This window comes from Microbacterium meiriae (assembly GCF_040685015.1).
In the GTDB taxonomy this organism is placed as follows: domain Bacteria; phylum Actinomycetota; class Actinomycetes; order Actinomycetales; family Microbacteriaceae; genus Microbacterium; species Microbacterium meiriae.
This window is the reverse complement of sequence record NZ_JBFBHD010000002.1, coordinates 1,529,069-1,586,618: the sequence shown is the minus strand read 5'-3', so window position 1 is coordinate 1,586,618 and position 57,550 is coordinate 1,529,069. Positions and strand designations below refer to the sequence as shown.

50 protein-coding genes and 1 tRNA gene (2 of these 51 cut by a window edge) are annotated in these 57,550 nt (G+C 70.2%); 38 read left to right on the top strand and 13 right to left on the bottom strand.

The features are described from left to right. Both AB0N68_RS16070 and AB0N68_RS16065 read right to left on the bottom strand, forming a co-directional pair. On the bottom strand, positions 1-1,126 hold the 5' portion of the coding sequence (locus AB0N68_RS16070) for an ABC transporter substrate-binding protein (protein ID WP_187663323.1). Its footprint begins 14 nt before the window's first position; 1,126 of the gene's 1,140 nt are visible here — the first part of the coding sequence; the start codon lies at positions 1,124-1,126; its stop codon lies off the left edge, out of view. Positions 1,127-1,261: 135 nt separating this feature from the next. Further along, positions 1,262-1,777, bottom strand: coding sequence for a GNAT family N-acetyltransferase (locus AB0N68_RS16065; RefSeq protein WP_187663324.1), 516 nt, complete (start codon positions 1,775-1,777; stop codon positions 1,262-1,264). Positions 1,778-1,884: 107 nt separating this feature from the next. Here AB0N68_RS16065 and AB0N68_RS16060 point away from each other — a divergent pair, with 107 nt between their 5' ends. Then, entirely contained in the window at positions 1,885-2,658 is a 774-nt protein-coding gene (locus AB0N68_RS16060) for a sulfite exporter TauE/SafE family protein (RefSeq protein WP_187664096.1), read from the top strand. A 100-nt stretch (positions 2,659-2,758) separates the two neighbouring features. Here AB0N68_RS16060 and aspS read toward each other — a convergent pair whose 3' ends face one another. Then, positions 2,759-4,537, bottom strand: a complete 1,779-nt coding sequence (aspS, locus tag AB0N68_RS16055) for an aspartate--tRNA ligase (RefSeq protein WP_268777237.1) — start codon at positions 4,535-4,537, stop codon at positions 2,759-2,761. 131 nt (positions 4,538-4,668) lie between these two features. On the opposite strand from aspS, the gene AB0N68_RS16050 reads away from it, so the two are divergent. Then, positions 4,669-5,058, top strand: coding sequence for a DUF5684 domain-containing protein (locus AB0N68_RS16050; RefSeq protein ID WP_187663326.1), 390 nt, complete (start codon positions 4,669-4,671; stop codon positions 5,056-5,058). Position 5,059: 1 nt separating this feature from the next. Further along, positions 5,060-5,701 (top strand): histidine phosphatase family protein, encoded by a 642-nt coding sequence (locus AB0N68_RS16045; RefSeq protein ID WP_259952947.1) that lies wholly within the window; start codon positions 5,060-5,062, stop codon positions 5,699-5,701. Between the two features lie 67 nt (positions 5,702-5,768). Here the strand turns inward: AB0N68_RS16045 and AB0N68_RS16040 are convergent, their stop codons facing one another. Continuing rightward, the gene (locus tag AB0N68_RS16040; RefSeq protein WP_280567161.1) at positions 5,769-6,662 is read right to left on the bottom strand and encodes an NAD(P)/FAD-dependent oxidoreductase; all 894 of its coding nucleotides are present in this window, start codon (positions 6,660-6,662) and stop codon (positions 5,769-5,771) included. Between the two features lie 55 nt (positions 6,663-6,717). On the opposite strand from AB0N68_RS16040, the gene AB0N68_RS16035 reads away from it, so the two are divergent. From AB0N68_RS16035 to ccsB, 5 genes are read left to right on the top strand one after another with little or no spacing between them, the layout of a single operon-like run. After that, positions 6,718-7,122 carry a MerR family transcriptional regulator gene (locus tag AB0N68_RS16035; RefSeq protein ID WP_280567159.1) on the top strand — a complete coding sequence of 135 codons (405 nt, stop codon included), beginning with the start codon at positions 6,718-6,720 and terminating at the stop codon, positions 7,120-7,122. Between the two features lie 55 nt (positions 7,123-7,177). After that, complete coding sequence (locus tag AB0N68_RS16030) at positions 7,178-7,828, top strand: TlpA family protein disulfide reductase (RefSeq protein ID WP_396654797.1); 651 nt, start codon at positions 7,178-7,180, stop codon at positions 7,826-7,828. Between the two features lie 16 nt (positions 7,829-7,844). Continuing rightward, positions 7,845-8,612, top strand: coding sequence for a cytochrome c biogenesis CcdA family protein (locus AB0N68_RS16025; RefSeq protein ID WP_280567156.1), 768 nt, complete (start codon positions 7,845-7,847; stop codon positions 8,610-8,612). Positions 8,613-8,628: 16 nt separating this feature from the next. Next, on the top strand, positions 8,629-10,410 hold the full coding sequence (resB, locus tag AB0N68_RS16020; protein WP_187663332.1) for a cytochrome c biogenesis protein ResB: 1,782 nt from the start codon (positions 8,629-8,631) through the stop codon (positions 10,408-10,410). Positions 10,411-10,419: 9 nt separating this feature from the next. Then, on the top strand, positions 10,420-11,400 hold the full coding sequence (ccsB, locus tag AB0N68_RS16015; protein ID WP_187663333.1) for a c-type cytochrome biogenesis protein CcsB: 981 nt from the start codon (positions 10,420-10,422) through the stop codon (positions 11,398-11,400). A 106-nt stretch (positions 11,401-11,506) separates the two neighbouring features. Here the strand turns inward: ccsB and AB0N68_RS16010 are convergent, their stop codons facing one another. The 3 genes from AB0N68_RS16010 to AB0N68_RS16000 all read right to left on the bottom strand — a co-directional run bounded on the left by AB0N68_RS16010 (position 11,507) and on the right by AB0N68_RS16000 (position 16,970). Next, positions 11,507-12,097, bottom strand: coding sequence for a 2'-5' RNA ligase family protein (locus AB0N68_RS16010; protein WP_292797778.1), 591 nt, complete (start codon positions 12,095-12,097; stop codon positions 11,507-11,509). A gap of 125 nt (positions 12,098-12,222) precedes the next feature. Then, a complete protein-coding gene (locus tag AB0N68_RS16005) occupies positions 12,223-14,190 on the bottom strand; it encodes a YhgE/Pip family protein (protein WP_280567150.1) in 1,968 nt (655 codons plus the stop codon). After that, a complete protein-coding gene (locus AB0N68_RS16000) occupies positions 14,187-16,970 on the bottom strand; it encodes an MMPL family transporter (protein WP_292797781.1) in 2,784 nt (927 codons plus the stop codon). The genes AB0N68_RS16005 and AB0N68_RS16000 overlap by 4 nt, the downstream gene beginning before the upstream one ends. Positions 16,971-17,099: 129 nt before the next feature. Here AB0N68_RS16000 and AB0N68_RS15995 point away from each other — a divergent pair, with 129 nt between their 5' ends. Beyond that, on the top strand, positions 17,100-17,726 hold the full coding sequence (locus AB0N68_RS15995; RefSeq protein ID WP_259952956.1) for a TetR/AcrR family transcriptional regulator: 627 nt from the start codon (positions 17,100-17,102) through the stop codon (positions 17,724-17,726). On the opposite strand, the gene AB0N68_RS15990 is transcribed toward AB0N68_RS15995, so the two are convergent. Beyond that, the gene (locus tag AB0N68_RS15990) at positions 17,723-18,709 is read right to left on the bottom strand and encodes an o-succinylbenzoate synthase (protein ID WP_280567146.1); all 987 of its coding nucleotides are present in this window, start codon (positions 18,707-18,709) and stop codon (positions 17,723-17,725) included. The two genes, AB0N68_RS15995 and AB0N68_RS15990, sit on opposite strands and share 4 nt — an antisense overlap. A gap of 274 nt (positions 18,710-18,983) precedes the next feature. Between AB0N68_RS15990 and AB0N68_RS15985 the strand changes: the two genes are divergently transcribed. From AB0N68_RS15985 to AB0N68_RS15930, 12 genes are all read left to right on the top strand, one after another. Beyond that, positions 18,984-20,222: a Fic family protein gene (locus AB0N68_RS15985; protein ID WP_280567145.1), complete on the top strand. Its 1,239-nt coding sequence runs from the start codon at positions 18,984-18,986 to the stop codon at positions 20,220-20,222. Positions 20,223-20,361: 139 nt separating this feature from the next. Then, complete coding sequence (locus tag AB0N68_RS15980; RefSeq protein ID WP_187663339.1) at positions 20,362-20,694, top strand: PadR family transcriptional regulator; 333 nt, start codon at positions 20,362-20,364, stop codon at positions 20,692-20,694. 1 nt (position 20,695) lies between these two features. Continuing rightward, positions 20,696-21,655, top strand: a complete 960-nt coding sequence (locus AB0N68_RS15975) for a permease prefix domain 1-containing protein (protein WP_280567144.1) — start codon at positions 20,696-20,698, stop codon at positions 21,653-21,655. A gap of 5 nt (positions 21,656-21,660) precedes the next feature. Continuing rightward, on the top strand, positions 21,661-22,581 hold the full coding sequence (locus AB0N68_RS15970) for a 1,4-dihydroxy-2-naphthoyl-CoA synthase (RefSeq protein ID WP_280567142.1): 921 nt from the start codon (positions 21,661-21,663) through the stop codon (positions 22,579-22,581). A 25-nt stretch (positions 22,582-22,606) separates the two neighbouring features. Further along, entirely contained in the window at positions 22,607-23,758 is a 1,152-nt protein-coding gene (locus tag AB0N68_RS15965; protein WP_280571567.1) for an AMP-binding protein, read from the top strand. 105 nt (positions 23,759-23,863) lie between these two features. Then, complete coding sequence (locus AB0N68_RS15960; protein WP_280571569.1) at positions 23,864-24,655, top strand: class I SAM-dependent methyltransferase; 792 nt, start codon at positions 23,864-23,866, stop codon at positions 24,653-24,655. A 54-nt stretch (positions 24,656-24,709) separates the two neighbouring features. After that, positions 24,710-25,891 (top strand): sensor histidine kinase, encoded by a 1,182-nt coding sequence (locus AB0N68_RS15955; RefSeq protein ID WP_280568438.1) that lies wholly within the window; start codon positions 24,710-24,712, stop codon positions 25,889-25,891. After that, complete coding sequence (locus AB0N68_RS15950; RefSeq protein ID WP_280568436.1) at positions 25,888-26,523, top strand: response regulator; 636 nt, start codon at positions 25,888-25,890, stop codon at positions 26,521-26,523. Before AB0N68_RS15955 ends, AB0N68_RS15950 begins: the two co-directional genes overlap by 4 nt. A 167-nt stretch (positions 26,524-26,690) precedes the next feature. Further along, positions 26,691-27,452, top strand: coding sequence for an ABC transporter ATP-binding protein (locus tag AB0N68_RS15945; protein ID WP_136051761.1), 762 nt, complete (start codon positions 26,691-26,693; stop codon positions 27,450-27,452). Further along, positions 27,449-28,909, top strand: coding sequence for an ABC transporter permease (locus AB0N68_RS15940; RefSeq protein ID WP_259952970.1), 1,461 nt, complete (start codon positions 27,449-27,451; stop codon positions 28,907-28,909). Before AB0N68_RS15945 ends, AB0N68_RS15940 begins: the two co-directional genes overlap by 4 nt. A gap of 18 nt (positions 28,910-28,927) precedes the next feature. Beyond that, a complete protein-coding gene (locus AB0N68_RS15935; protein ID WP_259952971.1) occupies positions 28,928-29,590 on the top strand; it encodes a 2-phosphosulfolactate phosphatase in 663 nt (220 codons plus the stop codon). 26 nt (positions 29,591-29,616) lie between these two features. Beyond that, the gene (locus AB0N68_RS15930) at positions 29,617-30,132 is read left to right on the top strand and encodes a DUF3054 domain-containing protein (protein ID WP_311198659.1); all 516 of its coding nucleotides are present in this window, start codon (positions 29,617-29,619) and stop codon (positions 30,130-30,132) included. 31 nt (positions 30,133-30,163) lie between these two features. On the opposite strand, the gene AB0N68_RS15925 is transcribed toward AB0N68_RS15930, so the two are convergent. From AB0N68_RS15925 to AB0N68_RS15910, 4 genes are all read right to left on the bottom strand, one after another. Next, the gene (locus AB0N68_RS15925; protein WP_187663348.1) at positions 30,164-30,652 is read right to left on the bottom strand and encodes a SprT-like domain-containing protein; all 489 of its coding nucleotides are present in this window, start codon (positions 30,650-30,652) and stop codon (positions 30,164-30,166) included. A 44-nt stretch (positions 30,653-30,696) separates the two neighbouring features. Beyond that, positions 30,697-31,224, bottom strand: a complete 528-nt coding sequence (locus AB0N68_RS15920; protein ID WP_187663349.1) for a hypothetical protein — start codon at positions 31,222-31,224, stop codon at positions 30,697-30,699. A gap of 81 nt (positions 31,225-31,305) precedes the next feature. Continuing rightward, complete coding sequence (locus tag AB0N68_RS15915; protein WP_280568424.1) at positions 31,306-32,166, bottom strand: spermidine synthase; 861 nt, start codon at positions 32,164-32,166, stop codon at positions 31,306-31,308. A 31-nt stretch (positions 32,167-32,197) separates the two neighbouring features. Further along, positions 32,198-33,463, bottom strand: a complete 1,266-nt coding sequence (locus tag AB0N68_RS15910) for an LCP family protein (protein ID WP_187663351.1) — start codon at positions 33,461-33,463, stop codon at positions 32,198-32,200. 147 nt (positions 33,464-33,610) lie between these two features. Between AB0N68_RS15910 and AB0N68_RS15905 the strand changes: the two genes are divergently transcribed. Genes AB0N68_RS15905 through AB0N68_RS15885 form a run of 5 tightly spaced genes read left to right on the top strand, consistent with a single transcriptional unit; the run spans position 33,611 to position 39,115 of the window. After that, the gene (locus AB0N68_RS15905) at positions 33,611-34,900 is read left to right on the top strand and encodes a sugar ABC transporter substrate-binding protein (RefSeq protein ID WP_280568421.1); all 1,290 of its coding nucleotides are present in this window, start codon (positions 33,611-33,613) and stop codon (positions 34,898-34,900) included. 15 nt (positions 34,901-34,915) lie between these two features. Continuing rightward, a complete protein-coding gene (locus AB0N68_RS15900; protein ID WP_187663353.1) occupies positions 34,916-35,890 on the top strand; it encodes a carbohydrate ABC transporter permease in 975 nt (324 codons plus the stop codon). Further along, positions 35,887-36,720, top strand: a complete 834-nt coding sequence (locus AB0N68_RS15895; protein ID WP_187663354.1) for a carbohydrate ABC transporter permease — start codon at positions 35,887-35,889, stop codon at positions 36,718-36,720. Before AB0N68_RS15900 ends, AB0N68_RS15895 begins: the two co-directional genes overlap by 4 nt. Next, the gene (locus AB0N68_RS15890; RefSeq protein ID WP_259952979.1) at positions 36,717-38,225 is read left to right on the top strand and encodes a glycoside hydrolase family 3 protein; all 1,509 of its coding nucleotides are present in this window, start codon (positions 36,717-36,719) and stop codon (positions 38,223-38,225) included. Before AB0N68_RS15895 ends, AB0N68_RS15890 begins: the two co-directional genes overlap by 4 nt. 14 nt (positions 38,226-38,239) lie before the next feature. Next, the gene (locus AB0N68_RS15885) at positions 38,240-39,115 is read left to right on the top strand and encodes a MurR/RpiR family transcriptional regulator (RefSeq protein WP_259952981.1); all 876 of its coding nucleotides are present in this window, start codon (positions 38,240-38,242) and stop codon (positions 39,113-39,115) included. Positions 39,116-39,125: 10 nt separating this feature from the next. On the opposite strand, the gene AB0N68_RS15880 is transcribed toward AB0N68_RS15885, so the two are convergent. Continuing rightward, on the bottom strand, positions 39,126-40,046 hold the full coding sequence (locus AB0N68_RS15880; RefSeq protein ID WP_280568411.1) for a sugar kinase: 921 nt from the start codon (positions 40,044-40,046) through the stop codon (positions 39,126-39,128). Between the two features lie 167 nt (positions 40,047-40,213). Here AB0N68_RS15880 and AB0N68_RS15875 point away from each other — a divergent pair, with 167 nt between their 5' ends. The 12 genes from AB0N68_RS15875 to AB0N68_RS15820 all read left to right on the top strand — a co-directional run. Further along, positions 40,214-41,887 carry an ABC transporter substrate-binding protein gene (locus tag AB0N68_RS15875; protein WP_187663358.1) on the top strand — a complete coding sequence of 558 codons (1,674 nt, stop codon included), beginning with the start codon at positions 40,214-40,216 and terminating at the stop codon, positions 41,885-41,887. A gap of 83 nt (positions 41,888-41,970) precedes the next feature. After that, positions 41,971-42,975, top strand: coding sequence for an ABC transporter permease (locus AB0N68_RS15870; RefSeq protein ID WP_060922593.1), 1,005 nt, complete (start codon positions 41,971-41,973; stop codon positions 42,973-42,975). A 34-nt stretch (positions 42,976-43,009) separates the two neighbouring features. Beyond that, entirely contained in the window at positions 43,010-43,975 is a 966-nt protein-coding gene (locus AB0N68_RS15865) for an ABC transporter permease (protein WP_071327550.1), read from the top strand. Further along, positions 43,972-45,765, top strand: coding sequence for an ABC transporter ATP-binding protein (locus tag AB0N68_RS15860; protein WP_280568401.1), 1,794 nt, complete (start codon positions 43,972-43,974; stop codon positions 45,763-45,765). The genes AB0N68_RS15865 and AB0N68_RS15860 overlap by 4 nt, the downstream gene beginning before the upstream one ends. A gap of 276 nt (positions 45,766-46,041) precedes the next feature. Further along, complete coding sequence (rpoB, locus tag AB0N68_RS15855) at positions 46,042-49,545, top strand: DNA-directed RNA polymerase subunit beta (RefSeq protein ID WP_280568398.1); 3,504 nt, start codon at positions 46,042-46,044, stop codon at positions 49,543-49,545. Positions 49,546-49,653: 108 nt separating this feature from the next. Continuing rightward, complete coding sequence (rpoC, locus tag AB0N68_RS15850) at positions 49,654-53,529, top strand: DNA-directed RNA polymerase subunit beta' (protein WP_187663361.1); 3,876 nt, start codon at positions 49,654-49,656, stop codon at positions 53,527-53,529. A 204-nt stretch (positions 53,530-53,733) separates the two neighbouring features. Beyond that, a complete protein-coding gene (locus AB0N68_RS15845) occupies positions 53,734-54,663 on the top strand; it encodes a PfkB family carbohydrate kinase (protein ID WP_292797803.1) in 930 nt (309 codons plus the stop codon). 86 nt (positions 54,664-54,749) lie between these two features. Further along, a tRNA-Tyr gene (locus AB0N68_RS15840) sits at positions 54,750-54,834 on the top strand. Between the two features lie 72 nt (positions 54,835-54,906). Further along, positions 54,907-55,398: an FBP domain-containing protein gene (locus tag AB0N68_RS15835; RefSeq protein ID WP_060922589.1), complete on the top strand. Its 492-nt coding sequence runs from the start codon at positions 54,907-54,909 to the stop codon at positions 55,396-55,398. A gap of 45 nt (positions 55,399-55,443) precedes the next feature. Next, positions 55,444-56,244, top strand: coding sequence for an enoyl-CoA hydratase/isomerase family protein (locus AB0N68_RS15830; protein ID WP_268777229.1), 801 nt, complete (start codon positions 55,444-55,446; stop codon positions 56,242-56,244). 116 nt (positions 56,245-56,360) lie between these two features. Further along, complete coding sequence (locus AB0N68_RS15825) at positions 56,361-57,401, top strand: hypothetical protein (protein ID WP_313366415.1); 1,041 nt, start codon at positions 56,361-56,363, stop codon at positions 57,399-57,401. Beyond that, a protein-coding gene (locus AB0N68_RS15820; RefSeq protein WP_280570053.1) for an inositol monophosphatase family protein crosses the window boundary here: on the top strand, positions 57,401-57,550 show its beginning. 645 nt of this gene lie beyond the right edge of the window; 150 of the gene's 795 nt are visible here — the first part of the coding sequence; the start codon lies at positions 57,401-57,403; its stop codon lies off the right edge, out of view. The genes AB0N68_RS15825 and AB0N68_RS15820 overlap by 1 nt, the downstream gene beginning before the upstream one ends.

Here is a 57,550-nt window from a genome sequence, read left to right as displayed (position 1 = left end):
CTGCCCACTTCTCGCCGAGCAGCGTGCCGGCGTTCTCGGACTGCTCCTCGGTGGGCACGACGGTCTCCTCCGGAGCCTCCGGGAGAGCCGCCGCGAGCTTCTCGTCGATCGTGCCCGCTTCGGTCATCGCCTCCATGCGCACCGGACGGGCCCCGCCCTTCAGCCACAGGTTCTGCACCTCGTCGCTGTAGAGGAACTCCTGCCACAGACGCGCGGCCGCCGGGTTCGGCGCGTCGACGTTGATGGCCTGGTTGTAGTAGCCCGCGTAGCCGGTGCCGTCGAAGACCTCGACCTTCCAATTCGGGTTGTCGGCCGTGTGCGCGGCGTTCAGGTAGTCCCAGTCGAAGACGACCGGGGTCTCGCCGCTGGCGACGGTCGCGGTCGTGACGTCGACCTTGAGCAGGTTCCCGGCCTTCTGCAGGTCGGCGAAGAAGTCGATGCCCGGCTGGAAGTCGTCGAGCGTGCCGTCCGACTGCACCGTCGCCAGGCCCACGGCGGCGAAGGCGGCGCCGGCCTGCGTCGGGTCGCCGTTGATGGCCACGGCACCCTTGTAGTCGGCGGAGAGCAGGTCGGACAGCTCGGCCGGCGCCTCGAACTTCGAGGAGTCGTAGCCGATCGACATGTACCCGCCGTAGTCGCCGACGAAGAGGCCGGTGGGCTCCTTCAGCTCGTCGGGGATGTCGTCCCAGGTCTGGACCTTGTAAGGAGCGAAGGCGTCGGTGTTCTGCAGAGCGACGGTGAGGCCGAGGTCGAAGACGTCGGGGGCGGTGTCGAGGCCCTTGTTCGTCTCGGCGGCCTGGATCTCCTCGGCGCTGGAGACGTCGGGCGACGCCTCGTTGATGGTGATCTCGGGGTACTTCTCGGCGAAGAGGTCGAGGATCTCGCCGTAGTTCGCCCAGTCGCGCGGGAGGGCGATGACGTTGAGCTGACCCTCCTCCTTCGCGGCGGCCTCGAGGTCGGCGAACGAGCCGAAGTCCTCGACCGACGTCGCGCTCGCCGCGTCCACGGCGTCGTCGCCGGCGGCCGGGGCGTCGGTCGCCGAGGCGCAGGAGGTCAGTGCGATGACGGCCGTAGTGGCCAGGGCGATGCCGGCGCCGATGCGTGCGCGGCGGATGGAGCGTGCCATGAGTGTCCTCTCGGTGTCCGGCGCTGCAGGCCGGTGTCGGGTTGCGAGAGGACACTATGAGTCCGAGGTAGCCGCGGGGAGCGGCGCGGGTGAACGGTCGGTGTCGGGCGGGTGGCGCAGGAATGCGCCTGGGGATCAGTCGTGCCGGACCGTGTACTTGAAGCCGCGGTGCGAGCCCACGTAGCCGAGGCGCTCGTAGAACCGGTGTGCGTCGGTGCGGGCGGCGTCAGAGGTGAGCTGCACCATGGCCGCGCCGAGGGCGGGCGCCGCGGCATCGCCGACCCACCGCATGACCGCGGAGCCGATGCCGGACGAGCGGAGGTCGCTGCGCACCCGGACCGCCTCGACGAGCAGCCGCCGGGCGCCGCGGCGTGCCATGCCCGGGATCGACGTGAGCTGGAGGGTGCCGACCACCGCGCCGTCGAGCTCGACCACGAGGAGGTCGTTGGAGGGATCGGCCAGGATCTCGCGGAGGCCGCGCTCGTACGCCGGGCGGTCCTCGTCGGAGGCCACGTCGCCGCGGGCGGCGCTGATCGGGTCGTCGGCGAGCAGCGCGATGACGGCGTCGGCGTCGGCCTCGCTCGCTCTCCGGAGCACGGCGTCCCCGCTCCTCGACGCGAACGGGTGCGGCAGCGGGAGAGCGGGAAGCATGACCCCAGTCTGCCAGCGGCGCGGATGCGTGACGGTGCCCGCGGGTCTGGAATCATGGCGGGGTGGATATCGGCAGCCTCCTCGGACTCGAGCAGCTCACCTGGGGGATGCTGATCCTCATCATCGTGGCGGCGTTCAGTGCCGGGTGGATCGACGCGGTCGTCGGCGGCGGAGGACTGCTGCAGCTTCCGGCACTGCTCCTCATCCCCGGCATCGCCCCCGTCCAGGCGCTCGCGACGAACAAGCTCGCCTCCGTGTTCGGGACCGCGACCAGCAGCATCACCTACTACCGCCGTGCCAAGCCCGACCTCCGCACGGCCCTGCCGATGGCGGTGATCGCGTTGATCGGCTCGTTCGGCGGCGCGGCGGTCGCGACGGTGCTGCCCCCGGCCGCCTTCAAGCCCATCATCGTGATCGCGCTGCTGGCGGTCGCCCTGTTCACGGCGCTCCGTCCCCAGCTCGGGGCGGCGACGCAGCTGCGCTTCCACGGGCACAAGCACCACATCATGGCCGGGCTGGCCGGGCTCGGCATCGGGTTCTACGACGGGATGATCGGTCCGGGGACGGGCACCTTCCTCGTGATCACCCTCGTCGCGCTGCTGGGGTACGACTTCCTGCAGGCGAGCGCGAAGGCCAAGATCGTGAATCTCGCGACGAACGCGGGGGCGCTGCTCCTCTTCATCCCGCACGGCTCGGTGCTGTGGCTGCTCGGGGGCATCCTCGCGGTCGCGAACGTCGCCGGCAGCTACCTGGGCTCGCGGATGGCCATCTCCCGCGGCACGACCTTCATCCGTGTGGTGTTCCTCGTCGTCGTGGTGGCTCTCATCGCGAAGCTCGGTGTCGACGTGTGGAACGAGAACCTCGCCCCCCTCTTCGCCTAGCCCCCCTTCTTCTTCGCCGAGACCCCGGGTACGCGACGAGACCCCGGGCTGCCGGCGGCAGTGTCCCGGGGTCTCGGCGGTAAGACAGGGTGTCGGCGGGTCAGGCCTCGTCCTCGGGTGTGAAGTCCACACCGGCCTCGGCGCGCTGCTCCGGGGTGATCGGAGCGGGAGCGGAGGTGAGGGGATCGAAGCCGTTGCCGGACTTCGGGAAGGCGATGACGTCGCGGATCGACTCGGTCTTGGTCAGGTGCTGGAGCACGCGGTCCATGCCGAGCGCGATGCCGCCGTGCGGGGGAGCGCCGAACTTGAACGCGTCGAGGAGGAAGCCGAACTGCTCCTGCGCCACCTCGTCGCTGATGCCCATGACCTCGAAGACCCGCTTCTGGATGTCCTCGCGGTGGATGCGGATGGACCCGCCGCCGAGCTCCGAGCCGTTGCACACGATGTCGTACGCGTAGGCGAGGGCCGATCCGGGGTCGCTGTCGAACGTGTCCTCGAACTCGGGCTTCGGGCCCGTGAACGCGTGGTGCACGGCCGTCCAGGCGCCCGCACCCACGGCCACGTCTCCGGAGGCGACCGCATCCGCGGCCGGCTCGAACATCGGGGCGTCGACGACCCACGTGAAGGCGAACTCGTCCGGGTTCAGGTACCCGAGGCGACGGCCGATCTCGACCCGTGCGGCGCCGAGCAGCGCCCGGCTCTCCTTGGTGGCACCGGCGGCGAAGAACACGCAGTCGCCCGGCTCGGCGCCGACGAACTCCGCCAGTCCCGCCTGCTCGGCCTCGGACAGGTTCTTCGCGGCAGGGCCGCCCAGGGTGCCGTCCTCGTTGAACAGCACGTAGGCGAGACCGCGCGCGCCGCGCTGCTTGGCCCAGTCCTGCCACGCGTCGAGCTGCTTGCGCGGCTGGCTCGCACCGCCGGGCATGCGCACCGCGCCGACGTACTCGGCCTGGAACACGCGGAACGGTGTGTCCGTGAAGTAGTCCGTCGCCTCGACGAGCTCGAGCCCGAAGCGGAGGTCGGGCTTGTCGGAGCCGTACTTCGCCATGGCATCGGCGTACGTCATCCGCGGCAGCGGAGTCTGCACCTCGACGCCGATCGTCTTCCACATCGCCACGATGAGCGACTCCATGAGGGCGATCACGTCCTCCTGGTCGACGAAGCTCATCTCGATGTCGAGCTGCGTGAACTCGGGCTGACGGTCGGCGCGGAAGTCCTCGTCGCGGTAGCAGCGGGCGATCTGGAAGTACTTCTCCACACCGCCGACCATGAGCAGCTGCTTGAAGAGCTGCGGGGACTGCGGCAGGGCGTACCAGCTGCCCGGGTGCAGACGGGCCGGGACGACGAAGTCGCGGGCGCCCTCCGGCGTGGAACGGGTGAGGGTCGGGGTCTCGACCTCGGTGAAGTCCTCGGCGTGCAGGACGTCGCGGATCGCCTTGTAGACGTCGGACCGCAGGCGCAGCGCGGAGGCGGCGGCCGGGCGGCGGAGGTCGAGGTAGCGATACTTCAGGCGTGCCTCCTCGCCGACGGTCTCGGTGTCGGCCAGAGCGGTCGAGACCTGGAACGGCAGCGGCGCCGACTCGTTCAGCACCTCGACCTCGGCCGCGATGACCTCGATCTCGCCGGACGGCAGGTTCGGGTTCGCGTTCCCCTCGGGGCGACGCGACACCTCCCCGGTGACCTTGAGGACGAACTCGTTGCGCAGCGGGTGGGCGATCTCCTCGTCGCGGATGACGACCTGGGCGATGCCCGACGCGTCCCGCAGATCGATGAAAGCGACGCCTCCGTGGTCACGACGACGATCGACCCACCCGGTGAGGGTGACGGTCTGACCGATGTTCTCGGCGCGCAGGGAGCCTGCGGAGTGGGTGCGCAGCACGGAGGATTCCTCCTGATCCGGGGAAAGATGAACCCGCCCAGTCTACGCGGGCGTCCCGGCCCTTCCCGGCCGGGTCGCCTGCGCGGAGCAGCGGCACCTCAGTAGGATCGCCACGACGAAAGGCGCACCCCATGAACCTCTCCATCTCGGACGGCAACGGCCTTCCCGACCTGTTCGGCGCGATCTTCTCCGGCACGACAGGGCTCATCGCCCTCATCTTCTACATCCTCGTCGTGGTCGGGCTGTGGAAGGTCTTCACGAAGGCGGGGTACCCCGGAATCCTCGCGATCATCCCGATCGTGAATGTCGTGTTCCTCGTGAAGATCGCCGGGATGTCGGGCTGGTTCGCCCTGCTCTACCTCGTGCCGATCGCGAACTTCATCCTCGGGGTCATCGTCGCATTCAAGCTCGGCGCGCGCTTCGGCAAGGGCGGGGTGTTCTCCTTCTTCCTGTTGTTCCTCTTCCCCTACATCGGCTATCTGGTCCTCGGCTTCGGCGAGTCCCGCTACCGCGAGGTCTGACGTGGCGGCATCACTTCTGCACCTCGTTCGCCACGGTGAGGTGCACAACCCGTCCCGCGTGCTCTACGGACGGTTGCCCGACTACCACCTCAGCACCGCGGGGGAGGAGATGGCGCAGGCGGCGGCGGAACATGTGGCCGGGCTCGGCGATCCGGTGACCGCGCTGTTCGCGTCGCCTCTGGAGCGCGCGCAGGAGTCGGCCGCCCCCTTCGCGGAGGTGTTCGACCTCGAACCCGAGACGGACATCCGCCTGATCGAGCCGACGAACGTGTTCGAGGGCACCCGGATGCGGCGGTCGCTGATGAATCCGGTGAACTGGTGGCACCTGCGCCAGCCGTCGCTGCCGAGCTGGGGGGAGCCGTACGCCTCGATCGCGGAGCGCATGCTCGGCGTGATGGACGAGGCATGGACGGCCGCGGCCGAGATCCCGACCGCGGGGGACATCGTGATGGTGTCGCATCAGGCGCCGATCTGGATCACGCACCTCCGCGTGGCCGGCCTCCCGCTGCAGCATGACCCGCGGACCCGCCGCTGCGCCCTGTCGAGTGTGACCTCGTTCGAACGCGTGGGCGACGTCTGGCGCGAGGTCTCCTACGCCGAGCCCGCCGCGACCGGCGGTGCTGTCGACGTCGGGGCCGTCTGACCCCCTGTTCGAATCGCCTGACTGGCCCCATCCGGCCCGGAGATGGGACCGATCGGGCGGTTCGACGTCAGAGGGACTGGATCACCCCCACCGCGGCGAGCTGTCCCGCGGCGGCGGCGAGCAGGACCGAGGCCATCGGGCCGGGGAGGGTCGCGCGATGGGCGAGGTCGCCCGCCGCGAGGACCCCAGGACGCGACGTCCTCCCGAACTCATCGATCTCGATGGACCCCGACTCCAGCATCCGCAGCCCGAGGTCGGCGGCGAAGGGCGCCCGGTGTCGCATCGTGCCGGAGGCCACGAACACGCCCGCGACGTCGAGGTCGCCCTCGGCGCTGCGCACCCGCACCCCGTCTCCGTGCGCGGCGACAGCCTCGACCGGAGCGGAGGCCACCCGTACCCCGAGCTCCTCCAGCGCGGTACGGTCCTCCGCGGCGAACGGCTCTCCCACCGGGACCACCGTGATCTCGCCGACGATCCGGCCGAGCAACCCGATCAGATGGGCCGCCCGGGGTGCCGCGCCGAGGATCGCGATCGGCTTCCCGGCGTGCTCGTGTCCGTCGCAGAACGGGCAGCTGAAGACCCGGACGCCCCACAGCTCGGCGAGACCCCGCACCGGCGGGAGATCGTCCGCGACGCCGGTCGCCAGGATCACCCGTCGTGCGTCGGTCACCGACCCGTCGGCGAGGCTCACCGAGAACCCCGTCTCCGCGTCGCCGGAGATCCGCTGCGCCGCGACGTCCCGCACCTCGACGTCCGCATAGGCCGCGAGCTCGGCCCGGGCCTGGGCGCGGAGGTCCGCCGGGGCCTTCCCATCGGCACCGATCATGTTGTGCATATGCTGCACGGTGCCATTGCGGTACTCGCCGGAGTCCAGCAGGAGCACCGGCCGATGCATCCGTCCGAGGGTGAGCGCCGCCTGGAGTCCGGCGGGGCCGGCACCGATCACGATCGCGTCGTACATGGGGGTTCCCTTCTCGCGTCTTGCGTTCGGCACCAGTCTGTGACTTCATGTCAACATGAAGTCAAGCGACGCGCATCCCTGGTCCGTCGGCGAGGTGGCGGCGCGGTTCGAACTGCCGACGAACGTCCTGCGGCACTGGGAGACGGTCGGCCTGCTGCGGCCACCCCGGGACGCGGCGGGCCGGCGTCGCTACGGCGAGGACGAGGTCGTGCGCATCGCCGTCATCCAGCGCAGCAAGGCCGCCGGCATGAGCCTCGACCAGATCGCCGTGCTCCTCGACGACGGCAGCGCGGGCCGGCATCAGGTGCTGCAGCAGCATCTCGACGACCTCGACAGGCGGATGGAGGAGATGCGGCGATCCCGGGAAATGACGGAGCACGCCATGGGGTGCCGTGCGCACGACATCGCGACCTGTCCGCGGTTCCGCGCCGGGGTGGACGACGTGCTCGCGCGCTTCTGACTCCCCCCGGGGGTACCCGGCCGATGCATAGGAAGCTCTGCGTAAACTCGGAGACGTGTCCCGCGCTCCCAGGATTCACCCGATCCGCAACGGCCGCCCCTCCCGTCTTCGGCCCCTCGGCCGCCTGGGCGGAGCCGCGCTCGCTGCGGTGCTCGCCGTCGGTTTGAGCGCCTGCGCCCCCGACGCCGTGAGCGAGTCGTTCCTGAGCGGCGAGAACACCGGGTACGTCGCCGCCGACGGCGCGATCGTCGAGATCCCCGTCGCCGAGCGTGGCGAGCCGGTCGAGTTCGCCGGAGTCACGGAGCACGGCGAGGACTTCGACAGTGCCGACATCGCAGGACAGGTCGCGGTCGTCAACTTCTGGTACGCCGGCTGCGCCCCGTGCCGCGTCGAGGCCCCCGACCTGGAGGCCGTCTGGCAGGAGCACAGCGACGCGGACGTCCAGTTCATCGGCATCAACACGCGGGATCAGGCCGACACCGCGGCCGCGTTCGCCGACGAGTTCGGGATCACGTACCCGAGCCTCATCGACGTCGACACCGCCGAAGCCAAGCTCGCCTTCGCGAAGGTCGTGCCGATCTCGGCGACCCCCACCACGCTCGTGCTCGACAAGCAGGGGCGCGTCGCCGCGAAGATCATCGGTCCGATCGACGGCACCTCCGTCCTCTCCACGCTCGTCAAGGACGCGCTCGCGGAGGACTCCTGATGTCCGCGAGGTCGTCATGAGCCCCGAAGCGATCATCGGCTCCGGCGCCCTCTGGATCGCGATCCCGGTGGCCATGCTCGCCGGACTCGTCTCGTTCCTCTCGCCGTGCGTGCTCCCGCTCGTGCCCGGCTACCTCGGCTTCCTCGGCGGAGCCGTGGCACCGCGGGGATCGTCGACGTCCGGCGGCGGCACCACCCAGACGGCCACCCGAAGCCGCCTCGTCCTCGGCGTGCTGCTGTTCATCCTCGGCTTCACCGTGGTCTTCATCCTCTACACGGTGCTCGGCGGCACTGCTGGCGTGTTCCTGCTCCAGTGGGGCGACCTCATCACCCGCATCCTCGGCGTCGTCATCATCGCGATGGGCCTCGTCTTCCTCGGGCTCTTCGGGTTCGCGCAGAAGGAGCTCCGCTTCCACGTCGACTCGAAGGCCGGGATGGTCGGTGCTCCGCTCCTCGGCGTCGCGCTCGGCATCGGCTGGGCGCCCTGCATGGGCCCGACGCTCGCCGCCATCCTCGCGCTCTCCTTCAATGCCGGAGATCCCGTGCGTGCGGGGTTCCTCGGCCTCGCCTACTCGCTGGGACTCGGCATCCCGTTCCTGCTCGTCGCCCTCGGCTTCGGCTGGGCCACGAAGGCCATCGGGTTCCTGCGCCGCCACATCCGGGTCGTGAACATCCTCGGCGGCGTGCTGCTGATCCTCCTCGGCGTCCTGATGGTCACCGGCCTGTGGACCGACATCATGTCGCGGCTGACGGCGGTGATCGGCAGTGTCATCCTCCCGCTCTGACCGCTCCGAGACGACCATGACGAAGAACAAGAGTGCCGTGACCAACGACTCCAGCGATCCGCTCCGCCCGTCCGATCACGTCGACGGCGACGACACGATCACCCAGCCGCGCCTCGGATTCGTCGGCTGGCTGCGGTGGGGGTGGCGTCAGCTCACCTCCATGCGCACGGCGCTCGTCCTGCTGCTCGTGCTGGCGATCGCGGCCATCCCCGGGTCGATCTTCCCGCAGCGGATGGCCGACCCGAACGGCGTGACGCAGTGGGAGCGCGACAACCCCGATCTGTTCCCGGTGCTCGACGGGCTCAAGCTCTTCGACGTGTACCTGTCGCCCTGGTTCTCGGCGATCTACCTGCTGCTGTTCACCTCGCTCGTCGGCTGCGTCATCCCGCGCATCAAGCACCACGCCAAGGCGCTGCAGGCCCGCCCGCCGCGCACGCCCGCGCGACTGCGACGCCTGGAGGACTACCGCGCCGTCACCCGCGACACGGTCGCCGACTCCGGCACCCGCACCGGAGACGCCGCCGCGGAGGCCGCCGCCTCGATCGACGTCGCCACGAAGCAGCTCAAGGCGCTCGGCTACCGCGTGGAGCGCTATGACCGGGGGCGCACGTACTCGGTGTCGGCCGAGCGCGGCTACTGGCGGGAGACGGGTAATCTGCTCTTCCACCTCGCCCTCGTTGGCGTGCTCGTGACGATCGGCGTCGGCGGCGGCTTCGCCTACACGGGGCAGCGCGTGCTCGTCGAGGGGGAGACCTTCGCCAACACGCTGCTCGACTACGACTCCATGAACCGTGGGCGCTTCGTGGCCGACGACTCCTTCGCGCCGTACTCGATGCGGCTCGACTCCTTCGACGTCACGTATCAGCCGTTCGGCGAGCCCGGCTCCGGCCAGGCCGGGAACTTCTCCGCGAACATGACCATCCAGGAGAACGGCGAGGAGCGCGAGGGCGCCGTCAAGGTCAACGAGCCCCTGGGCGTGGCCGACGACGACGTGTTCCTGCTCGGCAACGGGTACGCCCCGACGGTGACGGTGCGCGACCCCGAGGGCAACGTGGTGTTCCACAACAGCACGCCCTTCCTCCCGCAGGACAACAACATGACCTCGCTCGGCGTGCTCAAGGTCCCGGACGGCCTGGCCGAGCAGGTGGGCCTCGTCGGCTTCTTCTACCCGACCACGGGCGTGCTCGACACGGGCGCCTTCTTCTCGGCGTACCCCGACCTCACGAACCCGACGCTCACGCTCGACGTGTACACGGGTGACCTCGGGATCAACGACGGCGTGCCGCGCTCGGTCTACGTGCTCGACACCTCCGACATGACCAAGCTCACCGGACGCAGCACCGACGTCGAGTCGATCGAGCTGTCCCCGGGTGAGACCGCGCAGCTGCCGAACGGCCTCGGCTCGGTGACCTTCGACGACGAGTCGCCGGAGGGCGCCACCGACACCTCGGAGTCCGTCAAGCGCTTCGCCTCCCTGCAGATCCATCGCGACGAGTCCGGGGTGTTCGTGCTCGGGTTCGCGCTGCTCGCCCTCGGCGGCCTCATGCTCGCCCTGTTCGTGCCGCGTCGGCGCGTGTGGGTGAAGGCCACCGCGGCGGACGGCGCGGTCGACCTCGAGTACGCGGCCCTGGCCCGAGGGGAAGACCCCACGCTCGCCCGCGCCGTGGACGACCTCCGTGCCGGGCACGCCCGGCTGCTCGACGCCGCGGGCAGCACGGCCGCCCGTACCCCTGAAGACGCCGACGAGGATGCCGCGGACGCCGCCGCGGACCCTGCGGCCCCGGCACCCGGAAAGTAGACTGACACCATGCTCGAGCTCACCGTGATCTCGCCCGTCCTGCTGTGGACGGCGATCGCGATCTACGCGGCGGCCTTCGTGGCCTACGCCTTCGATCTCGCGCGCCGCTCGCAGGCGACGGCCGACGCCCACACCGTCCGCGAGGGCGAGCTCGTGGCCGCCGGTCGTTCCGGGAGCGTCTCCGCTTCCGCACCCGTCGATGCGCCCGGAGCTCCGAAGCCGCAGCGCTTCGTCATGGCGCGAATCGGCACCTCGCTCACGGTGCTGGGCTTCGTGTTCCACCTCGCCGCCGCTGTGACGCGCGGCATCGCGGCCGGTCGGGTGCCGTGGGCGAACCTGTACGAGTTCGGCATGGTCGGAACGCTGCTCATCATCGCGGTCTACCTGGCGGTGCTCACACGCCTCGACCTGCGCTTCCTCGGCACCTTCATCACGGGCCTCGTCGTGGTCCTCCTGGGCCTCGGCGCAACGAACTTCTACGTCGAGGTCTCCCCGCTGATGGACCCGCTGAAGAGCGTGTGGCTGATCATCCACGTGTTCGTCGCCTCGCTCGCGACCGCGTTCTTCGCCCTCGCCTTCGCGCTCTCGGTGATCCAGCTCATGCAGGCCCGGCGCGAGCGGCTGCTCGGTGAGGGGGCGGCCAAGACCGGCCCCGGCTTCCTGCGCACGTTCCCGCCGGCGGAGCGCCTGGAGAGCCTGGCGTACCTGTTCACGATCATCGGCTTCATCCTCTGGACCTTCACCCTCATCGCCGGGTCCATCTGGGCGTACTACGCGTGGAGCCGCTTCTGGGGCTTCGACGTGAAGGAGACCTGGACCTTCGTGATCTGGGTGCTCTACGCCGGGTACATCCACGCCAGGGCGACCCGCGGCTGGCGCGGCAACCCTTCGGCCTGGCTGTCGATCGTCGGCTTCACCGCCGTGATCTTCAACTTCACCATCGTCAACGTCTTCTTCAAGGGTCTGCACGCCTACTCCGGCCTGAGCTGATCCGGCCGAGCACAGCTTCGGAGATCGCGAGGGGCACGCCGACGGGCGGACCTCGGTCGCGGTGTGTCGTCCAGCATCTCCGAAGTCGTGCCCGCCGGAGCAGGGCTCAGCCGCCGAGGGGGATGACCTCGGCGTGCTCGACGCCGCCCTCGTACCAGACGAACTCGGCCTCGGTGACGACCTCCGTCGGCGCGGGGGTGAGAGGACGGACCTCGGTGGCGGCGAGCTGCTGCCATGTCTCAGGGTCCAGCGTCTTGCCGTAGAGCACCGAGAGGTGGAAGGTCCAGTCCTCGACGGAGAGCTCGTCGAGGCGACGGAAGTCCGTCGGCCGGAGCACCTCCGTCAGCGAGGCGTATGCGTGCACGAGCGCGGGGGTGCGGGCGAGGCGCAGGATCACGATCTGCCACGGCGCGGGGAAGACGTCCACGGCGTCGGCGGTGAGTTCGAGAGGACTCTGTCCCGCGGCCCAGGCGCGGATCAGGGCCCGCAGCTCATCCCGGCGCTCCGGCTCGAAGAAGCCGCGAAGCGTCACGTGCTCCGTGTGCGGATGCCGCAGGGGCGTCCCTAGGCGATCGAGCGCGCCTTCCTGGATGGCCCGGTATTCCGCGGCGACGGCTCCGGTCGGCCGGAGCACGAGATACTGCTGTCCTTCGAGGCTCGCGAGCTGGTCGGGAGTGTCCATGAACGGTCGGCGCATGGCACGAGGGTACGGGGTGTCGTCGTCGCGTCCGTGCACTGTTTCGGAGAACGGACGCGACACGCCGTCGGCAGGGGGTGTCCGGCGGCGTGTCGTCCGTGATCTCCGAAGTTGGGCCCGGGGGGTCAGGCGGTGACGACGGCCTGGGCGGTGGTCGTGCGGCGGACCGCGACGACCACCGTCGTGGCGACGAGCGAGAGCACGCCCCAGACGACGAGGGCGGCGACGGCGGCCCCGCTCGCCTCCATGAGACCCGCGAAGGCCGGTGCGGTCGGGAGGGCGGCCCCGATGCTCGCGAGCCAGTCGGGCACGGTCGAGATCAGTCCCGTCGCCACGGCGATGACGCCGATCAGTGCGGCGATCCAGCGTCCGACGCCGCCGAACACCGCCACGAGGGCCTGGTTCACGGCGGCGAACACCACTCCGGCGAGGACGGCGGTGCCCGCGAACGCCCACCATGCCGCAACGTCATAGTCCGCCACGGTCTGCACGATGAGGGAGACGAGCAGACCCTGCGCGGCGCCGATCGCCGCGGCCGGCCAGAACGCGCGGAGGGTGAGGGAGGCGGACGAGCGTCGCGACGTGAGCGTGCGCGCCGTGTGGGCGCGGAGGACCAGGAACGACGCGAGACCGCCGAACCACAGCACCACCGCGGTGAGCAGCGGGATCGCGGTGGGACCGAAGAGCGAGCTCATCGAGGAGTCGGTCGCCACGGGATCGGCGATCACCGACGCCAGCGATGTGGACTCCTCGTCGCTGAAGGACGGGAGGGAGTCCGCCGCGGTGCGCAGTCCGCCCGCGAGGTCGCCGGTGCCGGTCGCGAGGGTGTCGAGGCCGGTGGCGAGTTCCGTGCTGCCGTCGGCGAGCTGGGTCGCGCCGTCGGCGAGCTGCGTCGCGCCGGACGACAGGGCTCGCGCTCCCGCCGCGGACTGATCCACGCCCTCGCTCGCGAGGCGGTTGAGCCCGCCGGCGAGCTCTGTCGCCCCGGCGCCCGCCTCGCCGAGCTGAGTGCCCAGGGTGGAGAAGGTTCCGGGAAGCGCGGCCACACCCGCGGCAACCTCTTCGTTGTTGAGGATGCCGGAGGCGGTTCCGGCCGACGTGGCCGCTGCCGCCGCCTTCGAGGCGAGGCCGGAGAGCTGTCCGCACTCCGGCGATTCCGGATCGGCGGCGCACGCCGTGGCCGCCATCGTCCCGAGACCCTGTGCGACCGTGGCCGAGTCCGTCGCGGCCGACTTCGCCGACGCGCCCGCCGACTGGATGCTACCGGTGAGCTTCTGGACGCCGGCGACCCGGCCCTGCAGCTCGGTCGCCGCGGAGGTGAGTCCCGCACCGATGGTGCCGGCGCCGGTCGCGGCCTGCCGGGTCTGCCCCGCGATCGTGTCGAGGCCGGACGCGAGGGTGGAGGCCCCCGTGCCCAGCTCTCCGGCACCGGCGGCGAGCTGCGTCGCTCCCTCCGGGAGGGCGGCGGCGCCGGTGGCCGCGTCGCGGGCGCCCTTCGCCAGCTCCAGGGCCCCGTCCGCCGCATCGCCGATCTGGTCGCCGATGGTGGTGAAGCCGACGAGGATGTTCTCGGTCGTCGCCTCGGACAGCATGGTGCCGAGCGTCGAGGCCGCCACGTCGGCGATCTGTCCGGTGATGAGGTCGTCGGCCACGAGGCCGTCGTCGGGCGTCGTCACCTGGATCGTCGCCTGCTCCGCGTCCCCGCCGCCGTCGGCGACCGCCTGGCCCGCGGAGGTCGCCGCGGCCGAGAAGTCCTCGGGGATCGTGATGACGGCCTGGTACGAGCCGTCGGCGAGTCCGTCGGCGGCGTCCTCCTCATTGGAGATGACCCACGTGAGGTTCGAGTCGAGGTCGTCCGACCCCTCGACGAGCCCGGAGGCGAGCTGGCGCCCCAGGGGAGTGGTCTGGCCGTCGATCTCGACGGGCTCGTCGAGGTTCACGATGGCCGCGGTCATGGAGTCGAGACGCTCGGTCGGGTTGTAGAGCGCCGCCATGAGGATGCCGCCGACCGCTGCCGGCAGCAGCAGGACGCCGAGGATCGTCAGCCAGGTGATGGGTTTGCGCGAGCGGGCACGCTCGAGGGGGAGGGTCATGCGGGCACCTCGGTCGTTTCTGCGGCGCTCGGGCGGGGCGCGCGCGTGTCGAGAACGTCGGCGGACGGCCATCCGGCCTCCGCGAGAAGGGAACGGGCCGCGTCGGGGTCGGCGGCGGTGGCGAAGACGGCGAGACTCCGGCGGGACTTCGCGTCGCGCAGCATCGCGGCCACCTGGTCGCGCTCGCCGCCGCGAAGCCGGTCCGCGCCGTCGATCACGACGAGCTCGGAACGACCGCGGAGGGCTTCGCGGAGGTCGGCGAGGACGGATCCGTCGTCGGCGAGCACGCAACCCACGTGCGAGCGGACCCACGCCGCACGACCGGGGAGCAGGTGCCCGGCGACGCGGAGGCGTCCGTCGGCTGGGGCGATCCGCGCGCCGACGGTGAGCGCGAGGGCACGCAGTGTTCCGGCATCAGCGCCGCTGACGATCAGGGCCGCGCCGGGCGCGACCCGCAGGGACAGGCCCTCCGCCGCGGAGATACCGGCGCCGAGCTCCAGGTCGTCCGCAGCGACGAGCGACCCGTCTCCCGGCCAGGCTTCGAGGTGCCGTTCGCGCTCCACCGCCTCGCCCTCGATGTCCACGCGGGGGAGGATCCGCTCCAGCCACGACGGGATCTCCCAGGCGCGCTCGCCGAGGATCGCCATCAGCGCCGGGATCAGCGTCATCCGCACGAGGAAGGCGTCGAAGGCGATGCCGGCGGCGAGTCCGAGGGCGATGGGTTTGAGGGAGGAGTCGCCCTCGGGTACGAAGGCCACGAACACCGCGAACATGATGAGGCCGGCCGCGGTGACGACCTTCGCCGACCCGGTGAACCCGCTCCGCACGGCGCGCAGGGCCGCCGCACGCCGGGTGGCGCGGTCCACCGACCCCGCACCCCGGCGCAGGTCGGGATCGTGCACGAAGTCCTCGCGCATCCGCGACACCAGGAACACCTGGTAGTCCATCGCCAGGCCGAACAACACGCCCATGAGGATGATCGGCATGAAGCTGATGATCGGTCCGACCTTCGCCACATGCAGGACGTCGGCGAACCAGCCCCACTCGAAGACCGCCCCGACGACACCGAAGGCAGCGACGATCGACAGCAGGTAGCCGGCCGCGGCGGTGATCGGCACCCAGAGAGAACGGAACACGATGGTGAGGAGGATCAGCGAGAGTCCGATCACGAAGATCCCGAACGGCAGCAGAGCCGCGCCGAGCTGATCGGAGATGTCGATGCCGACGGCGGTGAAGCCGGTGACCTTGAGGTCGATGCCGAACTCGTCCAGCCACTCGTCGTGGTGGCTGCGGAGCTCGCGCACGAGGTCGGCCGTCGCGGGGTCGTCGGGAGCCGTCTCCGGGATGATCTGCACGATGCCGGTGTCGGCGGTCTCGTTCGGCGTCGCGAGGGCGACCTCCTTCACGCCGGGAACCTCGGCCACCGCATCTCCGAGGTCTTCCATGAGACCGAGCGGGTCGGTGGAGGTGACGATGGTGCCGGTGAGGATGAGGGGGCCGTTGAAGCCGGGACCGAATTGCTCGCCGACGAGGTCGTAGTTCTGTCGCGCCTCGGAGTCCTTCGGCAGGACGCCGGCGTTCGGCAGGGCGAGGTCGAGGCTGAGGGCGGGGACGGCGACGATGCCGAGTCCGAGGACGACCGCGAGGGAGACGAGGACGGGGTGCTTCGTCACGCCCTCCACCCACCGACGGCTGCCGCGGGGCTTCGTGGCGGCGTCCTTCGCGGCCGCCTTCTTCGGGGCCTTCGCGCGCTTCGGTCGTCCGGCCACGCGGCCCTTGAGGAATCCGAGCAGGGCGGGGGTCAGGGTCACCGCGATCGCCACGGCGACCGCGACGGCCACGGACGCCGCGACGCCCATGGTGGTGAGGAACGGGATGCCCGCGAAGCCGAGGCCGATCAGCGCGATGAGCACGGTGACGCCCGCGAAGACGACCGCCGAGCCGGCCGTGCCGACCGCTCGCGCGGCCGATTCCTCGGGCTCCACACCCTCTCGGACCTGGTCCTGGTGGCGAGCGACGATGAAGAGCGCGTAGTCGATGCCGACCGCGAGTCCGAGCATCAGGGCGAGCAGCGGCGTGGTGGAGGAGACGGTCGCGAAGGCGGTCGCCGTGAAGATCCCGGCCATGGAGATGCCGACACCGAGGATGGCGGTGAGCAGGGGGAGTCCGGCGACGACGAACGACCGGAACGTGACGATGAGCACGAGGAGCGCGATGAGCAGGCCCACGGCCTCGGTGAGCGTGACGCCGGGGATCGAGATCGCGAAGAGGTCGCCGCCGAGCGAGGCCCGCGCACCGTCGGGGAGCTCTGCCGCGAGCTCGTCGACGGTGGAGCGCAGGGCGTCCTTGGTCTCCTCGGAGACGTCGGTGGACTCGCCGTCGAACTGCAGGCGCACGATCGCCGCCGTGTCGTCGTCGTTGATCATGCCGTTGACCATCTCGTCGTACGGCGAAGTGGCGGCGAGGACCTCGTCGAGGTCGCCGAGCTCCGACACGGCGTCCTCGATCGGCTCGCGGTACTCGTCATCGGTGATCTCGTCGCCGTCCGCGGCCACGACGATGAACTGGGCGTTCGTGCCGCTCACCTGGGGGAAGGAGCGGGAGAGCTGCTCGAGGCCGGCCTGGGACTCGGTTCCGGGGATGGAGAACGTGTTGTCGGTGCCGGCGCCGAGGACCACGGCTCCGGCTCCGGCGATGCCGAGGGCGAGGAGCCAGGAGACGAGGACGCGCCACGGGTGGCGGAAGGACCAGCGTCCGAGGGACGAGAGCAGTGTGGACACGCGAATCTCCGTGGGGTGCCGGGTGGATACACAGGTGTATCCGATACATAGATGTATCGTAAGGTCATCCGCCATCCGGAGTCTGTGCACCGGGTGTGAATCGTCGAGAGGGAAGGCCAGGAGGTTCCGATGTCGTCACCCGCCACCCGCAGCCGGGAGAACACGAAGGCGCGTCTGCTGGAGGCCGCCGCGCAGGTGTTCGCCGAGGTCGGTCTGGACGGCGCCTCGGTCGAGGCGGTCTGCGAGCGCGCCGGCTTCACGCGCGGGGCGTTCTACTCGAACTTCGACTCGAAGGACGAGCTGTTCCTGACCCTCGCTGCCGGTGTCGCCGACGCGAGGGTGGCGGCCGTGCGGACTCGCGTGGAGCAGATGCGGGCGGACGGGGAGCTCGCCGACGACTGCGACCCGACAGATCTCGTCCAGCAGATCATGGAGCTCGGCAGCGACGACCGCCTGGGCGTGATGCTGATGAGCGAGATCCGGATCCGGGCCCTGCGCGACCCGCAGTTCGGCGAGGCCTACCTCGCCCAGGAGCGCGAGATGGTGGCGAGCATCGCGCGCATCGTGGAGGACATCGTGGAGGCGGCGGGCACGCTGCGCCTCCGGCTGCCCGCGACCGACGCGGCGCGCATGCTGATGATCCTCTGGGAGGGCATGACCGTCCGCGGTGCCATGGCCGGCCGCGACGACGCGGCGCTGCGACACTCCGGCGGCGAGGAGCTCGGGCGGCTCGTGGAGCTCCTCGTCGAGTCCTAGGCGCTGCGGTTCGCGAGCAGCTCGTGGTGGCAGCGGGCGAGGCGGGCCAGCCACCACTCCCGGCGTTCGTCCGCGGCGGCGAGGCGCGCGAGGGCTGCCGGGTCGGGGGACATGCGTCCGACCGGGATCGCCCCGTCGACGGGGCGGAGGTCGGCGACGTCGTCCTGGAACAGTGAGGCCGTGCCCAGACCGCAGTCGTAGTCGAGGGTCGGGAGGGCGGCGGCCAGGGCGGCTCCCTGCGTCAGGCCGATAGCGGTGTCCAGGGCACTGGAGACGACCGCGGGCAGGCCGGCCGCGGTGACGATCTGCAGCGCGTGGGTGAGCCCGCCCAGCGGCTGCGCTTTGATGACGACGATGTCCGCGGCTCCCGCGCGCGCCACGGCGAGGGGGTCTCCGGACTTCCGGATGCTCTCGTCCGCCGCGACCGGGATCCCCATGTAGGCGATCCGCCGGCGCAGCTCGACGAGCTCGGGCACCGAGGCGCACGGCTGCTCGACGTACTCCAGGTCGAACGCGGCGAGCGCGTGGACGGCGTGCTCGGCCTCATCGACGTTCCACAGGCCGTTGGCGTCGATCCGGATGCGGCCCTCCGGCCCGAGAGTCTCCCGGACGGCGCGGACCCGGTCGACGTCGTCCGCCAGCACCTGCCCGGGCTCGGCGACCTTGACCTTCGCGGTCCGGCATCCGGAGAAGCGCGCCAGGACCTCGGGCACGCGAGCGGCGTCGACGGCCGGCACCGTGGCGTTGACGCCCACCCGATCCCGCAGCGGCGCGGGTTGCGGGGCGTAGGCGTAGTCGATCGCGGCGGCCAGCCAGGTCGCCGCCTCGGCGTCGTCGTATTCGACGAAGGGGGAGAACTCGGCCCAGCCCTCCGGCCCTTCGAACAACAGGGCCTCCCGTGTGTCGACGCCGCGGAAGCGGGTCTGCATCGGCAGGGCGACGACGCGGGCGGAATCGAGGAGCTCCGTGACGGCGGGGATCATGACTTCATTGTGCGCCACCTCCGCCGCGATGATGTCGCACGCGAGTATCTTCCACGACGCTGAACGGCACGCAGAGCACCGCGTGACCCCAGGGAAAGGCCGCGCCGACGCTCGGATTCTCAGGGGCGCCCGCCGCGCCGAAGCGGTGGGCACGCGGTCTCCCCCGCCGGGTGCCTGCAGGTCCGGTCCCGCTTCGCCACGACGTCCTCTTGTTCCGATGGTTCGACGACGGGTAACCAACAGATAGTGCGGTAAATGTTGGTAAACTGAGGGAATGGCAACAGGAGCTGCACCCGCACCCATTACGATCGAAGCCGTCTCCCAGGAGACCTTCGAGTGGGTGCCGCGCGCCCCTGCGATGTTCTCCCGCGCCGAGGTGTCGCGCCAGACGGGTCCGTACGACGCCACCGTCACGTCGCCGATCGCTCAGTGGCATCCCCTACTTTCCGGTGAAGACTCGGCCGACGTCGAGGATGCCACGCGCCAACTGGTCGAGTTCGATCAGCACGCGCAGAAGAAGCTCGGCATGGACAACCCCGCCCTCGGCCCGATGACGGCGATCCTGCTACGCACAGAGTCGGCGTCGAGCTCGCAGATCGAGCAGCTGACGACCTCGGCGAAGCAACTCGCTCTGGCCGAGATCGAAGAGGGCGACAAGGCGAACGCGCTGACGGTCATAGGCAACGTCCGCGCCATGGAAGCCGCGCTCCGGATGGCCGACGACATCAACGAGGACTCCATCCTCGCCATGCACCGCGCGCTGCTGACGCATCAGCGCGGTCTCGAGCACGAAGCCGGCCGCTACCGCCGGGAGCAGGTCTGGATTGGGACCGGGAACGCCGGCCCCCGCTTCGCAAAGTTCGTCGCCCCACATCATGACCGCATCCCCGGTGCGATCGCGGATCTGGTTTCCTTCATCGACCGTCAAGATGTGTCGGTTCTGGTGCAGGTGGCCGTCGCGCACGCCCAGTTCGAGACCATCCATCCCTTCGTTGACGGCAACGGTCGCACCGGGCGCGCCCTGGCGCAGTCGATCCTGCGCAACAAGGAGCTCGTCGGGTCCACCGCGGTGCCGATCTCCGCGGGACTTCTCGTGGATACCGAGCGCTACTTCGCAGCCCTCGGAGCGTTCCGCGACGGGGACGCCGGCCCGATCGTCCGCGAGTTCGCGATGGCCAGCCGCATCGCTGCGAAGACGGGCACCGGGCTCGTCGACGACCTGGTGGAGCAGCTCGACGAGTCACGTCAGAAGATGGAGGGCATCCGTGCGGATGCCGCGGCGTGGAAGGTGCTCCCCTACCTCGTCGGCCAGCCCGCCGTGAACACGAAGTACCTCATGGCGGAGCTCGGTCTCGGGGAGATGGCGGCGCTGCGCGCGCTCGACGCGCTGACGGAGCGAGGAGTCCTGACCGAGACCTCGGGAAAGAGTCGCAACCGCGTCTGGCAGCATCGCGGCATCTTCGGCGTGCTTGACGCCTATGCCGCGGAGATCCGCCGCATGACGATCCGCTGAATCGAGAGGCAGCTCGGCGCGGAACCGCCCTTTGGCCGGTGGGCCCATGACCTTCTGCAGCGGAGTGGGTGGGTGAAGGACATGTCGCACGAGGGTGTGCCGTTGACAATGGTGTGTGACACACACTAATGTGATCGGCATGAACGAGACGCTCGACACGCATCTGCAGGAACTGCGCCGCGGCACCGTGGTGCTCGCCTGCCTGCAGCTGCTGCGGACGCCGGAGTACGGGTACGCGCTGCTCGAGCAGCTCGAGAGCCGGGGCTTCGCCACCGATGCGAACACGCTCTATCCGCTGCTCCGTCGTCTGGAGAAGCAGGAATACCTGACGAGCGAGTGGAACACCGACGAGGCCCGTCCTCGCAAGTTCTACCGCACCTCGGAGGCCGGCATCCGGCTGGCCGACACCCTCACCGACGAATGGCGCGCGCTCACCGGCGCGATCGCCTCCCTCACCCCCGAGGAGAACTGACATGACCACGAGCACGCTCACCGAGCGTTACATCAGCGCCACGATCCGCAGCCTCGCACCGGAGGCGCAGGACGAGGTCCGCGCCGAGCTCGAAGCCGCCATCGCCGACGCCGTCGACGCGAGGCGGGAACAGGGCGAGAGCCCGGAGGAAGCGGAACGGGCCGTCCTCACCGACCTCGGCGACCCGGGCATCCTCGCCGCCGGATACGCCGACCGGCCGCTGCACCTCATCGGCCCCCGGTACTACCTCACCTGGTGGCGGCTGCTGAAGCTGCTCCTGTTCATCGTGCCGCCGTTCGCGGCCGTCGGGGTCGCGATCGGACAGCTGATCAACGGTGCCGGCCCCGGAGAGGTCATCGGCGCGGTCGTCTCCGTCACGCTGTCGGTGATCGTGCACCTGTGCTTCTGGGTCACGCTCGTCTTCGTCGTGCTGGAGCGCACCGGTGCGGACACCGGGGTGCGATGGGACGTCGATCAGCTCCCCGAGCCCACGGAGCACGGGGCCGCCCGCGCCGACGTGATCGCCTCGCTCGTGTTCCTCCTCGCCGGCATCGGTGCGATCGTGTGGGACGCCACGCTCGGGTTCTTCCCGACCGGCGGCGACCCGATCCCGATCCTGGCGCCCGCGCTCTGGCCGGTGGGCATCGGCATCCTCCTCGCGCTCATGATCGCCGAGGCCGGACTGGCCGTCGCCGTGTACGCGCGCCGCCGGTGGACCGTCGCCGCCGCCGTCGTGAACACCGTCCTCGCGGTCGCCTTCGCGGTGTGGGCGCTCACCCTGCTCCTGCAGGGCGAACTGCTGAACCCGGCCTTCCTGGAGTTCGTGTTCACGGACAACGGGGTGGATGCCGACACGGTGCGCGTCCTCACGGTGATCACGGGTGTCTGCCTCGTGGCCTTCCCGGCCTGGGACATCGTCGACGGGTGGATGAAGACGGCGCGTGCCCGGGGAATAGGCTGAAGACCGTGACCGATGCCTTCGTCTCCGACCTGTTCGATCCCGCCGAGTGGGAACTCGCGCCCGGCGCCGAGCACTACACCGACATCACCGCGCACGTGAGCCGCGACGGCGGGGTCGCCCGCATCGCCTTCCACCGGCCCGAGGTGCGCAACGCCTTCCGACCGCACACGGTCGACGAGGTCTACCGCGCCCTGGACATCGCGCGGCAGGACGCGCGCATCGGGGCGGTGCTGCTGACCGGCAACGGACCGAGCCCGAAGGACGGCGGCTGGGCGTTCTGCTCCGGCGGCGATCAGCGCATCCGCGGCCGCGACGGGTACAAGTATGCTTCGACAGGCTCAGCAACCCAGGGGGAAGGAGCCGCCCCCGCTGTCGGGCGGCTGCACATCCTCGAGGTGCAGCGGCTCATCCGGTTCATGCCCAAGGTCGTCATCGCCGTGGTCCCCGGGTGGGCGGCCGGCGGCGGCCACTCGCTGCACGTGGTGTGCGACCTGACCATCGCATCGGCCGAGCACGCGCGCTTCAAGCAGACGGACGCCGACGTCGGCAGCTTCGACGCCGGGTACGGCTCCGCCTACATGGCCCGGCAGACGGGGCAGAAGTTCGCGCGGGAGGTGTTCTTCCTCGCCGAGGAGTACTCGGCGCAGCGGGCCTACGAGGCGGGCGCCGTGAACCGCGTGGTGCCGCACGCCGAGCTCGAGCGTGAGGCGCTGAAGATGGCGCGCACCGTGCTGACGAAGTCGCCGACGGCGATCCGGATGCTCAAGTTCGCCTTCAACGCGGTCGACGACGGCCTCGTCGGCCAGCAGGTGTTCGCGGGAGAGGCCACCCGTCTCGCCTACGGCACCGACGAGGCGGTGGAGGGCCGGGACTCCTTCCTCGAGAAGCGCGCCCCGGACTGGTCGTCCTTCCCCTGGCACTACTGAGTCCGCACGAGAGACGGAGCCGACCGTGACCGCGCTGATCCCGACCGACGCCGAGGACACCACGCTGCTGCGGGAGGCGCTGCTCCGGGCGCTCGACGAGGGACCGGCTCTCGGGTTCGGCATGCTCGCCGACGCTCCGGCGGAGGTGGACGACGGCATCGCCGCATTGATCGCGACCTCCGGATCCAGCGGCGTCCCGAAGCGGGTGGCGCTGAGCGGCGAGGCCCTGCGGGCGAGCGCGGAGGCCACCGCCACCCGGATCGGCAGCGGGCGCTGGCTGCTCGCCCTGCCGGCCGGTTACGTCGCGGGGCTGCAGGTGATGGTGCGGTCGATCCTCGCGGGCACGGAGCCGACCCGGATCGAGGGGCGGTTCACGCCGCACGCGTTCGCCGAGGCCACGCGGGGCATGCTGCACGCCACGACCGCCGGTGTCGTCCCCGCGCTCTACACCTCCCTCGTCCCGGCGCAGATCGCGACGTTGCTGGACGCGACAGGGGAGCCGGGGGTGCTCGCGGCACTGCGGGCCTATGAGGCGATCCTCGTCGGCGGGCAGGCACTCCCGGATCCGCTGCGGGAGCGGGCGGCCGACCTCGGGGTCCGTCTCGTGCGGACCTACGGCTCGACGGAGACCAGTGGCGGCTGCGTGTACGACGGCGTCCCGCTCGACACCGTGCACGTCCGCGCCGTCGACGGGGAGCTGCGGATCGCCGGCCCCCTGCTCGCGGAGGGGTATCTCGGGGACCCGGCGCTGACCGCGCGCACGTTCGCCAGGGACGAGCACGGCATCCGCTGGTACCGGACGGGAGACCTCGGTCTCGTCGAGAACGGTGTGGTCCGCGTGCACGGCCGCGCCGACAACGTGATCGTGTCCGGCGGCATCAACGTCTCGCTGGACCGGGTGGAGCGGATCGTGCGCTCGGTGCCCGGGCTGCATCAGGCCGTAGTCGTGGGGGTCGACGACGAGCGCTGGGGGGAGGCCTCGGTCATCGTCGCGGCGCGCGGTGAGGCCCTGCGGCGCAGCGAGTCCGAGCAGCTCGCCCAGGCCAGGGAGGCGGTGGCCAGGGAAGTCGGCGCCCACGCCCGTCCGTCCCGTCTGATCCTCGTGGACGAGCTCGACGTCCTCTCCTCAGGCAAGCCCGACCGCGAGGCGATCCGCCGCATGGTCGCCTCCCTCTGACCCGTCGACCCACCCCTTTCGCGTCGTCCCGGCCCCATACGGGCGTCCGGAAGGGGCCGGGACACACGCAGAGGGGTGGGTCGACAGGAGTGCCAGACTGAGCGCATGGCCTCGTACACGCATGGACACCACGAATCCGTCCTCCGCTCGCACAGTGTGCGGGACATCGCGAACTCGGCGGCGTATCTGCGACCGCACCTCACGGCCGAGACCCGGCTCCTCGACGTGGGGGCGGGGCCCGGATCCATCACGGTGGACTTCGCGGGAGTGGTCGCGCACGTCACCGCGACCGAGATCGACGACGCCGCACTGTCCCTCTCGCGTGACCTCGCCGCGGCGCAGGGAGTCGCGAACATCGCCTTCTCCATCGAGGACGTGCACGCGCTGAGCTTCGCCGACGACTCCTTCGACGTCGTGCACGCGCACCAGGTGTTGCAGCACGTCGCCGATCCGGTGCAGGCGCTGCGGGAGATGCGTCGGGTCGCGAAGCCCGGGGGACTGGTCGCCGCTCGTGACGCCGACTACGCGGGCTTCCTGTGGTTCCCTGTCCTGCCGGAGCTCGATCGCTGGCTCGCGCTGTACCGCGCCGCCGCCCGGGTGAACGGCGGAGAGCCGGACGCCGGGCGCCGCCTGCTGTCCTGGGCGCGGGCGGCGGGCTTCGAGGACGTCACGGCGACCGCGTCGACCTGGTGCTACGCGACCCCGTCCGAGCGCGCCTGGTGGGGCGGGATGTGGGCCGACCGCATCCTGGAGTCGGCGCTCGCGCGGCAGCTCGTGGACCAGGGCATGGCCACGCGCGCCGATCTGCAGGAGATCAGCGACGCCTGGAAGCGCTGGGCCGACGACGGCGACGGCTGGTTCCTCGTGCCGCACGGGGAGGTCCTCGCCCGCGCCTGACGGATACATCCCGCGACGGATGCCAGTACCCGGGCGCTCGCGTAGCGTGGGGGAGTGATCCGTCCGCTGTCCCGTACCGGCCTCGTCCTCGACATCGTCGGGGCGGTGCTGCTGTTCGCGCTCCTGACGCCGCTCGGGGTCGTGTTCTACGCCCCGCAGCCGGAGCTGGTCGGCTCGTCCGCGGTGAACGTCATCGGGCTGATCTCGTCGTCGGTGTTCCTGTTCGGCGGGGTGGCGATCGGACGCCTCGCTCCCGGTCTCGCGCTCGCCGCCGCCTGGGCCGGAGCCATCGTGCAGATGCTCGCCGGCTTCGGACCGCTGCCGACCGACTTCGCGATCCTCCTCGTGCTGTACGCGACGTCCGCGTGGGGGTCGCGCCGCGTGCTCTGGTGGGGGTTCGGCTCCGTCATCGTGGGCGGCATCGTCGCTTCGCTGTACCTGGTCTTCGTCGGGGGCGTCGCGTTCGGCTCCGGCAGCGGGTGGGAGCTCGTGACCGGCGGCACTCTGCTCGTGGCAGCCTCGATCATGGCGCTCGGGTTCGCGTGGGTGTGCGGCCTCCTCTGGCGGGTCGTGCTGCGCAACCGGCGCACGCGCTCGGCGCAGCTGCAGGCCGAGGCCCTGGCCGCCGAGGAGCAGGAGCGGGTGCGCATCGCGCGGGACATGCATGATGTGGTCGCCCACTCGCTCGCGGTCGTCATCGCTCAGGCTGACGGCGCGCGCTACGCCGCGGCGGTGAAGCCCGAGATCGCGACGGAGGCTCTCGGCACGATCGCGCAGACCGCCCGCGGAGCCCTGAGCGACGTGCGGATGCTCCTCACCCAGCTCCGCCATCGGCAGGGGGACGGTCCGCAGCCGACCCTCGCCGACCTCGAGACGCTGTTCGCCCAGGTGCGCCAGGCCGGCATCGAGCCGCGGGTCACGGTCGACCCGATGCCTCCGGGGGAGCCACCGGGGGCGATCCAACTCGCCGTCTACCGGATCCTCCAGGAGGCGTTGACGAACGCGATCCGCCACGGCGACGGCGCGGTGGACGTGCATCTCGCGTGGCTCCCTGATCGCGTGGACATCGAGGTGCGCAACGCCATCTCGCCGGAGTCGACGCCGGGCGCGCCCGGGGGACACGGTCTGATCGGCATGCGCGAGCGGGCGCAGCTCGTGGGCGGTAGTCTGCAAGCCGAGCGCCGTGGTGCGCAGTTCGTCGTCCAGAGCAGCCTTCCGATCGGAGCCCCGCAGTGATCAGAGTCGTGCTCGTCGACGACCAGGCGCTGTTCCGTGCAGGTATCCGCATGCTCGTGGCCTCCCAGCCGGACCTCGAGGTCGTGGGGGAGGCGGGGAACGGGCGGGAGGCGCTCGCCGTGGTCGCCGCGACCCGGCCCGACGTGGTCCTCATGGACATCCGGATGCCGGTGATGGACGGGCTGACCGCGACCGCCGAGATCCTGTCCCGTCCGGAGCCCCCGCGCATCGTCATGCTCACCACGTTCGACCTCGACGAGGCGGCGGCGCGGGCGATCCGGCAGGGGGCGAGCGGCTTCCTCCTCAAAGACGCCGATCCGGAGTTCCTGCTCGCGGCGATCCGGACGGTGCATGCGGGGTCGAGCGTCATCGCGGCGTCGGCGACCCGCGAGCTGTTCGAGCACTTCGCGGAGGCTCCGAAGCCGGTACCCCCGCAGTATGCCGAGTTGACGGAGCGGGAGCGGGAGATCTTCGCGCTCGCCGCCCGGGGCCTCTCGAACGCCGAGATCGCCGCGCGGGAGTTCCTCAGCGAGGCCACGGTGAAGACGCACATCAGCCGCATCCTCACGAAGCTCGCGCTCCGCGACCGTGTGCAGCTCGTCGTGTTCGCGTTCGAGCACGGCCTCGCCTGACATCGACCCACCCCCTTCTGTTCGACCCGGCCCTTTGCGGCGGGCCGTAGAGGGGTGGGTCGAACGCACGGGGGTGGGTCGAGGGGAGGGGGATCATCCTCCCGATGTATCGGGATGCTCCCGGAGGGCGACGCGGGGGGACCGGGCGCGGAAATAGCGTCAGAAGCATGGAGATCACGACCACCGACCTCGGGCTCGCCGCCCGCGTCCAGCACCTGAAGAAGACCTACGGTTCGGGCGAGGGCACCGTCCGCGCGCTCGACGATGTGAGCGTCGGCATCCGCCGCGGACAGTTCACCGCCATCATGGGCCCGTCCGGATCCGGCAAGTCCACCCTCATGCACATCATGGCGGGCCTCGACAGCCCGACGGAGGGGCGGGCGTGGATCGGCGACACCGAGATCACCGGCCTCGGCGACCTCGACCTGACGATCCTGCGCCGCCGCCGCGTCGGGTTCATCTTCCAGGCGTTCAACCTCGTCCCCACGCTCGACGCCCTCGGCAACATCCTGCTGCCGTTCGAGCTCGACGGCCGTCGGCCCAGCGCCATCGAGCGGGCACGGATCGACGGTCTCATCGAGACGCTCGGCCTCGGCAAGCGCCTCGGGCACCGGCCGCACCAGCTCTCGGGCGGACAGCAGCAGCGCGTCGCGATCGCCCGCGCCCTCGCCACCGCCCCCGACCTGGTGTTCGCGGACGAGCCCACGGGCAACCTCGACTCCCAGACCGGACGGGAGGTGCTGCGCCTGCTCGCCTCCGCCAGCCGGGAGCACGGCCAGTCCATCGCGATGGTCACGCACGACGCGATCGCGGCCAGCCACGCCGACCGGGTGCTCTACCTCGGCGATGGGCGCATCGTCGCAGACCACCCGCGGCAGACCGCGGAGCAGATCTCCGCGTATATGCTCGCCGCGGAGGTGTCGGCATGACCGCGCTCACCACGGTCGTCCCGGAGACGCGGACGACCGGACCCCGGCTGGCCTGGCTCCGCGACCGCGGCATGGGCGCGAGCGTCCTCGTCGCCGCGCTGTCGTCGGCGTTCGGGGTGTTCCTCGTCGAGATCACGGCCTACATCGGCGCCGTCCTCCAGGCCGATCCGTTCATCGGCGACAGCGGCACGCTCGCGGTCGTCGTCGCGATCCTGTCGGTGCTGCTCACGGCGGTGGCGATGTACGTGGCGGCGATCGTCACGGCGAACACGTTCTCGACGATCATCGCGGGACGCACGCGGCAGATCGCGCTGATGCGTCTCATCGGGGCGACGGCGCGATCGCAGCGGGCGCAGGTCGGCCGGCAGGGCCTCGTCGTCGGGCTCCTCGGAGCAGGGCTGGGGCTGCTCGCCGGCCTCCTCCTCTCCGCGGCCGCGGTGCAGCTCGGCGGACAGCTCGTCGCCACCGCGCCGTCGTCCTTCTCGCTCGCGCAGCCCGCTCTCGCCCTTCCGGCGGTCGGCGTCGCGCTCACCACGTGGGCCGCCGCATGGGTGGGCTCCCGCCGCGTCCTCGCGGTGACCCCCCTGCAGGCTCTGGGCGGCGCGGTGGAGCGCACGCGCGACGAGGTCTCCGGGCGGAAGGGCCGCCATGTCGGGGCCTGGGTGCTGTTGATCTCCGGCGCTGCTCTGCTCGCGGGCGGGGTCGTCCTCGGCCTCGTCACGCCGCTCGGGGTCGTGGTCGCGTTCTTCGGCGGCATCCTCTCCTTCACCGGGCTGGCCCTGGGGTCCGTGCTGTTCATGCCGCCGGTGCTCCGGCTCGTGGGGCGGATGTTCGGGTCGAGCGCGACCGCCCGTCTCGCGGCCGAGAACGCCCTGCGGTACCCGGAGCGGTCGTCGCGGATGGCCATCGGCGTCGTCATGGGCGTGACCCTGGTGACGATGTTCGCGGTGGCGCTGGAGTCGTCGAAGCGCCTCATGACCAGCCAGACCACGGAGGAGATCCCGGCCGAGTTCTTCGCGCCCTACGACGCCTTCGCGGCGATCATGATGGTGCTCGTCGCGGTCTCCGCGGTGATCGCGGCGGTCGGCCTCGTCAACCTCCTCACCATCGGCGTCGTGCAGCGTCGTCGCGAGCTGGGGCTGCTGCGCTCGATCGGCCTGTCCAACCGGCAGGTGCGCCGCATGGTGCTGCTGGAGGCGACGCACATCACGGTGGCAGCCACCCTCACCGGGCTCGTGCTCGGGGTGCTCTACGGGTGGATCGCGGCCCAGTCGCTGCTGGGCTCCGTGCCGGTCCTGCCGGAGTTCACGCCCGCAGGGCTGATCGCTCCGCAGGTGCCGTGGCTCCCCGTGGTGATCATCGTCGCCGCGACGGCGCTCCTCACCCTCGTGGCCGCCGCGACGCCCACCCGGTTGGCGACCAGGGTGGCTCCGGTCGAGGCGCTCGCCGCCGACTGACGGCTCTAGGCTGGACGGATGCCGTCGCCGTTCGATCAGTCCCCGTACCAGGTCCGACTCGACTGGGGGGTGTCAGGGCTCGCCCGCCTCGCCCCGGCCGACGTGGTCGTGGTGATCGACGTCCTCCGGTTCTCCTCGACGGTCGTCGACGCGGTGGCCGCGGGAACGGACGTCGACCTCTCGACAGCCCTCGGATGGTCGCGGAACGGGGCGGCGGTGGCCGATGCCGCCGCCTCGACCGGGGCCACCGTCCTGCTGGGGGCGATCCGCAACGCCGGTGCCGTGGCCAGGGCCGTGCAGGTCGAGCAGGAGCGCCGGCAGGGCCGCACCTCGGTGGCACTCATCCCGGCGGGGGAGCTCGACGCCGCGGGGGAGCTGCGCGTCGCGGTGGAGGACCAGCTCGGGGCCGGCGCGATCGCCGCGGCTCTGACCGATCTCGGCATCGACCACACGGCGCCGGACGCGGCCGTGGCAGCGGAGGGCTTCCGTGCCCTGCGGCGCGCGGTGAAGCACCTGATCGGGGCGACGGGTTCCGGACGCGAGCTGCAGGCCGGCGTCCCGGCCACCGATCGGATACGGGCCGCCGGACTGGAGCCGACCAGCACCGCCGACGCGGCCGTCCTCGATGCCGCGGACACCGTCCCCGTCCTGCGCGACGGGCGGTTCACGCGCTACGAGTGAGCGCGCCTTCCGCGTAGGGTCGAGGAATGAGGTTCCTCCCCGCTCTCCTCGTCGACGCCGTCCTCGTCCTCGTCTTCGCCGCCATCGGCCGGGCCTCCCACCAGGAGGACCCGGCGGGGTTCCTTCTCACGGCCTGGCCCTTCCTCGTCGCCCTGCTGCTCGGGCACGCTGTCGCGGCGCTGCTCCCCGGGCGCCCGCGTCGGCCGTGGTCGCTGCCGTGGGGCGCGGTGGTCTGGGCGGTGACGGTCGTCGGCGGCATGCTGCTGCGGCTGCTCAGCGGAGACACCGCGGAGCTGCCCTTCGTCATCGTGGCGACGCTCGTGCTCGGCGTGTTCCTGCTCGGCTGGCGTGGGCTCACCGCGCTCGTCCGTCGCCGACGCGTGACCGCGGCGGCTGCGACGGGGGAGGACTCCGCCGTGCCCGCTCCGGAGGCCGCACCGGTCGCCGAAGAGGTGGCGCCGGAGGATGAGGCGCACACGCCCGATGAGGAGAACCGATCCGCCTCCGATGAGCAGGCCCGTCCCGGCGGCCCGTCGGCCTGACACGGCTCCGCTCGCGCCGCTCCGGCAGGACTCAGCGCGGCGCCTGCGCCGCGAGCCGGGCGTCGGTGGTGATCTCACGACGCGTCCAGGCGAACAGATGTTGCGCGTCGAATGTGCGGGAGCACCGGGCGCAGGACGTGGCTCGCGTCGGGCGCCGGTGGCGGTACGTGACGTGTCCGGCCGGGCATCGCCCCACCCAGGGGGCGAGCTCGACCGCGGTCTCCCCGTGATGCGTCGTACCGCCGACGTAGCCCAGGTCGCGCGCCACGCGCTTCCACGCCGGACCGTGCGCCGCCTTGTGCCCGGCGAGCGCGTGCGCGACCTCGTGCAGCAGCACCTGATGGATGTCGTCGTCCTCGAAGCGGGCGGCGAGATACCGCGACACGGTGATGCGCTTGCGCGTGTAGTCGCACTGCCCGGCGCGACGCTTGGCATGGTCGAAGTCGAACGACCAGCTGTCGTCGAGATGCAACCGGATCAGTGCCTCGCCCCAGACGCGCACGCGGTCAAGTTCCGCCATGCGCTCAGGCTAAGGCATGCCGCGGACACTCAGGCGCATCGGCGTCAGCCCGCGACGAGCTGCGCCGGACGACGACGCTCCACGGCCTCGATGGCCAGCAGCACCGTCTCGAGCTCGCGGTCCTCGGCGCCGGACTCGCGCCGCAGGAACAGCGACTGCTTGAAGCTCTCCCGCGCGGTCTCGTAGTCTCCCGCGTCGTAGGCGTTCTTGCCGTGGTGCTGGTAGGCGAACGCGGCGATCGACAGCCAACGCTGGCCCTCGGCCTCCGTGGCGCAGGTGGCCAGCTCCTGCTCGGCGGCGGCGTGGGCCCCGCGGTACTGCAGGATCGTGGCGTGGAGCACGCGGGCGCGGAGCACGTCCTTGCGCGTGCCGGCCATGCGGGCCTGCCGCACGGCCTCGTCGGCGAGGACGAGGGCGTCGTCGAGGCGACCGAGCACCTTCAGCAGCCACACGCGCTCGAGCAGGGCGGGAAGGCTCCGCTGCTCCTCGATCTCGTCCAGGCGGGCGGCGCACTCATCGAGGTCGACGCGTTCGCGGAGGCTCTCCTGGTCGTATCCCCGGATCAAACTCATTGCTCTCCTTCCGCGCGTCCCCGCGACTGTCCCCGTCCAGTCTGCCTGCCGCTTCCGCGCTCCTCGGGGCGGCGCGCCCGGTCAGCGCAGGAACAGCGACGCATCCGGGCGCGGGGAGGCGACCGCGTCGGCATCGGTGACGATGCGGGCCCCCTGGAGGAAGGCGCTGGCCTCGTCCCCCTGGGCGATCTTCGCGGGGTGCGGGCCGGCGGCCAGTATCCGCGGCAGCCACTCCGTCGGCAGCGGCGCGGCGGATGCCGCCAGCACGAGATTGCCGAAGCGGCGGCCCTTGAGCACCTGGGTGTCGGCGAGGATGCCGATCTCCGGAAGGACCTCGGCGATCGTCGCGGCCTGTCGACGGGCGAACGCGAGACCGGGGCCGTCGGCGACGTTGACCAGCAGCACCCCGCCGGGCGCGAGCAGCGCGGCGAGCTCGCGGTAGAACTCCACGCTCGTGAGGTGGGCGGGGGTCTGCGCGCCCGAGTACACGTCGGAGACGACGAGATCGCAGGCGGTGTGCAGGGCGGCCGGGAGCTTGCGGACTCCCTCCCTGGCATCGCCGATGCGCAGGCGGATCGCCGCCCCCTTCGGCAGCGGGAGGTGCTCGCGGACGAGCTGGACGAGCGGGGCCTCCAGCTCGATGACCTGCTGACGGGACCCCGGCCGCGTCGCGTCGATGTAGCGGGGGATCGTCAGGGCGCCGGCGCCGAGGTGGACGGCGGTGAGCGGTCCGGGGCGGAGCTGGTCGATCACGGCGCCCATCCGCACGATGTACTCGAAGTGCAGGTGGGTGGGGTCGTCCAGATCGACGTGGGACTGCGGGGTCTCGTCGACCACGAGCTCGAAGCCGCTCGTGAACTCGGAGGGGACGATGCGGGCGATTCCGCCGTGGTCGAGACGGGTCTGCGGGTGCTCGGCATCCCGTGATCGCGTCCGTCCCATGTCGTCGAGCCTACGCCGCGCCCGCCTCGGGTCAGCGCTGGTTGCCCACCGCGCAGGTCTCCTGCTCGAGGGTCTGGCCCGAGACCTCCGGCGGGAGGGTCGCGCGGGCATCCGGCGTTGCGGTCGCCTCGGGACCGGGGTCCGACTCCGGGGCCGTGGGCGCCGTGGGAGCGGGGGTGACGAGCTCCACGCCGCGGTGCGTCGTCACGTCTCCGGTGAGCTGCAGCGGTTTGCCGGCCCTCACCGCATCCCAGAGCGCGGCGGCGGCGTCCTCGTCGGGCACGACCTTGTCGTCGTCGAACGGGTCGACGACGTTCGGATACTGCACGAAGGCGAAGTCGCCGAACCTCACGTCCTTGAGAGCGAGCGCGAGCTGCGCCAGCCGCAGCGGGTCGGCGAGCTCGTCGCTGGGGTCGATGTTGTCGGCGATGGCGTTCGTCAGCCGGAGCACCTTGGGGATGTCGGTCAGCGTCTCCTCGCTCAGCACCTTCTTGGCCAGTCGCGACATGTACTGCTGCTGATTGGAGATGCGGGCGAGGTCGCTCTCGTCCCCCACGCCGTGCCGGGTGCGGATGAACTGGAGCGCCTCCACGCCCGAGACCGTCCGCATGCCCGCCGGCCAGTCGATGCCCGTGTGGCGGTCGCGGATGCCGTCGCCGGCGATGCAGACCTCGACCCCGCCTATCGCATCGGTGACGGCCATGACGCCGTCGAAGCTGATCTTGGCGGCGAACTCCACGGGGATGTCACCCAGTTCGCTCACGGTCTTCGCGATACAGGAGAGGCCGGCGTGCTCGAACAGCGAGTTCATCGATGCCTTCTCCATCGCCGACGCGACGGAGCCGTCCTCGCGGGTGCATTCCGGCACGGGCACGCCGAGGTCGCGGGGGAGGGAGACGACGGTCACGTTCCGCGGGGCAGCGGAGACGTGCACGAGGAGGTTCACGTCGTTCCGACTGAGGCCGTCCGCCTCGGCGCAGCGCTCATCGAAGAGCGCGGTGGCCTTCGGGCCGCATTCGTCCGTGCCCACGATGAGGATGCTGAAGGCCTTGTCGTCGGGATACGCGCCGAGGGTGGGCGGGTCGACCTGCGGTGCACCCTCCAGGGTGACGGCCCCGTCGCCCACGCGGTTGAACACGTCCCAGACGAGGAACCCGGCGACCGCCGCGGTCGAGACCAGCACCACGGCGAGTCCGATCCCGAGCCCGCGGAGCACGCGGGACGCGCGTCCGCGTGCAGGGTGCGGGGCATGCCGGGGGAGTGGGCGGCGGTCGGCGTCAGATCCACGTCGGGGCATGCGGGGAGCCTACCCCGGAGGCCTGATGTTACGGCGGTGTGACGATTCTGGGAGGAACTTGCAGGGAATTAGTTAGTCGTGAATACTTTTTCCTATCCCCGGTACGCACCCGATGCACACCTGGACTTTCAAAGAGGAGATCCCCCCATGCACAAGCGCATTCTTCCGGCGGTGGCGCTCGGCGCCGTCGCCACGATCGCTCTGGCCGGCTGTGCCGGCGGCAGCGGTGACAACGGCTCGACCAACGGCGAGGGCCAGGAGCTGACCGTCTGGATCATGAAGGGGACCAACCCCGACGCGACCGCCTTCTACGACAAGGTCTCGGAGGCCTTCGAGGAGGAGACCGGTGCGAAGGTCACCATCGAGGAGATCCAATGGGCCGACGCCCACGACCGCTTCGTGACCTCGATCGCCGGGAGCACGACCCCGGACATCGCCGAGACCGGCACCACCTGGACCGCGGAGTTCGCCGACGCCGGCGCGCTCCTCCCGCTCGACGAGTACGTCGACGCCGAGGACGGCCTCCGCGACGACCTCGTCGAGGGCCTCGCCGTCGCCGGCACCTACGAGGACGAGCTGTACGGCATGCCGTGGTACGCCGGCGTCCGCTCCATCGTCTACCGCACCGACGTGTTCGAGGAGCTCGGTCTCGAGGCTCCGAAGACCTGGGACGACATCGTCGCCGCGGGTGAGGCCATCAAGGCCGCCAAGCCCGACATCCTGCCCTTCCCCGTCGCGGGCGACGCCGAGTTCCAGGTCTACCCCTGGGTCTGGGGCGCCGGCGGCGAGATCGCCACGAAGGACGGCGACACCTGGACCAGCGAGCTCGACAGCGCCGAGTCGCAGGCCGGCATCGAGTTCTACACGGGTCTGGCCACCGAGCACGGCTTCTCGTCGGCCGGTGCGACCACGTGGAAGGAGACCGACCTCCGGGACGCCTTCACGCAGGGCAACGTCGCGATGATGCTCTCCGGCTCCTGGACGCCGAACGCCCTCATCGAGGCCAACCCCGAGCTCGAGGGCAAGATCGGCGCCGCCGTGATCCCCGGCCAGGACGGCGGCATCGCGCCCTCCGTGCTCGGCGGCTCGCACCTGTCGGTGTTCAACACCACGAAGAACGCCGACCTCGCGTGGGAGTTCGTCAAGCTCATGACCACCGGTGAGTTCGCCGAGCAGTGGTCCGACGAGACCGGCTACTTCCCTGGCGTCCAGTCCGCGATGGAGGAGGCCCTCGCCTCGACCGACCCGCTCGTCGCACCGTTCGCCGAGCAGATGGTCGACGGCGGCGCGTCCGTCCCGGTCACGCCGAACTTCGGCGCCGTGCAGGCGAAGAAGACCACCAACGCCATGATCCAGGCCATCCTCAGCGGGCAGAAGGACGTCGCGACCGCGACGAAGGACGCCGCTGCCGAGATGACCGAACTGCTCAACCAGTAAGGAACCATTCCTTCCATGTCGATGGTGCAAGCGCCACTGCCGGCCACGAAGGCGGAGCCCTCCTCCGCCTCCGTGGCCGGCGGCCGGAAGCGTCGGGGTCTCTCGATCGTCACGGCCCGCCCCTGGCTCCTCCTCGCCCCCGGGCTGATCATCCTCGCGGGGCTGATGCTCTGGCCGCTCGTGCAGGTGTTCCTCTACTCGCTGCAGGACTACGGTCTGCGCGAGATCAACACCGGTGAGAGCAACTGGATCGGGCTGGACAACTACGCCGAGGCGCTCACCAATCCGACCCTGTGGACGGTGGTGCTCCCCAACACGGTCGGCTTCGCGGCCGTCGCGGTGTTCACCACCGTCGCACTCGGAACCCTCGTGGCGCTGCTGCTGGCGCGGCTGGGCACCGTGTGGCGCACCATCGTCTCCAGCTGCATCATGGTCGCGTGGGCGATGCCCGCCGTGACCGGCACGTACGTCTGGACCTTCATCTTCGATGCCGACCGCGGCATCTTCAACAGCGTCCTGCAGGACCTCGGCCTCATCGACGGTCAGGTCAACTGGTTCACCAACCAGTGGTCGTTCTACGCGATCGTGCTGCTGAACGTCGTCCACCACGGCTTCCCGTTCGTGGCCATCACCGTGCTCGCCGGCCTCCTGGGCGTCTCGAAGGAGATGCTCGAGGCCGCGGCGCTCGACGGGGCCGGCGCGTGGCGCCGCTTCTGGAAGATCATCTTCCCGACGCTCAAGCCCGTCTTCTCCGTCGTCATCATCCTGTCGACGATCTGGGACTTCAAGGTCTTCGCGCAGGTCTACCTCATGCCCGGCGGCAGCGGCGGCAACCGTCAGGTGCTCAACCTCGGCGTGTGGTCGTACGTGGAGTCGTTCGGTCAGAACCGCTACGGGTTCGGCGCCGCGCTGGCGGTGCTGCTGACCCTCGTGCTGATCGGCATCACGATCGTCTACATCCGCTCCCTCATGAAGGAGGACGAGCTGTGAACCCCCGCCCCAGGCTCCGGTCGCGCATCGGACTCGGCATCGGCGTCGCCGCCGTCCTCATCTTCACGCTGTTCCCCGTCTACTGGATGGTCTCCAGCGCGTTCGACGGCAAGGCCTCCAGCGGTGGGCAGTCGCTCCTCCCGCAGGAGTTCACGTGGGACAACTTCGCCTTCGTGCTCACCGAGGGCGGCTTCGGCACCTACCTGCGCAACTCCGCCATCGTGGCCCTCGTCACGGTGCTCGTCAGCGCGATCGTCTGCCTGCTCGCGGCGGTCGCCGTGGCGCGGTTCCGCTTCAAGTTCCGCACCACGGTCCTGATGATGATCCTCGTGGTGCAGATGGTGCCGCTCGAGGCCCTGGTCATCCCGCTGTTCCTCCAGGTGAAGAGCCTCGGCCTGCTGAACAGCATCATCGGCCTCATGGTGGTCTACGTGGCGCTGTCGCTCGCGTTCGGCATCTGGATGCTGCGCGGCTTCGTCGCCGCCGTCCCGGTCGAGCTCGAGGAGGCCGCCTACATCGACGGCGCGAGCTGGTGGCGGATGTTCCGCTCGATCCTGCTGCCCCTGGTGATGCCCGGCCTCGTCGCGACGAGCATCTTCAGCTTCATCACGGCGTGGAACGAGTTCATCTTCGCCATGACGATCCTCGGCGCGCAGACCGACCAGTACACGGTCTCGATCGGGCTCAAGTCGTTCTTCGGCCTGTACTCGAACGACTGGGGCAGCATCATGGCCGCCTCCACGATCATCACCGTGCCCGTCATGATCTTCTTCGTCATCGTGCAGCGCCGGCTCTCCGCCGGCATGGTCGCGGGAGCGGTGAAGGGATGACCGACGAGCTCGAGCGCCTCGCGAACGGCGTGCTCTGGCCCGGGTTCCTCGGCACCACGGCGCCCGCCTGGCTCGTGGAGGAGCTGCGCGACGGCCTGGCCGGAGTCGTGTACTTCGGACAGAACGTGGGAGAGGGACTGCCCGCGCTGAGTGCGCAGATCCTCGACGCGAACCCGGACGCCCTGATCGGCGTGGACGAGGAGGGCGGCAGCGTCACGCGGCTGGAGTCCGGGAGCGGCTCGACCCTTCCCGGCGCCGCGCAGCTCGGTGCTCTCGACGACGTGGTCGCGTCGGAGCGGACCGGAGCGGAGCTCGCCCGTCGCGTGCGCGCCGTCGGTGCGAACGTGGTGCTCGGTCCGGTCGCCGACGTCAACACCGACCCGCGCAACCCCGTCATCGGCGTGCGCTCGTTCGGATCCGACGAGGCGCTGGTGACGCGCCACGTCGTCGCCACGGTCGACGGCATCCAGGACGGCGGCGTCGCCGCGTGCGTCAAGCACTTCCCCGGTCACGGCGACACCCACCTCGACTCGCATCACGCGCTTCCCGAGATCGCGCTCGACGTGGCCGAGTACGAACGCGTGCACCTCGAGCCGTTCCGGGCGGCCGTCGAGGCGGGCGTCGACGCGATCATGACCGCGCACATCGTCGTCCCGGCGTGGGGCGCGCAGCCGGCGACCCTCAACCCGCGTGTGCTCGGCATGCTGCGGGAGTGGGGCTTCCGGGGCGTCATCATCACCGATGCGCTGGACATGGCCGCGATCCGCGAGACCGTCGGGCTGGGAGGAGGCGCCGCCCTCGCTCTGGCCGCCGGCGCCGACCTCCTGTGCATCGGAAACCCGACCAACCCCGGCGACGCCGCCCTTCCCGACCAGGACCGCCGCGACTTCCTCGCCGCCCGCGACGGGATCGTGGCCGCGCTGCGTGACGGCTCGCTCTCCCGGGAGCGCGTCGAGGAGGCCGCCGCGCGGGTGTCGGCCCTCGCCACCCGGCTGCGCACGAGCGATGCCTCGGACGAGGAGATCGCCGCGTTCGACGCCGCCGAGATCGTCCGTCGGTCCGTGTCGCTGACCGGCGTCGCACCCGAGGCCGCCGACGCCCTGGCGGTGATCGACGCCCGACGTCGCTCGACGCTCGCGGTGGACAGCGCCGCCTCCTACGTGGCCGAAGCGCTCGCGGGAGACGGCGTCCGGGTGCGGCTCGACGTGGCCGCGCGCACCGTGGACGAGCAGGACGCCGTGATCGACGAGGTCGCCGCGGCGACCGGCACGACGGTCGTCCTCGTGGACCGGCCGGATGCGGAGCCGGCGCAGCGCGCACTCATCGAGCGGACCGCGCTCCGGGATCCGGGAGCGGTCGTGGTGAACGTCGGCCTGCACGTACAGGAGCCGCTGCCGCTGCCCACCATCGAGGTCGGTGCCGCCAGCCGGCTCGGCGCTCAGACCGCGCGGGACGCGCTCCTCGGCCGCTTCGTGCCCCGACAGAGGACGACCGCCGCCGGTTGAGACGGGATCAGCGCATGGACGACGACGTTCTGGCCGTGGTGCGGCGCTCCCTCCCCAAGCTCAGCGCGGCGGAGGGACGCGTCGCCGAGAGGATCCTCGGGGACCCCACCCTCGTGGTGGACCTCGCGATCAACGACCTCGCGCAGCTCTGCCAGACCTCGCTCTCGACCGTCGCCCGGTTCGCGCAGTCGTTGGGCTACAGCGGCTATCGGGAACTCCGGGTGGCCGTCGCCCGCGCGGTCACCCTCGCACAGGCGCAGCAGGCCCGCTTCGGACTCGATTCCACGGCTATCGACCGGGACGACGGGCCGGCCGCGATCGCCGCGAAGCTCGCCGCGCAGGAGATCGACGCGATCGAGAAGACGGCACGGGCCCTGGACGCGGACGCCCTCGACCGGGTCGCGCGGGCGGTGGTCGTCGCCCGGCACATCGACCTGTTCGGGCAGGCGGCGTCGTCGCTGACCGCCCAGGATCTCCAGCTCAAGCTGTCCCGGATCGGCTGCTCGGTGACCCACTCGGCCGATCCGCACCTCGCGATCACCGCGGCCTCGTTGCGGTCGTCCGCCGACGTGGCGATCGCCTTCTCACACGGCGGCGAGACGGCCGAGACGGTCCGCGCCCTGGAGGTCGCGCGGGCCACGGGTGCACTCGCGGTGGCGGTGACGAGCGCTGCGGACTCCCCGCTCGCGGCCATCGCCGACGTCGTGCTCCTCAGCCAGGCCCAGGAGTCGCCGTTCCGGATGGCCGCCATGTCGAGCCGCATCGCGCAGCTCGCGCTCATCGATGTGCTCTTCGTGCGGATCGTGCAGCACCGGGGCGAGCACGTCGCGGTGTCGCTGCAGCGCACGCACGACGCGGTCCCGCCGCGGCGTGGACGTCACGCGGACTGAGGTCGCCCGGTCAGTCGACGTGGTCCCGCGTGCTGGTGATCGCGCGCGTCGCGATGCGGTGGGCGCGGGCCAGGCTCCCACCCAGGGTCAGACCGGTCAGGACGCCCGCGAGGAAGCCCGCGGCGAACGCGTCGCCCGCTCCGATCGTCTCCACGACCGGTACGTCGAGGGCGTCGCTGGCCGCGCGCTCCGCGCCGTCGAACGCGACGGCACCGGCGGGGTGGGTCACGACCAGGTACCGCGGCTCGGGGAACAGCGTCCGCAGGTCGTCCGGCGCGCTCGTCCCGAACACGGCCTCGGCATCCGGCCGGGTGCAGAAGACGATGTCGGCGCGGTGGGCGAGGTCGGTGAGCAGGGCACGCCCCTCGTCCTCCCGCCCCCGCCACAGCGCGGGGCGCCAGTTGAGATCGAAGCTGACGAGGCGGCCGGGTCGGGGCGCCGCCACCAGGGCCTCCTGGGCGGCGCGCGCGGACGGAGAGAGCGCCGGCGTGATGCCGGAGGTGTGCACGAGGGCTGCCGCGGCGAGCAGCTCCGTCGCCACCGGCGACTCCAGCGAACCCGGTGACAGCGCCGCCGCGGCCGACCCCGCACGGTAATAGTGCATGGTCCCGTCCACGGCGCCGTCCGGCCGCGGCGAGAGCTCCTTGACGTAGAGCCCCGTCGGCGCGACCGGGTCGACCTCGACGGCGCGGTCGTCGACCCCGTGCGCACGGAGCTCGGCGGTGAGGAACCGTCCGAATCCGTCGTCCCCGACGCGGGACACGACCGCGGTCCGGATGCCGGCGGAGGCGAGTGCGATCGCGGTGTTCCACTCCGCCCCGGCGAGGGAGCGGTGGAACGTGCGGCAGGTCTCGAGCGGCCCGGCGGTGGCGGAGACGAGGGCGACCAGGCCCTCGCCCAGGCACACGACGAGGGGAGTGGTGTCCGGCACGTTCTGGACATTACCGGATCGACGGCGGCCCCGCGTCGATACCGGATCGCAACATCGGACTCTTGGCATCCGCCGGGCCGCTGGGTACCTTCGAGGAATCACCGTCTCCGCGGCGACGATGCCCGGAGACGCGCAAGGAAGCGCCCGACAGGGAAGGTCATACACACATGCACCAGTCAGCCATGCCTCGGCGAGGACTCGCCGCCGTCACCGGAGCGACCATCGCCGCTCTCGCACTCGCCGGATGCGTCGCCAGCGAGCGCGGGGACAACGGGTCGGAAGGATCGGGTGACGTCGACGGCACCTTCGTCTTCGCCGCCTCCTCGGATCCCGCGAGCCTCGACCCGGCGTTCGCGCAGGACGGCGAGACCTTCCGCGTCTCCCGCCAGATCTTCGAGGGTCTGGTGGGCACGGAACCCGGCACGGCCGACCCGGCACCACTGCTGGCGGAGTCGTGGGAGTCGTCCGAGGACGGCATGTCCCACACCTTCGCGCTGAAGGAGGGTGTGACCTTCCAGGACGGCACCCCGTTCAACGCCGAGGCCGTCTGTGCCAACTTCGACCGCTGGTACAACTGGACCGGTCTCGCCGCCTCCGAGGCCTTCGGGTACTACTACAACAAGCTCTTCAAGGGCTACGCCTCCAACCCGGAGGACGCGGTCTACAAGTCGTGCACGCCGGACGGCGACAACTCCGTCACCATCGAGCTGAACAAGCCGTTCGCCGGCTTCATCGCCTCGCTGTCGCTGCCGGCCTTCGGCATGCAGAGCCCCTCGGCGATGCAGGAGTTCGGCGCCGACGAGGTCGGCGGCACCGCCGAGGCCCCGCAGCTCTCCGAGTACGCCATGGGCCACCCGGTCGGCACCGGCCCCTACCAGTTCGAGGAGTGGGCACCGGGCGAGCAGGTCACGCTCAAGGCCTACGACGACTACTGGGGCGAGGCCGGCCAGATCGACGAGATCATCTTCCGCACCATCGACGACCCGACGGCCCGTCGCCAGGCGCTCGAGTCGGGCTCCATCGACGGCTACGACCTCGTGGGCCCCGCTGACACGAAGGCGCTGGAGGAGGACGACTTCACCATGGTGTCGCGTCCCCCGTTCACGATCCTCTACCTCGCCTTCAACCAGGCGATCCCGGAGTTGCAGGACCCGAAGGTGCGTGAAGCGCTGTCCTACGCCATCGACAAGGACGCCCTGATCAGTCAGGTCCTCCCGGAGGGCACCGAGAAGGCGACGCAGTTCGTCCCGCCGGTGGTCAACGGCTACAACGACGAGGTCACGACCTACGACTACGACCCGGAGAAGGCCAAGGAGCTCCTCGCGGAGGCGGGCTACGACGAGGCGAACCCGCTGGCGCTGGACTTCAACTACCCGGTCAATGTCTCGCGTCCGTACATGCCGGACCCCGAGCAGATCTACACCGTCCTGTCGTCGCAGCTCTCCGAGGTCGGCGTGGAGACCACCCCGGTCTCCGAGGAGTGGGTCGAATACCTCGACCGCACCACCGGCACCGCCGACCACGGCATCCACCTGCTCGGCTGGACCGGCGACTACAACGACACCGACAACTTCGTCGGCGTCTTCTTCGGCCAGAAGAGCTCCGAGTGGGGCTTCGACAACCCGGAGCTGTTCCAGGCGCTGACCGAGGCGCGCGGGGTCTCCAACCTCGACGACCAGACGGCGCTGTACGAGGACATCAACGAGATGGTCGCGGAGTTCATCCCCGGCGTCCCGCTCGCGCACCCGGCGCCGACGCTCGCCTTCGACCCGCGCGTCGAGAGCTACCCCGCCAGCCCGGTGAACGACGAGGTCTTCACGGACATCGTCCTCACGAAGTAGGCCTGACCATTTGATATGCCGAGCCCCGGTTCCGCTCCTGCGGAACCGGGGCACGGCGTACCTTCTGATCGACGGAGAACTCTGTGCTGCGCACCATCGGCAGGCGACTGCTGTTCCTCATCCCCACCCTGTTCGGGCTCAGCATCCTGCTGTTCGCCTGGGTCAGGGCCCTCCCCGGCGGCCCCGCGGTCGCCCTCCTCGGCGAGAAGGCCACCCCGGAGGCCATCGCCAGGGTCAACGAGCTCTACGGCTTCAACAAGCCCCTCATCGAGCAGTACTTCATCTGGGTCACCCGGCTGCTGCAGGGCGACTTCGGTACGTCCATCCAGACCAACCGGCCGGTCACGGAGGAGTTCCTCCGCCGATTCCCCGCGACGATCGAGCTGAGCGTCGCGGCGCTCATCTTCGCCATCGGGGTCGGCATCCCGCTCGGATACTGGGCGGCCCGTCGCCACGGAAAGTTCACCGATCACGCGTCGGTCGTGCTGAGCCTCATCGGCATCACGATCCCGGTGTTCTTCCTCGCCTTCATCCTCAAGTACGTCTTCGCCGTGCAGCTGGGCTGGCTGCCCTCGGACGGTCGGCAGGATCCACGGATCGATGCGACCCATCCCACGGGCTTCTACGTCTGGGACGGCATCATCACGGGGGAGTTCGACGCCGCATGGGATGCAATCCTCCACCTGATCCTCCCGGCGCTCGCCCTCGGCACCATCCCGCTCGCGATCATCGTCCGCATCACCAGGGCGAGCGTGCTGGAGGTGCAGAACGCCGACTACGTGCGGACGGGGCGGGCGAAGGGCGTGGGCTCCGCCACCCTGCGCAGCCGGTTCATCCTCCGGAACGCCATGCTCCCGGTCATCACGACGATCGGTCTGCAGACGGGACTGCTCATCTCGGGGGCGGTGCTCACCGAGACGGTGTTCGCCTTCCCCGGCATCGGGTCGTTCCTCGCGCGGGCGATCTTCACGCGCGACTTCCCGGTGCTGCAGGGGTTCATCATCTTCATCGCGATCGCCTACGCCCTCATCAACCTGGCCGTGGACGTGTCGTACAGCTTCATCGATCCGAGAGTGAGAGTGCAGTGATGTCCTCCTCCCTCATCCGAAAGGAGGCGCTCGCATGAGCATCGCCCTCCCACCCGCACAGGGCCCGTCCGCCGAGAGCGGCGGCAGCATCGACACCGTCGCGATCGCCCAGGCCGACCTCAAGGACGGCGGCGGCGGCTTCTGGCGCGACGTCTTCCGCCGGCTCCGGCACAACCCGACGGCGTGGATCGGCGCCGTCATCGTGCTCCTCTTCCTGCTCGTCGCGGTGCTCGCGCCGGTCCTCGCTCCGTACCCCGAGACGGCGCTCCCGGGGGCGAAGGAGATCACGCCCACGCACATCCCTGGCCCGGGCGAGCTGCCGCAGTTCCCACTCGGTCTGGACCGGTTCGGCGGCGACGTGCTGTCGAAGCTCATCTGGGGCGCGCAGGCGTCGCTGCTGATCGGCGTCGTCTCCACCGCGATGGGTCTCGTCGGCGGCATGATCCTCGGACTCCTCGCCGGCACGTTCGGCGGCTGGGTCGACACGGTCATCATGCGCGTCGTCGACATCATCCTGTCGGTGCCGAACCTGCTGCTGGCGGTGTCGATCGCCGCGATCCTCGGGCAGACGCCGTACGCCGTGATGATCGCCATCGGGGCCTCCCAGGTGCCGATCTTCGCGCGACTGCTGCGGGCGTCCATGCTCCAACAGCGCTCCAGCGACTATGTGCTGTCGGCGCAGACACTCGGCCTCGGCCGCGGCCGGATCACGATGTCGCACGTCCTCCCGAACGCCATCGGGCCGGTCATCGTGCAGGGCACCCTGACCCTCGCGACCGCGGTCATCGACGCGGCAGCGCTGTCGTTCCTCGGTCTCGGCGGCGGCGGGCCCGCGACCGCCGAGTGGGGCCGCATGCTCACGTACGCACAGGCCGAGCTGGCGATCGCCCCGTGGCTGGCGTTCCTCCCCGGCATCTGCATCGCCGTCACCGCGCTGGGCTTCACCCTGCTCGGCGAGGCGCTGCGTGAGGCCATGGACCCGAGGACGAGGGCACGATGAACATCCATGACGAGGGCGCCGTGCGCGCCGCGAAGGAGAACGGCATGGCGGACGAGCCCCTGCTGTCGGTCGAGGGCCTGGCGGTGGACTTCGCCACCATGGACGGCGTCGTGCACGCCGTCGAGGGCGTCGACCTCGAGATCCGCCCCGGGGAGACCGTGGCGATCGTCGGCGAGTCCGGTTCCGGCAAGTCGACCACCGCGATGGCGATCATCGGGCTGCTCGCGGGCGGAGGGAAGGTGGCCGCCGGCAGCATCAGACTCGACGGGAGGGACATCTCCCGCGCCTCCGAGAACGAGTTGCGGTCGATCCGCGGACGGGACATCGGCCTCGTGCCGCAGGACCCCATGTCCAACCTCAACCCGGTCGCGAAGATCGGCACCCAGGTCGCCGAGACGCTGCTCGCCCACGGCCTCGCCACCCGGCAGAACGTGCAGTCCAAGGTCGTCGAGGCGCTCACCGCCGCCGGCCTCCCGGATCCGGAGAGCCGCGCGAAGCAGTACCCGCACGAGTTCTCCGGCGGCATGCGGCAGCGGGCGCTCATCGCGATCGGTCTGGCGTGCAAGCCGCGGCTGCTCATCGCGGACGAGCCCACCAGCGCCCTGGACGTGACGGTGCAGCAGACCATCCTCGACCAGATCGGCGAGATGACCAGGGAGCTCGGCACCGCCGTGCTCCTCATCACGCACGACCTCGGGCTCGCCGCCGAGCGTGCCGAGCGGGTGATCGTGATGCACCGCGGCAAGGTCGTCGAGCAGGGTCCCGCGCGGCAGATCCTCGAGGATCCGCAGCACCCGTACACCCAGTCGCTCGTGAAGGCCGCGCCGTCGGTCGCGGTGGCACGGCTGCGCCCGGAAGCCTTCGTGCAGGGCGCTTCGACAGGCTCAGCGCCCCAGGAGGAGGCTGGGTCAGCGACCCAGGAGGGCGCTTCGACAGGCTCAGCGACCCACCGTGAGCCTGGGGCCCTGAGCTCGTCGGCCCCCGGGTCCCTGAGCTCGTCGAAGGGCAACATCGTCGAGATCGAGAACCTCACGAAGGTGTACCCCGTGCGTGGCAAGCACGAGGACTTCGTCGCCGTCGACGACGTCTCGCTCGCGATCCCGCGCGGGGAGACCGTCGCGATCGTGGGGGAGTCCGGATCGGGCAAGACCACGACCGCGCGCATGCTGCTCAAGGTGATCGAGCCCACGAGCGGCCTCATCCGCTACGAGGGCAAGGACATCTCGACGCTGAGCCGTGCGGAGACGAAGGACTTCCGGCAGCGGGTGCAGCCGATCTTCCAGGATCCGTACTCCAGCCTGAACCCCATGTTCACGATCGAGCGCCTGATCGCGGAGCCGCTGGAGTTCTACAAGCGGGGGAGCGGGGCGGACCGGCGCAAGCGCGTGCGACAGCTCCTGGACGACGTCGCGCTGCCGCAGTCGATGCTGCGGCGCTACCCGTCCGAGCTGTCCGGCGGGCAGCGTCAGCGGGTGGCGATCGCGCGGGCCCTGGCCCTCTCGCCGGATCTCATCGTGTGCGACGAGCCCGTGTCGGCGCTCGACGTGCTCGTGCAGGACCAGATCCTGCGGCTGCTCGGCGACCTCCAGCGCGAGTACGGGCTGAGCTACCTGTTCATCTCGCACGACCTCGCGGTGGTGCGGCTCATCAGCGACTACGTGTGCGTGATGAAGGACGGGAAGCTCGTGGAGGCCGCGTCGTCGGAGGAGATCTTCACGAACCCCCGTGACCCCTACACGCGCCGCCTCCTCGCCTCGATCCCCGGCAACGAGCTCAACATCGCGTCCTGACCCGAGACCCCGGTTTCGCGTCGAAACCCCGCCCTGCCCCCGCGGCGAGGGCGGGGTTTCGACGCGAAGGCGGGGTCTCGGCCGTCCCATTACCGCAGCGAGGAAGATTGGTCAAGGATTGCGCTTGCCATGTCGTGAGATCGCGTCTATAGTTGGTAGTTGCGCTCGCTTCTCCCTGCCCTCATATGGTGGTCGGCATCTCGTGAGCTTCTGAGCGCACTCCACCTGACGACAAAGGAATCGAGAAGCCCTGCGGGGCTCACGGAGGTTATTCCCTTGGCTGCTGCTCCCAACGCATCCACATCCACCACCACCAAGAACGGACGCGGAGCTTCCCGTCTCTCGTTCGCCAAGATCTCCGACACGCTGACGGTCCCGGACCTTCTCGCCCTGCAGACCGAGTCCTTCGGTTGGCTGGTCGGCAACGACGCCTGGAAGGCGCGCGTGGCCGAGGCCAAGGCCGCCGGTCGCACCGACGTGAACGAGAACAGCGGTCTGGGCGAGATCTTCGAGGAGATCTCCCCGATCGAGGACCTCGGCGAGACGATGCAGCTGTCGTTCACGAACCCGTACCTCGAGCCCGAGAAGTACTCCATCGAGGAGTGCAAGGAGCGCGGCAAGACGTACGCGGCCCCGCTCTACGTCGAGGCCGAGTTCATGAACCACCTCACGGGTGAGATCAAGACTCAGACGGTCTTCATGGGCGACTTCCCGCTGCAGACCGACAAGGGCACGTTCATCATCAACGGCTCCGAGCGCGTCGTCGTCTCGCAGCTCGTGCGCTCGCCGGGTGTCTACTTCGACAAGACCCCCGACAAGACGTCCGACAAGGACATCGTGTCGGCGCGCGTCATCCCGAGCCGCGGCGCGTGGCTCGAGTTCGAGATCGACAAGCGCGACCAGGTCGGCGTCCGCGTCGACCGCAAGCGCAAGCAGTCCGTCACGGTCTTCCTCAAGGCGCTGGGCATGACCAGCGAGGAGATCCTCGCGGAGTTCGCCGGCTACACCTCGATCGAGGAGACGCTCGCGAAGGACACCATCGTCACCAAGGAAGACGCGCTGCGCGACATCTACCGCAAGCTGCGTCCGGGCGAGCAGGTCGCCGCCGAGGCCGCCCGCGCGCTGCTCGACAACTTCTACTTCAACCCGAAGCGCTACGACCTCGCCAAGGTCGGCCGGTACAAGATCAACCACAAGCTGGGTCTCGACACCCCGCTGACGGAGTCGGTGCTGACGGTGCAGGACATCGTCGCCACCATCAAGTACCTCGTGCGTCTGCACGCGGGCACCGAGGAGACCTTCGAGGGCATCCGCGGCGGCAAGAAGACCGAGATCCGTCTCGCGACCGACGACATCGACAACTTCGGCAACCGTCGTATCCGCGCGGTCGGCGAGCTGATCCAGAACCAGGTCCGCACCGGTCTGTCCCGCATGGAGCGCGTCGTCCGCGAGCGCATGACCACGCAGGACATCGAGGCCATCACGCCGCAGACCCTGATCAACGTGCGTCCCGTCGTCGCCGCGATCAAGGAGTTCTTCGGAACCTCGCAGCTGTCGCAGTTCATGGACCAGAACAACCCGCTCGCGGGTCTGACCAACAAGCGTCGTCTGTCGGCTCTGGGCCCCGGTGGTCTGAGCCGCGACCGCGCCGGCGTCGAGGTCCGTGACGTCCACCCCTCGCACTACGGCCGCATGTGCCCGATCGAGACCCCGGAAGGCCCGAACATCGGCCTGATCGGTGCGCTCGCGACCTTCGCGCGCATCAACTCGTTCGGCTTCATCGAGACCCCGTACCGCAAGGTCGTCGACGGTGTCGTGACCGACCAGATCGACTACCTGACCGCCTCCGAGGAGGTCGACTACAACATCGCGCAGGCCAACGCGCCGCTCGATGCGAAGGGTCGCTTCCGCGAGAGCCACGTGCTCGCGCGCCCGAAGGGCGGCAGCGGTGAGGTCGACCTGTTCCTCCCGGAGGAGATCGGCTACATCGACGTCTCGCCGCGCCAGATGGTGTCGGTCGCGACCTCGCTCGTGCCCTTCCTCGAGCACGACGACGCGCAGCGCGCGCTCATGGGCGCCAACATGCAGCGTCAGGCCGTGCCGCTGCTCCGCAGCGACTCGCCTCTCGTCGGAACCGGTATGGAGGGCTACACCGCCATCGACGCCGGTGACGTGATCACCGCCGAGAAGGCCGGTGTCGTCTCCGAGGTCTCCGCGGACCGCGTCGTGGTCATGCTCGACGAGGGCGGCACGCAGGAGTACCACCTGCGCAAGTTCGACCGCTCGAACCAGGGCACCTCCTACAACCAGAAGGTCGTCGTCAACGCCGGTGAGCGCGTCGAGGTCGGAGAGGTCATCGCCGATGGCCCCGCCACCGAGAACGGCGAGCTGGCCCTCGGAAAGAACCTCCTCGTCGCGTTCATGACGTGGGAGGGCTACAACTTCGAGGACGCCATCATCCTGAGCCAGGACCTGGTGAAGGACGACACCCTCTCCTCGATCCACATCGAGGAGTACGAGGTCGACGCCCGCGACACGAAGCTCGGCAAGGAGGAGATCACCCGTGACCTCCCCAACGTCAGCCCGGAGCTGCTGAAGGACCTCGACGAGCGCGGCATCATCCGCATCGGCGCCGAGGTCCGCCCCGGCGACATCCTCGTCGGCAAGGTCACGCCGAAGGGCGAGACCGAGCTGTCGGCCGAGGAGCGCCTGCTCCGCGCGATCTTCAACGAGAAGAGCCGCGAGGTCCGCGACACCTCTCTGAAGGTGCCGCACGGCGAGCAGGGCACGATCATCGCGGTCAAGGAGTTCAACGCCGAGGACGGCGACGACGAGCTCGGCTCCGGCGTCAACCGCCGCGTCGTGGTCTACATCGCCCAGAAGCGCAAGATCACCGAGGGTGACAAGCTCGCCGGCCGCCACGGCAACAAGGGTGTCATCGCGAAGATCCTCCCCATCGAGGACATGCCGTTCCTCTCGGACGGCACGCCGGTCGACATCGTCCTCAACCCGCTCGGCATCCCGGGCCGAATGAACTTCGGCCAGGTGCTCGAGACCCACCTCGGGTGGATCGCGAAGCAGGGCTGGAAGGTCGAGGGCACCCCGGAGTGGGCCGCCAAGCTGCCGCAGCAGGCCTTCGAGGCCGCGCCCGGCACCAAGGTCGCCACCCCGGTGTTCGACGGTGCCAGCGAGGAGGAGATCTCCGGTCTGCTCGACTCGACGCTCGCCACCCGTGACGGCCTGCGCCTGATCGACTCGAGCGGCAAGACGCAGCTGTTCGACGGCCGCTCCGGCGAGCCGTTCCCGGCGCCGATCTCCGTGGGCTACATGTACATCCTGAAGCTCCACCACCTGGTGGACGACAAGATCCACGCCCGCTCCACCGGTCCGTACTCGATGATCACCCAGCAGCCGCTCGGTGGTAAGGCGCAGTTCGGTGGACAGCGCTTCGGTGAGATGGAGGTGTGGGCCCTCGAGGCCTACGGTGCGGCGTACGCCCTCCAGGAGCTCCTCACGATCAAGTCCGACGACATCCTCGGCCGCGTCAAGGTGTACGAGGCGATCGTCAAGGGCGAGAACATCCAGGAGCCCGGCATCCCCGAGTCGTTCAAGGTGCTCATGAAGGAGATGCAGTCGCTCTGCCTGAACGTCGAGGTCCTCTCGGCCGACGGCACGCTGGTCAACCTCCGCGACACCGACGACGAGGCGTTCCGCGCCGCAGAGGAACTCGGTATCAACATCTCCAGCCGCTTCGAGGCCGCCTCGATCGACGAGATCTAACCCTTCGACGGGCTCAGGGACCCAGGTTCCTGGGATCAGGACCCACCGGGTCGCTGAGCCCGTCGAAGCCCAGACTTCTCAAAAAGAATTTCCGACACAGGAGAACTAGTGCTCGAGTCCACAACTTTCGATGAGCTTCGCATCGGCCTGGCGACCGCAGACCACATCCGCGCGTGGTCCTACGGCGAGGTCAAGAAGCCCGAAACCATCAACTACCGCACCCTCAAGCCGGAGAAGGACGGTCTCTTCGGAGAGCAGATCTTCGGCCCGTCCCGCGACTGGGAGTGCGCCTGCGGCAAGTACAAGCGCGTCCGCTTCAAGGGCATCGTCTGCGAGCGCTGCGGCGTGGAGGTCACCAAGAGCTCCGTCCGTCGTGAGCGCATGGGTCACATCGAGCTCGCCGCTCCCGTCACCCACATCTGGTACTTCAAGGGCGTGCCCTCGCGCCTCGGCTACCTGCTGGACATGGCGCCGAAGGACCTCGAGAAGGTCATCTACTTCGCCGCGTACATGGTCATCTCGGTCGACGAGGATGCCCGTCACCGCGACCTGGGCACCCAGGAGAACAACATCCGTCTCGAGCTGAAGACGCTCGGCGACCGCCGCGACTCGAAGATCGCGGAGCGCCTGGCGAAGCTGGAGGAGGAGCTCGCGGCCCTCGAGGCCGAGGGTGCCAAGGCCGACGCCAAGAAGAAGGTCAAGGACGCCGCCGAGAAGGAGATGTCGCTCATCCGCAAGGGTGCCGACGAGGCGATCCTGAAGCTGGAGCGCGTGTGGGAGGACTTCCGCACGCTCGAGGTCGGTGCCCTGCGTCCGGAGGACGACGTCTTCCACGAGCTGCAGGACCGCTTCGGCCAGTACTTCGAGGCCTACATGGGTGCCGAGGCGATCCAGCGTCGCCTGGCCGCTTTCGACCTGGCCGCCGAGGCCGAGAACCTGCGTCTGCAGATCTCGGAGGGCAAGGGCCAGCGCAAGATCCGTGCGATCAAGCGCCTCAAGGTCGTCAGCTCGTTCCTCGAGACCGGCATGAGCCCGGCCGCGATGGTTCTCGACGTCGTCCCGGTCATCCCGCCGGAGCTGCGTCCGATGGTCCAGCTCGACGGTGGCCGCTTCGCGACCTCCGACCTGAACGACCTGTACCGCCGCGTGATCAACCGCAACAACCGTCTCCGTCGCCTGATCGACCTCGGTGCCCCCGAGATCATCGTCAACAACGAGAAGCGGATGCTGCAGGAGGCCGTCGACGCCCTGTTCGACAACGGCCGCCGCGGTCGCCCCGTCACCGGTACCGGCAACCGCGCCCTGAAGTCCCTGAGCGACATGCTCAAGGGAAAGCAGGGTCGCTTCCGCCAGAACCTGCTCGGCAAGCGCGTCGACTACTCGGGCCGTTCGGTCATCGTCGTCGGCCCGCAGCTGAAGCTGCACCAGTGCGGTCTGCCCAAGCAGATGGCGCTCGAGCTCTTCAAGCCGTTCGTCATCAAGCGCCTGATCGACCTCGGTCACTCGCAGAACATCAAGGCCGCGAAGCGCGCCGTCGAGCGCACCCGTCCCGAGGTCTGGGACGTGCTCGAGGAGATCATCCGCGAGCGTCCGGTGCTGCTGAACCGTGCACCCACCCTGCACCGTCTCGGCATCCAGGCGTTCGAGCCGCAGCTCGTCGAGGGCAAGGCCATCCAGCTGCACCCGCTCGTCTGCGCGGCGTTCAACGCCGACTTCGACGGTGACCAGATGGCCGTGCACCTGCCGCTGTCGGTCGAGGCTCAGGCCGAGGCCCGCGTGCTGATGCTCGCGTCGAACAACATCCTGAAGCCGTCGGACGGCCGTCCGGTGACCCTGCCCTCGCAGGACATGATCATCGGTCTGCACCACCTGACGACGGTCAAGGCCGGCGCCAAGGGCGAGGGTCGTGCGTTCGGCTCCGTCGGCGAGGCACAGCTCGCGTACGACGAGGGCACGCTCGACCTGCAGGCGAAGGTCCGCATCCGCATCCCGGGTCTGGCCTTCCTCGAGGGCGAGGCTCCCGAGGGCTACGAGAAGCACGGCCTGGTCGACGCTTCGCTGGGTCAGGCGATCTTCAACGACGCGCTCCCGAAGGGCTACCCCTTCGTGCGCGAGCAGGCCGACAAGGGCAAGCTGTCGCAGATCGTCAACAAGCTGGCCGAGGAGTACCCCAAGGTCGAGACGGCCGCCACGCTGGACCGCATCAAGGACGCCGGTTTCTACTGGGCGACCCGTTCGGGTGTGACCGTCGCGCTGAGCGACATCCTCACCCCGCCGAACAAGGCGGAGATCGTCGCGGGCTACGAGAAGCAGGCCGCGAAGGTCCAGTCCCAGTACGAGAAGGGCCTCACGACCGACGCCGAGCGTCGTCAGGAGCTCATCAAGATCTGGACCGAGGCGACCGACGAGGTGCAGGCCGCGATGAAGGCGCACTTCCCGGAGGACAACACCATCAACCGCATGGTGTCCTCCGGCGCCCGTGGTAACTGGCTGCAGATCCGGAACATCGCCGGTATGCGTGGTCTGGTGAACAACCCCAAGGGTGAGATCATCCCGCGTCCGATCATCTCCTCGTACCGCGAGGGTCTGTCGGTGGCGGAGTACTTCATCGCGACGCACGGTACCCGTAAGGGTCTGGCCGACACCGCTCTGCGTACCGCCGACTCGGGTTACCTGACCCGTCGTCTGGTGGACGTCTCGCAGGACGTCATCATCCGCGAAGAGGACTGCGGCACGTCGAAGGGCCTCGAGCTCCCGATCGCCGCTCCGAACTCGCAGGGTGAGCTGGTGCGCGACGCGAACGTCGAGAACTCGGTGTTCGCCCGCACGCTGGCCTCCGACGTGGTGAGCGAGTCGGGCGAGGTTCTCGCTTCGGCCGGCGACGACGTGGGCGACGTGCTCATCGACAAGCTCGTCGGACTCGGTGTCGAGACCATCAAGGTCCGTTCGGTCCTGACGTGCGACTCCGCCGTCGGTGTGTGCGCGCAGTGCTACGGCCGTTCGCTCGCGACCGGCAAGACCGTCGACATCGGCGAGGCCGTCGGCATCATCGCGGCCCAGTCGATCGGTGAGCCCGGTACCCAGCTGACGATGCGTACCTTCCACACCGGTGGTTCGGCGTCGGCGGATGACATCACGCAGGGTCTGCCCCGTGTGCAGGAGCTGTTCGAGGCGCGTACCCCCAAGGGTGCATCGCCGATCGCGGAGGCCGACGGCCGCATCACGATCGACGAGACCGAGAAGGCCAAGAAGGTCATCCTGACGCCCGACAACGGCGACGAGCCCGTCGTCTACCCGGTGCTGAAGCGTGCCACCCTCCTCGTCGAGGACGGCCAGCACGTCTCGGTCGGTCAGCCCCTGCAGGTCGGCACGCTCGACCCCAAGGAGGTCATGCGCGTCATGGGTGCCCGCGAGGTGCAGAAGTACCTCGTTGGCGGCGTCCAGGGCGTCTACCGCTCGCAGGGTGTGCCGATCCACGACAAGCACATCGAGGTCATCGTCCGTCAGATGCTCCGCAAGGTCACCGTCGTCGATCACGCCGACACGACCCTGCTGCCGGGTGAGATGGTCGACCTGAAGCGCTACCAGCAGATCAACCGCGAGGCCGTGGCCGAGGGCAAGCGCCCCGCGTCCGGTCGCCCGGAGCTGATGGGTATCACGAAGGCGTCGCTCGCGACCGAGTCGTGGCTGTCCGCTGCGTCCTTCCAGGAGACGACCCGCGTGCTCACGCAGGCCGCCATGGAGGGCAAGCGCGACCCGCTGGTCGGTCTCAAGGAGAACGTCATCATCGGAAAGCTCATCCCTGCCGGAACCGGTCTCTCGAAGTACCGCGACGTCACGGTCGAGGCCACCGAGGAAGCCAAGAGCGAGCGCTACCCGAACCGGATCTTCGCATCCGACGGCGCGTACGCGGACGGCGACTTCGGCTACGTCGACTTCGACGCGTTCTCGACGGACGACATCACCCCCGGTACCTACAACTGAGGTGTGAGTGAGTGAACGAAGGCCCCGGGGTTCTCCCCGGGGCCTTCGTCGTCCCTCGGCCCGTTCGGGTGTGCACAACTCAGGAGATACCGGGACGGCAGGCCGCCGTCGGCTGCTCGTGACGGCATGGAGGCCCAGGTCTCCTGAGTTATGCACACGGTTCGGCGCTGCTTCGGGGCGCGGGCGGCGCGGTAGGGTCGGCGAGTGAGCACTGAGACTTCCCCCGGCGGCGCGGCCGTCGTCATCGGAGACGCCCTGATCGACGAGATCCGGGATGACAGCGGCGTCCGTGAGTTCGTCGGTGGAGCGGCCCTGAACGTGGCGGTCGGGCTGCGCCGGCTCGGCATCCCCACGACCCTCATCGCGATGGTGGGGGAGGATGTCGCGGGCGCGCACATCCGCGAGTACCTGGCCGATCACGGCGTGCGGCTGATCGCGAGCGCGGCACCGCACGGGTCGTCGCGGGCCGTCGTGACCCGGGCCGCGAACGGCGAGCCGAGCTACGTCTTCAACCGCGCGGCCCAGGAGCGGACCATCCGGTACTCGGACGAGGCGAGGGCCGCCATCGGCGACGCGGACATCGTCGCCGTGAGCTGTTTCCCCTTCGATGCCCCCGACGAGGTCGACGCCCTCGCGGCCGCAGTGGAGGGCGCGCGGCTGGCGATCGACCCGAACCCGCGCACCGGCATGCTGTCGGACCGCGAGGAGTTCGTCCGCGGCTTCGAGCGGCTGGCTTCGAGGGCCGAGCTGGTGAAGGTCGGTGCCGACGACGCTGCCGTGCTCTACGACGGCGACCTCGACGCCCTGCGCGCGCGGCTCCGGAGCCTCGGAGTCACCGCTGTGCTCGCGACGGCCGGGGCAGACGGCGCGGTGCTCGAGTCGGACGGCGGGTCGGTCTCGGCTCCCATCTCGGCGCTCCCTGGTCGCGTGGTCGACACCGTGGGGGCTGGGGATGCGACTCTCGCCGCCGTCGCCGCCGGGCTGGTGGACGGCGGCCCGAAGACGGCCGAGGAGTGGACGGCCCTGCTCACGCGCGCGATGGATGTGGCCGCCGCGACCTGCCGCGCCGAGGGCGGGCTGCTGCGCACGCCGGAGTCGCTGGCCGCCGCCGACCGCGGCGTGTACGGGAGCTGACGCCTCGATTTCTCGCGCCCGCATCCGGCAGGTATGATTGTTCTTCGTGCCCCCGGTTGGCTGTTCAAGTCGGACGGGTGCGCTCTGGCGAGTTACCCAAGTGGCCAAAGGGATCTGACTGTAAATCAGCCGTCTTCGACTTCGGGGGTTCGAATCCCTCACTCGCCACCACAGAAGCCCCCGCTCGCGGGGGCTTCTCCCGTTTCCGGCCTCACCTCCGCGCCGAGTTCCTAGACTGGAGCGATGCGACCTCTCACCGAAGCCGACGTCCGGGCCTCGTTCGTGAACGCGGACGCCGACGAGCTGCGCGTCATGGAGATGCCGCACGACTTCCTCCTCGTGGACTGGGACTACCTCGACTTCTTCGCCTGGCGCGACCCGAGTGCCGGCAAGCGCGGCTACGTCCTGATCCCGCACGAGGGGCGCGTGGTCGGCGTGGTGCTGCGGGCGTCGGAACCAGGGCGCGGGCGCTCCGGCATGTGCAACATCTGCCACACGATGCAGCCGGGCAACCAGGTGGCGTTGTTCGCCGCCCGGCGGACGGGGGAGGCGGGGGAGCGCGGCGACTCGGTCGGCACCTACATCTGCGCCGATCTGTCCTGCCACGAGAACGTGCGCCTGGCGCATCCGCTCGCGCCGAACGAGATCCGGGCGGCGGGACAGGTCGACTTCCGGCTCGACGGCACCCGGCGGCGGATGGAGCGGTTCGTCGCTCGCGTCTGGGACGGCTCCTGAGCGCGACTAGCCTGGAGGCATCCGCCTGTGCTCGAAGGAGAAGCCATGAGTGATGCCGTCCTGTTCGCCGTCGACGAGGGGATGGCGCGGCTGACGCTGAACCGTCCGACCCGCCTCAATGCTTTCAACGCCGATCTGGCGTACGCCTGGCGGGATGCGACCGTCGAGGCGACATCGCGGGACGACGTGCAGGCCATCCTCATCGACGCGGCGGGACCGGCGTTCTGCGCGGGCGGCGACGTGATCGACATGGCGACGACCATGGGGTCGTCCGGGGCGGAGATCACCGCGCTGGCCGAGGTCATCAACACCGGGATCCGCGCGCTCACAGAGTCGAGCGTGCCCGTGGTCGCTGCCGCGCACGGGACGACGGCCGGCGGCGGACTCGGCATCCTGCTCGCCACGGACTACGCGGTGGTGGGCTCGCGGTCGCAGCTCGGAAGCCTGTACGCGAACATCGGCCTCACGCCCGACCTCTCCGTGTCGGCGCAGCTCGCGCGGGCCGTCGGCCAGCGCCGCGCCCTCCAGCTGGTGCTGCAGGACCGGCTGCTCAGCGCCGCGGAGGCCCTCGACTGGGGGCTGGTGGCCGAGGTCGTGGAGGGCGAGGACGGCAGGGCGGAAGCCGATCGGGTCCGTGCGCGGGCCGAGGAGGTCGCGCGGTTCTGGCTCGCCGGGGCCGCCGACGCGTACGGACACGCGAAGCGGCTGGTGCGGTCGCAGCCGGAGCGCACGTTCGCCGAGCAGTTGAGCGAGGAGGCCCGGTCCATCGGCGCCGCCCTGGAGACCCCGGACGCGCAGGCGCGGGTCGCGGCCTTCGCTGCGGCATCCGCGAAGAAGGCCGGCTGACCCCTCCTCCCCAGAGCGCGATCGCGTCCCGATCTTCCGCGCGCCTGAGGGAAGCCGGAACAAGCGGGCCTGCGCGTGGCAGGATGAAGGCATCGCCGCTCGACGAGAGGATCCCCATGTCCCATCCGGACACCGCCCGGCTGCAGCCGCAGGGTGACAAGAAGAACATGTCGCTGCTCATCAGGGGGTCGCTGTGGGTCGCCATCGGCGCCCTCATCGCCGCCGCCTTGGTCTGCGTCGTGTGGGTCCTGGTCGGTGATCAGAACGGCCTCATCGGTCGTGCCTTCCTCACGATCCTCCTGCTCGCCGCCTTCGCCGGAATCGCCATCCTCGAGGCGGGCCTCGCCCCGAACCGGCCGGACTGGCTCCAGCTCGCCAGCATGGTCACCTGGGTCGTCGCGCTCCTCGTCGGCCTCGTGAAGATCTGGCTTCCGGAAGACGGCCTCTATTTCGGCGCGGAGCGGTTCTTCCAGCTGCTGCTCGTGATCGGGATCCTTCAGCTCGCACTGCTCCACGTGCGGCTGTTCACCCGTGCCGCGCAGCGCCACGTCACGACCTTCACGAAGGTGATCCACATCGTGACGATCGTCTTCCTCGGTGCCCTCGTCGCGCTGCTGGTGTTCTTCCTCGCGTTCCCGAACACCTTCGACTACACCGAGCTGTACTGGCGCATCGTCGTCGCCCTCACGATCCTCGTCGCCGTCGGCACCACGCTGATTCCGCTGCTGAACGCCCTGTTCGCGCCGAAGAAGGCTCCCGCCGCCCGTCCCGTCGCTTCCGCCCCGTCCTGGCCGACCTACGCCGATGGGATCACGCCGCTCCCGGTCCTCCCGGACGGCAGCCCGGACTGGAACGCCTACTACACGGGGTACCCCTCGACGGCCCCGCAGGCACTGGGTCAGGCGCCCGCCACGGCGTTCCCCGTGGCGACGCCGCCCCTCGCGCCGACGACTCCGGCCCTTCCCGACTTCGGCGCTCCTTCCGCTCCGGGACCCGTGCCGCCCGCGCCTGACCGACCCGCTCCGCCGCAGCCTGCGTCGGCACCCGCTCAGCCGGCGCCTCCGCAGCCGGCTCCGCCGCAGCCCGCGTCGCCCGCCCAGGGCGAGCCCCCGGCCTTCCCGCCGCCGCCGCCCGCCCCTTCGCACCCGGCGCCGTGATCGACGCTCTCGAGCTCAGCGCCCTGGCGGCCGAGATCGCCGAGGAGGCGGGAGCTCTCGCCCGGACCCGTCGACGGGAGGGCGTACGCCTCGCCGCGACAAAGTCGACGCTCGCCGACATCGTCACGGACGCCGACCGCGAAGTCGAG

Bases quoted from the DNA above. Each gene is read 5' to 3' on its own strand.
- AB0N68_RS16065 (WP_187663324.1), bottom strand. From the start codon at position 1,777: ATGCTTCCCGCTCTCCCGCTGCCGCACCCGTTCGCGTCGAGGAGCGGG.
- AB0N68_RS16060 (WP_187664096.1), top strand. From the start codon at position 1,885: ATGCTGATCCTCATCATCGTGGCGGCGTTCAGTGCCGGGTGGATCGAC.
- AB0N68_RS16050 (WP_187663326.1), top strand. From the start codon at position 4,669: ATGAACCTCTCCATCTCGGACGGCAACGGCCTTCCCGACCTGTTCGGC.
- AB0N68_RS16040 (WP_280567161.1), bottom strand. From the start codon at position 6,662: ATGTACGACGCGATCGTGATCGGTGCCGGCCCCGCCGGACTCCAGGCG.
- AB0N68_RS16035 (WP_280567159.1), top strand. From the start codon at position 6,718: ATGAAGTCAAGCGACGCGCATCCCTGGTCCGTCGGCGAGGTGGCGGCG.
- AB0N68_RS16025 (WP_280567156.1), top strand. From the start codon at position 7,845: ATGAGCCCCGAAGCGATCATCGGCTCCGGCGCCCTCTGGATCGCGATC.
- resB (WP_187663332.1), top strand. From the start codon at position 8,629: ATGACGAAGAACAAGAGTGCCGTGACCAACGACTCCAGCGATCCGCTC.
- ccsB (WP_187663333.1), top strand. From the start codon at position 10,420: ATGCTCGAGCTCACCGTGATCTCGCCCGTCCTGCTGTGGACGGCGATC.
- AB0N68_RS16010 (WP_292797778.1), bottom strand. From the start codon at position 12,097: ATGCGCCGACCGTTCATGGACACTCCCGACCAGCTCGCGAGCCTCGAA.
- AB0N68_RS16005 (WP_280567150.1), bottom strand. From the start codon at position 14,190: ATGACCCTCCCCCTCGAGCGTGCCCGCTCGCGCAAACCCATCACCTGG.
- AB0N68_RS15995 (WP_259952956.1), top strand. From the start codon at position 17,100: ATGTCGTCACCCGCCACCCGCAGCCGGGAGAACACGAAGGCGCGTCTG.
- AB0N68_RS15990 (WP_280567146.1), bottom strand. From the start codon at position 18,709: ATGATCCCCGCCGTCACGGAGCTCCTCGATTCCGCCCGCGTCGTCGCC.
- AB0N68_RS15985 (WP_280567145.1), top strand. From the start codon at position 18,984: ATGGCAACAGGAGCTGCACCCGCACCCATTACGATCGAAGCCGTCTCC.
- AB0N68_RS15980 (WP_187663339.1), top strand. From the start codon at position 20,362: ATGAACGAGACGCTCGACACGCATCTGCAGGAACTGCGCCGCGGCACC.
- AB0N68_RS15975 (WP_280567144.1), top strand. From the start codon at position 20,696: ATGACCACGAGCACGCTCACCGAGCGTTACATCAGCGCCACGATCCGC.
- AB0N68_RS15960 (WP_280571569.1), top strand. From the start codon at position 23,864: ATGGCCTCGTACACGCATGGACACCACGAATCCGTCCTCCGCTCGCAC.
- AB0N68_RS15945 (WP_136051761.1), top strand. From the start codon at position 26,691: ATGGAGATCACGACCACCGACCTCGGGCTCGCCGCCCGCGTCCAGCAC.
- AB0N68_RS15940 (WP_259952970.1), top strand. From the start codon at position 27,449: ATGACCGCGCTCACCACGGTCGTCCCGGAGACGCGGACGACCGGACCC.
- AB0N68_RS15935 (WP_259952971.1), top strand. From the start codon at position 28,928: ATGCCGTCGCCGTTCGATCAGTCCCCGTACCAGGTCCGACTCGACTGG.
- AB0N68_RS15930 (WP_311198659.1), top strand. From the start codon at position 29,617: ATGAGGTTCCTCCCCGCTCTCCTCGTCGACGCCGTCCTCGTCCTCGTC.
- AB0N68_RS15925 (WP_187663348.1), bottom strand. From the start codon at position 30,652: ATGGCGGAACTTGACCGCGTGCGCGTCTGGGGCGAGGCACTGATCCGG.
- AB0N68_RS15920 (WP_187663349.1), bottom strand. From the start codon at position 31,224: ATGAGTTTGATCCGGGGATACGACCAGGAGAGCCTCCGCGAACGCGTC.
- AB0N68_RS15915 (WP_280568424.1), bottom strand. From the start codon at position 32,166: ATGGGACGGACGCGATCACGGGATGCCGAGCACCCGCAGACCCGTCTC.
- AB0N68_RS15910 (WP_187663351.1), bottom strand. From the start codon at position 33,463: ATGCCCCGACGTGGATCTGACGCCGACCGCCGCCCACTCCCCCGGCAT.
- AB0N68_RS15905 (WP_280568421.1), top strand. From the start codon at position 33,611: ATGCACAAGCGCATTCTTCCGGCGGTGGCGCTCGGCGCCGTCGCCACG.
- AB0N68_RS15900 (WP_187663353.1), top strand. From the start codon at position 34,916: ATGTCGATGGTGCAAGCGCCACTGCCGGCCACGAAGGCGGAGCCCTCC.
- AB0N68_RS15890 (WP_259952979.1), top strand. From the start codon at position 36,717: ATGACCGACGAGCTCGAGCGCCTCGCGAACGGCGTGCTCTGGCCCGGG.
- AB0N68_RS15885 (WP_259952981.1), top strand. From the start codon at position 38,240: ATGGACGACGACGTTCTGGCCGTGGTGCGGCGCTCCCTCCCCAAGCTC.
- AB0N68_RS15875 (WP_187663358.1), top strand. From the start codon at position 40,214: ATGCACCAGTCAGCCATGCCTCGGCGAGGACTCGCCGCCGTCACCGGA.
- AB0N68_RS15865 (WP_071327550.1), top strand. From the start codon at position 43,010: ATGAGCATCGCCCTCCCACCCGCACAGGGCCCGTCCGCCGAGAGCGGC.
- AB0N68_RS15860 (WP_280568401.1), top strand. From the start codon at position 43,972: ATGAACATCCATGACGAGGGCGCCGTGCGCGCCGCGAAGGAGAACGGC.
- AB0N68_RS15835 (WP_060922589.1), top strand. From the start codon at position 54,907: ATGCGACCTCTCACCGAAGCCGACGTCCGGGCCTCGTTCGTGAACGCG.
- AB0N68_RS15830 (WP_268777229.1), top strand. From the start codon at position 55,444: ATGAGTGATGCCGTCCTGTTCGCCGTCGACGAGGGGATGGCGCGGCTG.
- AB0N68_RS15825 (WP_313366415.1), top strand. From the start codon at position 56,361: ATGTCCCATCCGGACACCGCCCGGCTGCAGCCGCAGGGTGACAAGAAG.